Source organism: Pseudoalteromonas sp. S2721 (assembly GCF_005887425.1).
Taxonomy (GTDB): domain Bacteria; phylum Pseudomonadota; class Gammaproteobacteria; order Enterobacterales; family Alteromonadaceae; genus Pseudoalteromonas; species Pseudoalteromonas simplex.
On the sequence record NZ_PNCZ01000015.1, the window covers coordinates 1 to 46989 of the forward strand.

Below are 46989 nucleotides of genomic sequence, written 5' to 3' on the forward strand. Positions count from 1 at the left end.
GCTTTAGGAGCTGCTGCTGCCGGTGCTGCACCCGCTTTAACTGTACCAATTACTTGCTCACCAAGTACTGTTTCGCCTTCAGCGTGAATGTGCTCACCCATGATACCGTCTTCTTGAGCAACAACTTCAAGAACAACTTTATCAGTTTCGATGTCAACAAGGTTTTGGTCGCGTGTTACCGCTTCACCTGGTTGAACGTGCCAAGTAGCAATTGTCGCGTCTGCGACTGATTCTGGAAGTACAGGTACTTTAATGTCCACTTCTTTACCTTCTGATGCTGGTGCTGATTGCGCCGCTGGCGCGTCTTCTGATTTAGCTGGTGCAGAGTCGTCACTTGCTGGTGCAGCATCTGCATCACCAAGTAATGCAATTACTTGTTCGCCAAGTACCGTTGCACCTTCTTCTTGTGAAATTTCAGTGATTACACCGTCATTTGGTGCAACAACTTCTAAAACAACTTTATCTGTTTCGATATCTACTAAGTTTTGGTCGCGGCTTACTTTGTCGCCAACACTTACGTGCCATGTTGCAACAGTAGCATCAGCAACCGACTCAGGAAGTACAGGAACTTTAATTTCTGTGCTCATTGCTTATCCTTTCTTTTCAATAGTAAGCGCATCTGCAACGAGCGCTTGTTGTTCTTTATTATGCACTGACATGTAACCACACGCTGGTGATGCTGATGCTTTACGACCTGCGTAAGTTAATTTAGCACCGGCTGGGATTGCATCAACAAAGTGGTGTTGAGAACAATACCATGCACCTTGGTTTTGTGGCTCTTCTTGACACCAAACAAAATCTTTAACGTGTTGGTAACGCTGCATGATTGTATCCATCTCAGCGTGTGGGAATGGATATAATTGTTCTACACGAACAATAGCAATGTTATTTAATTCTTGCTTACGACGCTCTTGTAGTAGCTCGTAATAAACTTTACCGCTACAGAATACAACGCGTTCTACTTTATCTGCTGCAATATCATCAATTTCATCGATCATATTGTGGAACACACCTTCAGATAACTCTTCAAGTGAAGATGTTGCCAACGGGTGACGAAGTAGCGACTTAGGCGTCATAACAATCAATGGACGACGAAGTGGACGTACTGATTGACGACGAAGCATTGCATAAACTTGCGCTGGAGTTGAAGGAACACATACTTGCATATTGTGATCAGCACACAACTGTAAGAAACGCTCTAAACGTGCCGAGCTATGCTCAGGACCTTGACCTTCGTAGCCGTGTGGAAGTAAACATGTAAGACCACATAAACGACCCCACTTCTGCTCACCTGAACTTAAGAATTGGTCAAATACAACTTGTGCACCATTCGCAAAGTCACCAAACTGTGCTTCCCACATTACAAGTGACGTAGGTTCAGCTGTTGCGTAACCATATTCAAACGCAAGTACCGCTTCTTCAGAAAGAACTGAGTCATACACTTCAAATGCACCTTGCTTTTCGCTGATATTTTGCAGCGGCAAGTATGTTGATGCATCTTTTTGGTTATGAACAACAGCATGACGGTGGAAGAATGTACCACGACCTGAATCTTGACCTGTTAAACGGATATCTGTACCCGCATCAACAAGCGTTGCATAAGCAAGTGTTTCAGCCATACCCCAATCAAGTGGTTTTTCACCTGTTGCCATTAACTTACGGTCGTCGTAGATTTTCTTAACGCGCGACTGTGCTTTGTGGCTTTCTGGGAAGCTTGCTACTTTTTCGCCAAGCTCTTTTAACTTTTCAACCGATACTGTTGCATCGTACTCAACATCCCAATCGTGACCAACAAACTTAGCCCAATCAGAAGAGTGTGATGTTTCTAGTTGAATTTCTTCAACAACACAGTTGCCTTTGTCTAAACCGTTACGGTAATCATCAGCAAGTGCTTTTACTTCATTTTCTGAGAATGAACCTTCAGCAACTAATTGGTCTGCGTAAATTAGACGAGGTACTGGATGCTTTTTGATTTTTTGGTACATAAGTGGTTGAGTCGCGTTCGGCTCATCCGCTTCGTTATGACCATGACGGCGATAACATACTAAATCAATCACTACATCACGTTTAAACTGGTTTCTGAAATCAAGTGCGATTTGAGTAACAAATGCAACCGCTTCAGGATCGTCAGAGTTAACGTGGAAAATTGGTGCCTGAACCATTTTCGCAATATCAGTACAGTATGGTGTAGAACGTACATCAGACTGTTTAGACGTTGTGAAACCAACTTGGTTATTTACAACGATACGGATACTACCACCACAACTAAATGCATTAGTTTGCGATAAGTTAAATGTTTCTTGTACAACACCTTGACCTGCGATTGCAGAGTCACCGTGAATAGTAATTGGTAATGCTTTAATACCTGACTTATCACCTAGACGGTCTAAACGAGCACGTACCGACCCCATAACCACTGGGTTAACGATTTCTAAGTGAGACGGGTTAAATGCAAGTGCCATGTGCACGTTGCCACCCTTAGTTGCAAAGTCAGATGAATAACCCATGTGATATTTAACATCACCTGAGCCTAATGTGTCTTTGTGTTTACCAGCGAACTCATCGAATAATTCTGATGGGTTTTTACCTAAAACGTTCACTAGTACGTTCAAGCGACCGCGGTGAGCCATACCAATAACAGCTTCTTTTTGTCCGCTTTCACCTGCACGATGAATTAGTTCTTTAAGCATTGGTACTAACGCATCACCACCTTCAAGTGAGAAACGTTTTGCACCAGGGAACTTAGCCCCTAAATATTTTTCAAGACCATCTGCAGCTGTTAATCCTTTAAGGATACGTAGCTTTTCTTCTTTAGAGAACGTTGGACGTGATTGCACTGATTCTAAACGTTGTTGTAACCAACGCTTTTCTTCAGTTGAAGTGATGTGCATATACTCAGCACCAACCGACCCACAATAAGTCGTTTTGAGTGCTTGATATAGCTCACCTAATGGCATGGTTTCGCGACCGACAGCAAACGAACCCACATTGAATTCACGGTCAAAATCAGCTTCAGATAAATCGTGGTACTCTAATTCTAGATCACGAACACGTTCGCGTTGCCAAATACCTAATGGATCTAGGTTGGCATTTTGGTGACCACGGAAACGGAAAGCATTAATAAGTTGTAGCACCTTGACCTGTTTAGGATCACCAGAGCCACCCTCTGCTACCACTACTTCTCTATGCTTGTTTTTAGCAAGCTGTGCAAATTGTGAACGAACTTCTGAATGTTTAACGTCAACATCCACACCATCAACTTTTGGTAATTGTTCGAACACTTCTCGCCATTCTTCTGGCACAGAAGTCGCATCATCTAAGTACGCTTCATAAAGCTCTTCTACGTAAGCAACGTTACCGCCGTTTAAGTGAGAAGATTCTAGCCATGCCTTCATCACACCTTCGTGCATTTATAAGCCCTTTTCTTTAGCGCAGAAATTAATTGTTGTAAAAACAAGGTGGTTAATCACTTAACCACCTTACATATTCAAGCTTTAAACAGCGCGGTTTAAAAGCATTGATTTGATTTGTCCAATTGCTTTGGTCGGGTTAAGACCTTTTGGACACACGCTAACACAGTTCATGATACTGTGACAACGGAACACGCTGAACGCATCGTCAAGGTCAGCAAGACGCTCTTCAGTCGCTGTATCGCGGCTATCAGCCAAGAAACGATACGCATGAAGAAGGCCCGCAGGACCGATGAACTTGTCTGGATTCCACCAGAACGAAGGACACGATGTTGAACAACATGCACATAAGATACACTCATATAAGCCATCTAACTTATCACGTTCTTCGATTGACTGAAGACGCTCACCCGCCGCTGGCGTGTCGTTAATTAGGTAAGGCTTAACTTTTTCGTATTGAGTGTAGAACTGACTCATGTCAATAACAAGGTCACGTACCACAGGTAAACCTGGTAATGGGCGAATTACGATTTTACCTTTGCCACCTTTAAGTAGCGTTGATAAAGGCGTGATACACGCTAAACCATTTTTACCATTCATGTTGATACCGTCTGAACCACACACACCTTCACGGCATGAACGACGGAATGATAATGTTGGATCTTGCTCCTTCAATTGCATAAGGGCATCCAATACCATCATATCTTGGCCTTCTTGCGTTTCTAGCGAGAAGTCCTGCATACGTGGTGCATTATCAACATCTGGATTGTAACGATAAACCGAAAATTGTACTTGTGCCATCGTCTCGCTCCTAGTATGTACGTGCTTTAGGTGGGAAAGCTTCACGCAGTTTCGGCGCGTAGTTTACATCACGTTTGCTCATTTCTTCGCTCTTAGGATCGTAGATTGAGTGACATAACCAGTTTTCGTCATCACGATCTGGGAAGTCAAAACGAGAGTGTGCACCACGGCTTTCTGTACGGAAGTTTGCAGCTACTGCTGTTGAGTAAGCTGTTTCCATCAAGTTATCAAGCTCTAGACATTCGATACGTGCAGTGTTGAACTCAGTCGACTTGTCGTCAAGACGAGCGTACTGAAGACGTTCACGAATTTCTTTAAGCTCTTTAAGACCTGTTGCCATTGCATCACCTTCACGGAATACCGAGAAGTTAAGTTGCATACACATTTGTAGGTCTTTCTTGATTTGTACTGGGTCTTCACCTTGGCCAGCTTTAGAGCTTTCCCAACGGTTAAAGCGTGCAAGTGATGCTTCAAGGTCTGAATCAGACGCATCTTTACCTGCTTCAACACCGTTAAGGTACTTACCTAAGAAGTTACCAGCTGCGCGGCCGAATACAACTAAGTCAAGTAGTGAGTTACCACCTAGGCGGTTAGCACCGTGTACAGATACACATGCAATCTCACCAACAGCGAATAAACCTTCAACTACTTTCTCTTGGCCGTTTGCATCAATTTGTAATGCTTGACCATTTACGTTAGTTGGAACACCACCCATCATGTAGTGACATGTTGGGATAACTGGAATTGGCTCTTTAGCTGGATCAACGTGTGCGAATGTTTTCGCAAGGTCACATACGCCTGGAAGACGTAAGTTAAGTGTTTCTTCACCTAAGTGGTCAAGCTTAAGCTTGATGTGTGGACCATAAGGACCATCGCAACCACGACCTTCACGGATCTCAGTCATCATTGAACGAGCAACAACGTCACGAGACGCTAAGTCTTTTGCATTTGGAGCGTAACGTTCCATGAAGCGTTCGCCGTCTTTATTTAGAAGGTAACCACCTTCACCACGACAACCTTCAGTTACAAGTACACCGGCACCGGCGATACCTGTTGGGTGGAACTGCCACATTTCCATATCTTGCATTGCAACGCCAGCACGTGTAGCCATACCAACACCATCACCAGTGTTGATGTGTGCATTCGTTGTCGATGCATAGATACGGCCTGCACCACCTGTTGCTAAAACAACAGCTTTTGATTTGAAGTAAACAACTTCACCAGACTCGATGTCGATTGCTGTACAACCAACAACGTGACCGTCGCTGTTTTTAACTAAATCTAGTGCGTACCACTCAGAGAATACGTTAGTTTTGTTTTTAACGTTCTGTTGGTATAAACAGTGTAATAACGCGTGACCTGTACGGTCAGCTGCTGCTGCAGTACGTGCAGCCTGTTCACCACCAAAGTTTTTCGACTGGCCGCCGAAAGGACGTTGATAAACACGGCCATTTTCAAAACGAGAAAATGGTAAACCCATGTTTTCTAATTCAGTAATAGCTTCTGGGCCTGTTTTACACATATATTCGATAGCGTCTTGGTCACCGATAAAATCGGAACCTTTAACAGTATCGTACATGTGCCATTCCCAGTTATCTTCATGTGAGTTACCCAGCGCAACCGTAATACCACCCTGTGCAGACACAGTGTGAGAACGTGTAGGGAAAACTTTTGAGATAAGTGCACAGGTTTTGCCTGATTCAGTGATAGCTAGTGCTGCGCGCATACCCGCACCACCGGCACCAATCACTACAGCGTCAAATTCACGAACAGAATAATTCACTTAAACACCCCATAAAACGATTAGACCAATTGCTACGTAAGCAACAGCCATAAGGTTTAATACAAAGCCTAAAACAGCACGTAATTTAGCGCATTTAACATAGTCAGTAAGAACTTGCCAAAGGCCGATACGGGTGTGAACCATGATGCAAACTAGGGTAATTAAGGTAAACCCTTTCATTGCTAGGTTAGAGAATAGGCCTTGCCAGGCTTCGAAAGTGACTTCTGGCGTACATAAAAAATAGCCGATAATAAAAATCGCGTAAGCGCTGATTATTAATGCTGTTGCACGTAGTGATACGAAATCTTGTACACCATCACGTTTAAGAGTTGCTTGATTTAAAACCATATCCACACTCCTGCTAGAATTGCAGCTACAACACCTAAAGCTAATGCAACTTTAGCGCTGAAGTTACCTGATTCAAGTTCTTCCCAGTGACCCATGTCCATAATGATATGACGGATACCACCAATTAAGTGATACGCCAATACAGAAATGGTGCCCCATGCTATGAATTTGGCAATGAATCCGCTGAACAGACCCTTGACGAATTCAAAACCTTCTGCAGAAGAAAGAGACTCAGACCAAGCCCAAATGACAAACGTTAAAGCAAAAAATAATGCAACACCGGTGACGCGGTGTAAAATTGATGCTTTAGCCGTTGCCGGCATAGATATAGTTGTTAGATCTAGATTTACAGGTCTTTGCTTTTTCACAGTTACTTGCCCATCTTGCCCTTATCGGGCTCATCTACTTGTTTTTCTAAAACCCATCAAAATGAATTTCGATGGAACTATCTAAGTAAACCGTGTTGATACACAAAAAGTTCACACTTATGCAAAACTCAAATGTAAAAATAAAGTTTACCTACAGACAATACGGTATAAAACCTTGGATAGTATATATAGCCAAAGGTCTTTTTACAATTCTTGTTTAGTAAGAGACGTTTGCGAATTAGCCAATAGTATAATATTTAATCCTGACAGAATATTTATTATCCATTTGTGCATAATGTTTATAAAAATTGACTTTATACCCCTCTTTCACGTTAAAATGAAAAGAATGTGCTTAAACAGATTCAGAACATAACAATCAGAGTTGTTATCTTAATAGGAGATAAATAGATGGCGGATAAGAAAGCCACGGTCCATATTGATGGTCTTGATCCAATCGAACTTCCAATTTACCAAGGCACTGCTGGCCAAGACGTAATCGACGTACGTACGTTAGGTTCACACGGTCACTTCACTTACGACCCAGGTTTCATGTCGACCGGTTCTTGTGAATCTTCAATCACTTACATCGATGGCGGCAAAGGTATTCTATTACACCGTGGTTACCCAATCGAGCAATTAGCTGATGAATCAAACTACATCGAGCTTTGCTACTTACTATTAAACGGCGAATTACCGACTAAAGAACAATACGAAGCGTTTGCTCAAGAAATCACGCACAACACAATGCTTGATACTAAAATCGCAAACTTCTTCCAAGGTTTCCGCTTTGACGCTCACCCAATGGCAATGCTGTGTGGTGTTGTAGGTGCTCTTTCTTCTTTCTACCACGAAGATTTAGACATTACTGACGCAACACAACGTAAAACAAGCGCAATCAAGCTAGTTGCTAAACTACCAACTATCGCTGCGATGGCTTACAAATACAATGTAGGTCAACCGTTTGTTTACCCACGTAACGACTTAAGCTTCGCTGAAAACTTCTTACACATGATGTTCTCAGTACCAGCTGAAGAATACAAAGTAAGCCCTGTTCTTGCTAAAGCAATGGACAAAATCTTCATGCTTCACGCTGACCATGAGCAAAACGCATCAACGTCAACTGTTCGTCTAGCTGGTTCTTCAGGTGCTAACCCTTACGCGTGTATCGCGGCTGGTATCGCATCTCTATGGGGCCCTGCGCACGGTGGTGCTAACGAAGCATGTCTTAACATGTTAGAAGAAATCGGCTCTGTTGACCGTATCGACGAGTACGTTGCTAAAGCTAAAGATAAGTCTGATCCTTTCCGTCTTATGGGCTTTGGTCACCGTGTATACAAAAACTTCGACCCACGTGCGACAGTAATGCGTCAAACATGTCACGAAGTACTTGCTGAGCTAAACATTCAAGATCCACTTCTTGATATCGCTATGAAGCTTGAGCAAATTGCACTTGAAGACCCATACTTCGTTGAGAAGAAACTTTACCCTAACGTAGATTTCTACTCAGGTATCATCTTAAAAGCAATCGGTATTCCAACAAGCATGTTCACTGTAATCTTTGCAATGTCACGTACTGTTGGTTGGATCTCTCACTGGGATGAGATGCTTTCTCAACCTGGTCACAAGATCAGCCGTCCTCGTCAGTTATACACTGGTGAAACTTCACGCGATTACGTACCAACAGACAAGCGTTAATACGAATTTGCGTTTAAAAAAGGCCGCTATGCGGCCTTTTTTGTTGCCCTGCACTTGTCTATTTGTGCAAAGTAATTAAAATCGTCGCATTCTTGTAGCTTAAGGCCTTTCATGTTCGATATCACAAAAATACGTGCTGACTTTCCAATACTGAATGAAACAGTCAATGAGCAGCCTTTGGTGTATTTAGACTCAGCGGCTACCTCGCAAAAGCCACAGGCAGTTATTAATGCTCTTAGCCGATTTTATAGCCATGAGAACGCCAATGTGCACCGCGGCCGCCATACACTCAGTGAAAACGCGACACGCCAATATGAACAGACCCGAACGCTACTTGCAGATTATTTCTCTGTAAGAAGTAATGAGATAGTGTGGACTAAAGGCGCAACCGAATCGATTAATTTAATCGCAAATGGTCTGGCTTCGAGGCTTAACCCTGGCGATAAAATTGCCCTATCAGCCATTGAACACCACGCCAACATAGTCCCTTGGCAACAATTAGCACAACGCACCGGTGCAGAAGTCATTATTTTGCCGATAGAAAATGATTTAACTATTAATAGCGTACACTGTAGTGAATTTATCAAACAACAAGAGCCTAAAATTGTCGCTATTACCCATGCATCAAATACCCTTGGTAATATTACTGATTTAGCGCCGATCATTAATGCATGTAAGGCCATTAATGCTATATCTATTGTTGACGGTGCGCAGGCAGCGATGCACTTACGCCCTAATTTACAAGAAATTTCCTGTGATTTTTACGTGTTTTCTGCCCATAAAATGCTCGGGCCGACAGGTTTAGGAGGCCTATATGGCCGATTTGAGCTGTTAAATTCGCTCGATGTATATCAAACCGGTGGCGAAATGATCGAAACAGTGAACCTAACACACAGCACTTTTCGTGATGCGCCGGGTAAATTTGAAGCAGGAACACCCAATATTGCAGGTGTCATTGCCTTTAGTGAGGCAATAAATTATTTAATATCGTTAGATTTTCAGCAAATGCGTCAACATGAGCATACAGTTTTTGACTATGCGATAAAACAATTATCAGCTATTGATGGTATTAATATCTATTCAAACCAAACAGATAACATCGGTAACATTAGTTTTAATTATCGCGATGAACATCCGTTTGATTTAGCCACCCTACTTGATGGATTTGGCGTTGCCGTGCGTAGTGGCCATCATTGTACGCAACCTATAATGAGTCATTTAGGCATACCAGGGACTGTACGAGCAAGTTTTGCGTTATATAACACTAAAGCTGATGTCGATGCCTTTATCAGTGCTGTTAAAAGTAGTATTGAGTTATTAGATTAATTTTGGATAAGTTATGAATTCAGCGTTTGAAGCCGTTAGTAAAAACATTGAAACAGCTGCTGGGTGGCAGCAAAAATATCGCCAAATAATGCTCTTAGGTAAGCAATTACCTGTTATGCCTGAAGTACTCAAAGTAGATGATGCTCTAGTTAAAGGCTGCGAAAGTAAAGTGTGGCTTTATATTGAGTTTGATCACTCGGAAAATAGCCTTGTTTTAGCAGGCGATTCAGATACGCGTATCGTCAAAGGATTACTGGCTTTAATTTTAGCCTTATACAATGGTCTAACACCGGAGCAAGCAACGCAAATTAATGCCTATGATGAATTTGAACGACTCGGTCTAATTAGCCATTTGAGCCCTTCTCGTGGGAATGGTATTAAAGCCATGGTTGATAAAATTCAAACCATGGCTGAACAAAAACAATAAGTTTTATAAACTACGCTGTTTTTTATCTAGGTATTTTCTAATCGCTTTGGCTGCAACAAAAAAGCCAAAGCTGCCTGTTACCATGGTTGCAGAGCCAAAACCATTATTACAGTCCATATTCATTGAACCATCTGCACCTTGTTTTGCTTGGCAAACCTCACCTTCGGAGGTTGGATATACAAGCTGCTCTGTAGAATAAACACAATCGACGTTAAATTTTCGCTTTGGATTGCTACTAAAGTTGTACTGTTTTCGCAAAATATAACGTACTTTTGCAAGCAATGGATCATGAGTTGTCTTTGCAACGTCACCAAAACTGATTTGACTAGGGTCGGTTTGCCCGCCTGCTCCTCCGGTGGTAATAACCGGTAGTTTTATGCGTTTACAGTGAGCAATAAGCGCAGCTTTTTCTTTTACAGCATCAATACAATCAATTACATAGTCAAAGCCTTTAATATGCTCACGAATGTTATCTAGCGTAATGAAATCGTCAATAACATTAATTTTGATATCTGGGTTTATCAACTCACAACGTGTTTTCATCGCTTCTACTTTTGCTTCGCCTACGGTGCCAGTTAAAGCATGAATTTGACGATTAACATTGGTTGCACAAATATCATCTAAATCAATGAGGGTTAGTTGCCCTACACCCGTTCGAGCCAATGCTTCAGCAGCCCAACTACCTACGCCACCAATACCAATGACACAAAAATGTGCTTGTTGTAACCAATCAAATTGTTGATGACCATATAAACGTTTAATGCCACCAAAACGGATGTCTTGTGTTGTTTCTTTCATTTACCAATCCAACGTCCAAGGAGCTGTCCACTCTTTGAATTCGTCTGAGTTAAAAACTTCATTAAGATGAGCACCTAAAGTGTAATCGCATCGATATTCTTTAAGCTGCCCTTTATAGCTAAATTGTAGTGCATAGGCATGCAAGTTTGTGCGCTCGTCTTCACTACCCGCATAGGTACTATCACCTAGAATTGGCGCACCTAAGCTTTTCATTGCGACTCTAAGCTGATGTGTTTTACCAGAGAATGGCTTTAACAAGTATGCACGAAGCCCTGGTCGAATACTTTTTGAATAAAAGCGTGTGATAGCAGGATTCGCTTGGCTCTTTAACAGCTTAAATGCACCACGACGACTTTTTTGCATATCCCCTTTTATCCAACCTTGCTTTTTCTTAGGCTTAGCATCACTCACTGCGAGATAAAACTTTTTTATTTTATGATCAGAAAATAGTGAAGTGAATTCGGCTGCAGCTTCTTTGTTACGGGCTAATATAATTAAACCTGATGTCACTTTATCTAGCCGATGAACCGGATAGAGCTTTTCATTAACAAGCTCTTCAGCAAGTACGACAAAACCAGCACATTGTTCACTATGAAAGCTCACTCCTGCTGGTTTATAAAAAACAAAGAAGTCATCTTCAATGGCATGAAGATGAACATTGTTTACATCATGCATTTTTTAGTTGCCAAGCACTGCAATAACGCGCGCTAAATCTTCAGGAGTATCTACGCCTGCTTGCGGTGCACACAGAGCTTTTGCGATTTTAATTTTGTGACCATGATAAAGTACACGAAGCTGCTCTAATGACTCTAAAAGCTCTAATCGAGATTCTGGTAATTCGATGTAGTCTTTAATGAAGCCAGCACGATAAGCATAAATACCAATATGGCGCGCAAAATCAGCAAGATTTAGCTTATCTCGGTCATCATTCATCATCGCATCACGATGATAAGGGATTGGCGAGCGCGAAAAATACAGTGCGTTGTTGTCTGCATCGTTAATGACTTTCACGCAATTGGGATTAAATATATCGTCAATCTCATCAATGCTGGTGCTCAAAGTCGCCATTGGCGCATCAGAATCAGCAAGTAGCATGGCAACTTGAGATACATTTTCGCTTGCCAATAAAGGCTCATCACCTTGCACGTTGACAACAATAGTGTCACTTTCAAGTTTTAACTGTTCAACAACCTCAGCTAAACGTTCTGTGCCTGATTGGTGATCTTCTCGTGTCATCAATACATTATCAGTAAACTTCTTTACTGCATCAAACACTGTTTGATGATCAGTCGCTACATAAACTTGTGATGCACCTGACGCAACTGCTTTTTCATACACATGTTGGATCATTGGTTTACCACAAATATCAGCAAGTGGTTTACCTGGTAAACGCGTCGATGCGTAGCGAGCTGGGATAACGACTACGAATTCCACTTATCAACCTCTTCTTGGCTTAATTCACGGGCTTCATTTTCTAAAAGCACCGGGATATCGTCTTTGATTGGGTACGCTAATTTCGCAGCAGTACTGATAAGCTCTTGATTCTCTTTATCAAGACGTAATTTACCTTTACACACTGGGCAAGCGATAATTTCAAGTAATTTTGTATCAAAGGCCATTGAGGATCCCTTTTTGTTTTAATAATAAATTAAGTTTTTCGATAACTGCTGCTGTTGGCTTTGCATCAACAGGTAAATAATACCAATTTGGTTTAGCAAAACTAAAGCATTTAACGGCATCTTTTTCTGTCATAAATACAGCGTCATCTGCAAAATCGCTAAAGTCATTTGCTTGGTAGGCATAATGATCACGAAAATGATGAGTAGATAGTAAGTTAATACCTTGCAGCTCAAGACTTATTTCAAAGCGTTTGGGGTTACCAATAGCACTGACCGCATGACCTTTATCTTGAACTGAATTGGCAAGTTCTGAATTACTCACGGTTCGAAATGGGCTTGACGCTAAATCATAGCGGCTTTGTGCGTTGCCACCATTTTCTATGACTAAATCAACCGATTTTAAGCGCGCTTTTGTTTCACGAAGTGGACCTGCAGGCATTAATAAACCGTTACCAAATTGGCGTTCACTATCAACAATACAGCACTCGATATCACGCGCCATTTTATAATGCTGCATGCCATCATCAGAAATAATGACATCGATATCATGTTGCTCTAATTTTTTTATACTAGCTTGTCGGTCAGGGCCAACCATTACAACACAACCTAGGCGGCGTTTAATAAGTACAGGTTCGTCACCTGCTTGCGTTGTCGTCGTTTGTTCTGTCACTAACAGTGGATACGAATCAGACTGACCACCGTAGCCACGACTGATCACAGCCACTTTTAAACCTTGCTGCTGTAAGTACTCAGCAAGCCAAATAACAAAGGGCGTTTTGCCGTTTCCACCCACACTAATGTTACCAACAACAATGACAGGAACATGCGCTTTAAAAGCCTTAAGTATATTTAGCTTATAAAACAAAGCACGAAGCGTTGAGATAAGCCAAAAAAGCACACTCAAAGGCAAGAGTAAAATGCTTAATAAACCTGGTTTTTTATACCAGCTTTTTTCAATAACACTCACTACTGCTCACCAAACTGCATCTTACATAACGCACTATAGGTACCGTCTTTTTCAAGTAGCTCGCCATGCGTGCCCTTTTCGATAACTTGACCATGGTCGATGACATAAATGCAATCACTGTTTTCTATTGTTGATAAACGGTGTGCTATCACAATCGATGTTTTTTCTTTCATTAAGCTATCAAGTGCTTGCTGGATAAGTTTTTCAGATTCAGTATCAAGCGCAGATGTCGCCTCATCAAGAATCAAAATAGGGGCATCTTTTAATATTGCACGTGCTATGGCTATTCGCTGACGCTGACCGCCTGATAACATAACGCCATTTTCACCCACCATGGTATCTAAACCTTCTGGTAAGTCTTTAACAAACTCCCAAACATGGGCTTGCTTAGCAACCGCCATTAACTCCTCGTTTGTTAATTCGCGGTCAAGGCCATAGCAAATATTATTCGTGATGGTGTCGTTAAATAAAACCACTTGCTGTGAAACCAGTGCAAATTGCTTACGTAAGTCTGTCAGTTTGTAATCAGCAATGTTGACGCCATCAAGCAAAATTTCACTGTCACCTTCAAGCTCATAATAACGCGGCAATAAATTTGAGATGGTCGATTTACCTGAGCCAGAACGGCCAACCAATGCTATGCTTTCGCCGGCATTAATCGAAAGTGATAAATTCTTTAATACAGGTTCATCTTTCGTTGGGTATTTAAAGGTCACATTGTTTACTTCAATTTTCCCAGTTACTTTATCAACGCTGTAGGTGCCTGTGTCTTTTTCTACTTCTTCATCAAGTACTAAAAAGATACTTTGCGCTGCAGAAATACCTCGTTGTAAATCACTATTAACGTTTGAAAGTTGCTTCAGTGGCCGTAATAACATCATCATTGATGAAATAAGTAATACGAAGTCACCTGAACTGATGGTATCAATCATCGACGGCATAGAAACAACCCATAAAATCACGGCCATCGCGCTTGCTGCCAAAATTTGGATAACAGAAACGCTTAACGCTTTAGTTGCATCCATTTTAATGCGCTGCTGACGATTATGATTATTAATAGCCGAGAATTGCGATATCTCTTGCTGTTGACCACCAAAGCCATGAATCACCTTGTGACCAGATAACATTTGCTCTGAGCTGCGAGTTACTTGGCCCATAGCAGATTGGATTTTTTTCGAAATCATACGAAAACGTTTCGATACAAAGGCAACAATCACAGCCACCAGCGGAATAATGACTAAAAATATCAGTGATAGCTTCCAACTGGTATAAAACATATTGAAAAGTAAGAAAACAACAAAGGCCCCTTCTCTTACAACAATTAACAGGGCTTTGGTAATGGCTTGTTGAACCTGCTCAGTATCAAAGGTGATTTTAGAGATTAAATCGCCATTTGAATTTTTATCATGAAAAGACACCGGCAGATGTAAAATATGTTCGAATAATTGTTGGCGCAACGTTCTTACAACTTGAGAGCCAACATAACTTAAACAGTACGACGACATATAGTTAAACATGCCACGACCTAATACCAATGCAATCACAACAAATGGTGCATAAGTTAAAACATCAGTGTTACGATCATTTAAACCTTCATCAATGAAGGGCTTCATTAAATTGATAAACAATGCATCCATGGCTGAATAGCCAATCATGCCTACAATGGCGAAAAACGCGATTAACTTATAATCACCCACATAACTGATTAATCGCTTATAGATTTGGGATGTAGTTTGATCCATAACACTCTCTTATTCATAGACTTCGACTATTGTAGCCTTTAGGGGGTAAAAACAAAACGTCAATCTTGTTCGAACCAATAACTTTCCTGCTCTCGCGCAAATTCTAAGCGATACGTATCTGAATAAAATTTTATGCGTATATGGCCATACTTTGCCGTCGATAACTGCTGTATATGGTGTTGGTTATAACGATTTACAACCTCTGGGTGAGGAAAGTGCCATTGCCCTTGGTAAGCAGATGAATGGATAACTACTTCAGGATTTACTGCATCTATAAATTCATAACTTGACGAGGTATTACTACCATGATGGGGGCTTATTAAAATAGTCGCTCGTAAATCCACCTCCTCTTCAACAAGTTTAGCTTCTGCCGCTGCTGATATATCTCCAGTTAGTAAAAGTGAATAATTAAAACCTGTTACTTTTAATAAGCAAGATTGGTCATTGCGACTCGCTTTTTCTACCTTTGCTGTAAAACTTCTGATATTAAGCTCAGCAAGTTTGATGGTGGTTGTTTTGCACTTATTTAACAGCCCCTGAGGATGAAAAGTAGCTAAAGTGTGTTGATAGCCAGCCTCTTTCCAACTGGCTAAACCGCCAGAATGATCGTTATCTAAGTGGCTTATTATGGTGGCAATCACAGATAGCTGCTGTTTATTGATGTTGTTAAGTAATACGCGGTGTACATAATCATAACGGCCAAAATACTGTGGGCCTAAATCATAAATTATCGCTTTATTTTTGCTTCTTACCATCACCATTAAGCCATGCCCGACATCAAACACATCCAACTGAAACTTAGCTTCTGGCTGTAATTTACTATCAACGGCATATATACAAACAGGAATTAAACACACATATTTATTAGGGCTAAAGTACAACAGCAGAAGTGTTATGTAACTGATGATCAATAATGAGAAATTAAACTCATTGAACGACAACCAACGCCAGTCATTAGGGATAGAAAGCAATAGTTGATAACTAAAATACAGGGCAATGTCGATAAGTGATAACAGACCTGAAATATCCAGTAGGCTAGAAATCAGACTATAAAAAATCAACAAAGGCAATAACAGCACACCGACCAAGGGCACAGCAATAAGGTTAATCAATAAACCTATCACGCTAGTACCTGAGAAGTAATATAAGGATAGCGGTAGTAAACCAACAAATAAAGCGCATTGAACTTGCAGTAGCTGTACAAATCGCTTTAAAAAACTAAGTGACAAATTAATTGTTTTTTTAGTCAGTAGAAAGATGACCGTAACGGCCAAAAAACTGAAATAGAGCCCAGGATTCAACAGCGTAAATGGGTCTATAAACAACACCACACTCAAGGCGTACAAAATTGAACGCCAACGCACTGGGTTTTTTCCTAAGTTATAGATTACAAGGTAGCAGCCTAACATTAGCAGCGCCCGGCTTGCAGAAACTATAAAATCACTTAAGTAAACATAAACGAGCGAGCAACTGAACCCTATTACAACAAATAGCTTATTTAATTGAATTGATTGGCTTACACGAAAGTGACTCACTCTTAACAGCCACTTACTACTATAAAAACCGACTGCGAAGATAAGTCCGATATGAAGACCCGAAATAGCAAGTAGATGAGACAATCCTAATTCACGCAAGTGCTTTCTATCTTCATAACCTATTTTACTTTTGTCACCGGTTAAAAGCGCATAATAAAGCCATTGTAATCGTGTGTTTGCCGTAATTTTATCAATATAAGTGCGGTAACTAACACGCAGGGAGTCATATTGATGATGATTTAAATAGCTTATCTCTCCTACGCTTCGGCCTTTATAAAATACTCGCTCAAGTAATGCTTGCCGTTCTCTACTAAAACTGTAGAAATTTTTTACTGATCGATAAGGTTTAAGTTTGAGTACTGCGCTTAATTCATCTCCACTAGTAACCGGTTTATCTGAAGTAATGCTGAGCATTGCATTAGGAGCAGGTCGGATGCTTGTAGGGCAAGATTCAATATGTTTCAGACTTGCTTTAATGTAGTAAGGGCTTTGTTCACTGTATGTTTCAACTACCTCAAATCGAACTAATCGGCTTTGTTGATAATCGATTTGACAGTCAGAGATTGAGTAAAAGACGAAGTAATGAAAAATCACTACCAAAATAGCGCAAATAAACCCTGACAATAGAGTTAAAAAAGGCTTAAAATAGGCACCTGCTAGCAATACAGCAAAACTCATTATATAAAACGCCGCAGTGTCAAATGTATATAGGGTGAAAAAACAGCCTATGACAAAGCCGCTGCATAACCAAATAGATGTAAATGGTTGCTTTAAATGGCTAAGAAAACGATCCAACGCTTTTTACCAGATCATAACAAGGTAAAAGAACACAAGTATTTAAGAATTTTTGGTCGTTTATTGCATGATGCCAATTTATGGCACTTAAATAGACGCTCAGCACGTGGTGCATTTGCGGTTGGTTTATTTTTTGCGTTCATCCCTGTTCCTTTTCAAATGGTTCTTGCAGCCGCCCTGGCTATTCCATTTCGAGTAAATTTACCAATTTCTGTTGCAACCGTGTGGATCACTAACCCACTAACCATGCCTCCTATTTTCTATTGTTCATATATTGTAGGCACGATTGCCCTTGCTCAGCCACAACAGCACTTCCAATTTGAACCAAGCTGGCAATGGTTTATAGATAGCCTTACAACAATTGGCCCAGCCTTTTTAGTTGGCTCACTTATTTGTGCTACTGCTGCTGCTATCATCGGTTATTTTGCTACTGACATGCTTTGGAAACGCTCAGTCCGAAAAGCATGGATACATCGCCATAAAAAATAACTGATTTCAGTATAGACAAAAAACCCAGCTTAAAGCTGGGTTTTTTAATATTGATTAGTAAGTCTCGATTACGAAACGATTACTTTTTAAAGAAGCGACGTGCAGCTGCAAATGGTAATAGCAATAAAGCATACCATGGGAAGCTTGCTGATTGACGCTCGTATTGTTCAATCTCTTCTGCAGGACATTCCTCAACACTGCCATCAATTGGTGTTAACTTAACAGCAACAGCAATACTTTCATATTCGATATTGCCATCAACATCTACCGTTACATTGCCGAATGTATCGGTTTTTTCTACTGTTTTAGTAGCAACTCCAAAAATCTCATTATCGTTATTAATAGCTTTAGCCTCAGCTATTGTGTATTTATAACGAGTCTCACCATCGTCTTCATAACAAGGTAATAAATCGTTTAAGTTAACAATTGAGTCTTCACCAATAGTGTAAATGAAACCTTCACGGCGACGTGATGATGTATTATAGATGTCAGTTTCACCCTGACCAACTACAATACCTTTATCATTAATATCATTTGCAACTGAACTAGAACTTGAGAAAAAATCTGTTGGAAAAACTACACTTCCACTTTTTTTATCATAGTAATAAAACTTAGTCCTATAACCACCTTCAATAATTTTGTTGGCATAACCAACTATCACATCGTCATTATTGAGAGCGAAAGCCTGACCAGAATCCCACCCGTCTTCTTGGTCTAAAAATTCTTTAACTTCACCGTTCTCAAAAACAACTGGCATGGTTACTACTGTATCAGTATCCTTGTAGCGAACATCTGATGTTCCGGCGATTAATCCATTTTCGTTAATAAGATAGGCGCTACTTCTAAATGCGATACCTTCATCGTCTTCTGGTGTTAGCCCAATGCCATACAATTCTGTATTAGTTACATTTAAATTGTTATCCAGTGACCACTTAACAGCTCGTTTATTAAAAATACCACTGTTGTAACTTCTGTTATAAACCTCGACACAATCCGAAACGGGTTCATCTTCACCATCACATTTTTCTTCAATATCCTCTAAAGGATCCTCTGCGATACCCACTGAAACAGTGCCTACGACATCATAGCCACTATTTGTTTGAATTATGTCGTATGCAGCACTAAAACCACCATACTCATCAAATTCTGGTGCTAATGGTACTTTATCACCTGCTTCTGAGATCACCAATGCTCGGCTGATAAAGTCTCTTAAAAAGTGAGTCTCTTCTTCATCTTCATCTGTTTGAGTAAAAGAAGTTTTCTCATAAGGATCGCTTCCCCATCCTACCATAACACCATCTTCTGAAACAGCAGTTAGAAGGTTTGTAGTTGAGCGCGTTAATCCATCATAATCAAGTGATTGTTCATCAAATATAACTTGTTCTGTTACACCTTCACTCGTATATACAGTGGCAACTCCATTGGATACTTTCTGATATTCAGAATCAGTTAGACGCCCCGGATTTGAACTCGTGATATAACTAAGCATAAATGCATGAGCATCAGCATTCGTATGAACCGCATCATTATTTTCAATATCATCAAGTGTAAAGGTAATTTCTTTGCCTATCTTTTCATACGCATCTTTCGTTGCATTATAAGCACTCTCAAAAGATGAATCTGTGAAATCGAGATAAGAAATATCTATTGGGAAATTATATAACCCATTAGCTAAGCCTATAATATGACCATTCTCACTGACATCTGTTACGTAATTATGTTTTGCTCCGTCTAGCCCACCTAATTCTTCTAATTTATAGGTTGCGCTCATCGCTGAGGTACTTAGGGTGGCTAAAATACTGGCAGCGAGTAATTTGTATTTCATTTTAATCCTTACTACTGATTCTTTAAATCTTCGAGTTCTTCCCAGCGCTCAAAAGCGACTTCAAGCTCAGACTCTAACTCGGCTAAATGGTTCAATGCTTCTGTTGTAATTGCAGCATCTTGCTTAAAAAAGTCAGGGTCATTAACCACAACTTGCTGAGCGTCTAACGCTTTTTCAAGTTGTTCCACTTTACTGGGTAATTCTTCTAATTCAAGTTTTAATTTGTAAGAGAGTTTATTACTTTTGTTTGGTGTTTTATCTTGGCTAACAACGGCCGGCTTTTCTTGCTTAATTTGTTGCTGTTGTTGTTTTTCTTGCTCAGCTAAATGAGCTGCATACGCTTCATAGTCGCTATAGCCTCCGACAATGTCAGTGATCTTGCCGTTACCTTCAAATGCCCATACAGAATTACAGGTATTATCAATAAATTCACGGTCATGGCTTACAATCAGCACAGTGCCCTGATATTGGTTGATGATCTCTTCTAAGAGCTCTAAGGTTTCAATATCAAGATCATTGGTTGGCTCATCGAGAACAATAATGTTAGATGGCTTTAAAAATAACTTTGCTAATAATAAGCGGTTTTTCTCACCACCTGAAAGTGCTTTTACTGGCGTACGCGCTCTTGCCGGTGGAAATAAGAAGTCTTGCAAGTAACCAAGTACATGACGTGAGCGCCCGCCCATCATCACTTCTTGCTTACCTTCAGCTACGTTATCTTGTACTGTGGCTTCTTCATCAAGCTTTTGACGATACTGGTCAAAATAAGCAAACTCTAAATTAACACCTTGCTTAACACTGCCGCTATCTGGTGTTAAGTCACCAAATAAAATTTTAAGCAGTGTTGTTTTGCCAATACCATTGGGTCCGACAAGGCCAACACGATCGCCACGCATAACAAGGGTCGAGAAATCTTTCGCGATCACTTTATCTTTAAATGCATGACCGATGTTTTTCGCTTCGAATACTAATTTACCTGAACGATCCGCTGTTTCAATATTGAAATCGGTTTTACCGACCTGATCAACACGCTGCTTACGCTCTTTACGTAACTCTTTTAAAGCGCGCACACGGCCTTCATTACGCGTTCTACGTGCTTTAATACCTTGGCGGATCCACGATTCTTCTTCTGCTAAGCGTTTATCAAATAGTGCGTTTTGTGTTTCTTCTACTTTTAAATCATGCGCTTTTTGCTCAAGGTACGTCGCGTAATCGCCAGGGTACGAAACCAGCTTACCACGGTCTAAGTCAAGAATACGGGTTGCAACTGCTCGAATGAATGCACGGTCGTGAGAAATAAAAACGATACCGCCTTTAAACTCTTTTAAAAACTGCTCAAGCCAAATAACACTACTCATATCTAAGTGGTTGGTAGGCTCATCAAGTAGCAGTAAATCGGGTTCACTAACCAAGGCTCTTGCAAGCGCAACTTTACGTAACCAACCACCTGATAATGATTCAAGCTTGGCTTCTGGGTCTAGCTCTAAACGAGATAAAACGAGCTGAATACGGGTATCAAAGCGCCAGCCATCAACAGTTTCTAATTGATTAGATAAACGCTCTAATTTGTTGAGCAATTTATCGTTATAGTCTGTTTGCATTTGATTACTAACTTGGTGATATTCTATCAGTAAGTTAGCGATGTCAGGCATACCCTGAGCTACATAATCAAATACTGAGCCTGCCGCCCCTTTTGGTGGATCTTGCTCTAAACGTGAAATGCGAATACCGCCTAATTGGTTGATTTCGCCATCATCCAAAGTCACTTGGCCATCAAGCACTTTTAGTAGTGTTGATTTACCTGCCCCGTTTCGACCAACGATACAAACACGCTCACCTGACTCAATAACGGCATCGGCATCATCTAGTAGCGGATGCGTACCATAAGCTAGTTGAGCTTTGGCTATTCTGATTAAATCCATCGTGATTACTACTCTTATTCTTTATTATCAGCAATAAATTGCGCTAATTGCTCAGCATCAAAAGGCCAAAATAATTTCTCGCCTTGATGTGATTCCACAACCGGAATACTGGTTTGGTAAAGTTCAATCAGCTGTTCACTGTCCATAATGTCTTTTGCTACAAACGAAGCGTTTGCAGCAATTAATAATTCATCGGCCATTTCACACAGATGACAGCCATCGGTGTGATAAAGGGTAAAATTAGCCATGAGTAATAAGCCAGCTATTATGAATTTGCTTATTACGTTTAAAGTCTGGTGATAAAGTCTTGTCAGAAATGTTTTCTGCTTTTAAACCCAGCCCCATTAGTCCTACTTCATCCATGTTAAAGCCACGCTTATTGTTTGAGAATATAAGCGTACCGTTCGGGCTTAAAATCTTCTTAACCCAGGTAAGAAGTTTGATGTGGTCGCGCTGAACATCAAACGCATCTTTCATACGTTTTGAGTTTGAGAACGTCGGTGGATCTAAGAAAATTAAATCATATTGGCCTTGTGCATACTCAAGCCACTTCAAGCAGTCTGCTTGCTCAAAACGATAACGTGTATTGCTAATGTCGTTAAGGGCAAAGTTTTCTTGTGCCCATTTTAAGTAGGTTTTTGACATATCAACCGTGGTAATCGCTTTGGCACCACCCACAGCAGCATGCACAGATGCGCTGCCCGTATAAGCAAATAAGTTTAAGAAGCGTTTGCCCTGTGCGTTTTGTTGAATATAACGACGAGCTAAACGGTGATCTAAGAACAAACCAGTGTCTAGATAATCAAATAGATTAACTTTGAATTTAGCGCCAAACTCTTCAACGACTTGCGTACGATTTTGTTTTGCTACCTTGGTATATTGTTCTTCACCTTTTTGTTTTTTACGCACTTTAACCGCAATGTTTTCTGGTGCGATATTTAACTGCTCAGCGGTCAAGCTGATCACATCTTGCAAACGTTTTTGAGCCGTATTATCGTCGATTTCTTTCGGTGCAGCATATTCAAAAATAACCGCAGAATCATCGTACACATCAACAGCTACGTTATATTCTGGAATATCCGCATCATAAACACGGTAGCAGCTCACTTTATTTTGCTTTAACCAGTTCTTTAAATTTTGCTTATTTTTCTTTAAACGGTTTGCAAAGGCGGTTGAACCTTCAAAGTTAAGAGCTGGCTTATCTTCTTTGCTAAGTTCTACTTGTTTATCGTCTAGTTGGTAGAGGTTTAATACAACATCTAACGGGCCATTTTTAAACTTATAGCGTTTTAACTTAACTAACTTTAATAACTTAAATAAGCTTTCGTCAGTGCCAAGCAAAGCAAGTTTCCAATGATTAAAGTGCTTTTTGAAGCCAACACCTAAGCTACGGTGTAAGTTAACCAGCTCAGCCATTGAGCCTAAACGTTCACCATAAGGTAAGTTTGAAATCACTACACCAGGTAGTTTCGCAACGGAGGTTAACTTAGTGGCATCGCTTTGTTTAAACTTAATAACATTACCAAGGTCAGCACGCTCTGCATTTTCTTGAGCTTTTGCAATCACACTTCCGTCAATATCATGGCCAATAAGCCAAAGTTTAGGATCTGTAATTTGTGCAGTTAAATCTGCTTTTAATTCTTTGTACTTTTGAATACGGAAACTAGGCAGGCGCTCAAAAGCAAAACCTTCACGGAATAAGCCTGGCGCTTCATTGCGTGCCATGCTTGCAGCTTCAATTAAAATGGTACCCGAACCACAACATGGATCGAATAAAGGTTGTTGCACGTTTTCAAGCCAACCACTTCTTTTTACAAGGGCAGCAGCTAAATGCTCCTTAATTGGCGCTTTGCCTTGATCTTGACGATAACCACGTTCAGATAAACGCGGACCTGAATAATCGATATAAAGCGCAACACCTTGACGGTTCAATCTTGCTACAACACGTACATTGGCATTGTATTTATCAACATCAGGACGTTGCTCGAATAAATCCGCGAAGTAATCAACAATCGCATCTTTTACAACTAGACCTGAAAATTGCGTATTTTTTAAATCGTTATTTGTACCACTAAAATCAACAGCAAAGGTTTGCTTAGGGCCAAACCACTCCTGCCAAGGCTGTAAGCGTGCAAATTGATAAAGGCTGTCTTTGTCTTTTACGCCTTCTTTTTCTTCTATCAGCATCATGATACGAGTCGCAAAACGGCTCGATAAACAAATCTTTTGTGCTAATAAGCTATCTGCTTCAAAACGTACAGAGCCCACGGTTTGTTTTGAGACTTCGGCACCGAGTGCTGTAAGCTCATCAACAAGTAAATTTTCTATTCCGATAGAAGTAAGTGCGATAAATTGCAAAGTAAAAACCCTTAAATGCTAATTGCGCAGGATTATAGCATAGCTTGGCGAACAAAAACGCCAACATTTGCAGGGATATTAGGCAGATTTAAACTGTTTTTGTTGAATATAAACAGGATTGATACGGTTATTTAAAACCTTAATAGCCTCAAACTGTTTAAGAGAAAGGTTTTCGTCTAATTGAAAGTGTTGGCTTAGGTTAATACACACTGAGGCTTCGCTCGAGTGGTCAACAATTAAAAACTCACCTTCTTGTGCCTGCGAGCACAATTTAACCACTGCTTCAACACTTGGCTGGCTGCCATGATACTCATGAAAGAACCAACTTTTTGCAAGTACAGGCTTTAAATGAAATTTCACCGCAGTGGCATTTAGCGCGATTTGGCAAAGCTGTGCAGGGTTCCACAGTGAGAATGTTTCGAGGTATTGATAAACTTGCTGATAAAATGCAGCATCTTCAAGGCTAAAGTTTGGCTCTTGTAAAACAGCATCAGTAAGTTGGCGAAGTTTGTAAGGCGTGCACAGTTGCATATCTTGGTCAAGGTCAACCAAAAGACGATTATTTTTCGCACAAGCAAGCCATTTCCATTGCTTAGATGCTTGTAACATGTCTCCTCCCTAACGAATAAATACTGTGCGATTAATCATAAATTATAACTAAAGCAGACCATTAATAAAATGATTTCTTAGAACATTTTATTAATGATCAATTGCTTAGATAACTGATCCTTATAAGCTATTTAGGATCGTTTTTACCAATTCTGGGCCTTTATAAATGAATCCAGTGTAAACTTGTACAAGGTCTGCACCAGCTGCAAATTTCTCTTTTGCAGAATCCGCATCATCAATACCACCCACACCAATGATAGGTAGTTTACCTTCGGTTAAACGCTTAAGCTCACTAACCACGTGGGTTGAACGCTGACGAACTGGTTGGCCAGATAAACCGCCCGCTTCGTTTGCGTATTGTTGACCTTGTACCATCGCGCGCTCAAGCGTGGTATTTGTAGCAATAACACCATCGATCTTATTGTTGATCAATGACTCACTAACTTGGCCAATTTGAACTTCATCAAGATCAGGGGCGATCTTAACTAGCATAGGCACTTGTTTGTTATGTTTAGCAGCTAGATCAAGTTGTTCATTCTTTAAGCTTTGCAATAAGTCATCAAGCGCTTCACCATATTGTAAGTCACGAAGACCTGGGGTATTCGGTGAAGAAATATTTACTGTGATATACGATGCATGCTCAAATACTTTACGCATACAGTGAATGTAATCATCTTTACCCTGCTCGTTAGGTGTATCTTTATTTTTACCAATATTAATACCTAGAATACCGTCGTATTTCGCTGCTTTAACATTGTTAACTAGGTTATCAACGCCCTTATTGTTAAAGCCCATGCGGTTAATAATCGCATTTGATTCAGGCAAACGGAAAATTCGCGGTTTATCGTTACCCGCTTGCGGACGTGGTGTAACAGTACCTACTTCTACAAAACCAAAACCCATTTGCGAAAAAGCATCAATACACTCAGCATTTTTATCTAAGCCTGCCGCTAAACCGACTGGGTTTTTAAACTCTAAACCTAGAAAATTGACGGGTTTATTAGGGACAGATTGAGACCACGCAGCACTCAATGGCGTATGAGCAAATCGGCGTAAATTATTAAGTGCAAATTCATGAGCCCACTCCGCATCACGGGTAAACATAAAACGGCGAGCTAGATCATAAAACATGGTTTGTTCCTTAGGTAAAAATAAACAAGGTAGCCGTTTATAAACGGACCATTGCAAATTAAGGGCAAAAAAATACCCCAGCGAGCTGGGGTATGTATTCTAACGACTTTTCACTTATTTGGAAGTGTCACAGTTGTGGCTTAACAACATTAGTTCACGAAGTGCCACTGAGAATTTCGCAAAATCATGGCTTTGCGATGTTTTGAACTCAGATAGCATCTGCTTCCAACGTTGTAATAGTAGATCTTGGTTATCCATCCACTCATCAATTTGTGCATCAATGTCTTTGCTGTCTGCAGCAAAGCTATTAAGTACCACAGCTGATAATGTGCGTTGTTGCCAATCCAACTCTTCACGGTATGAAGCACGAGCAAGTGCTTGCCAGTGGTTTGCAACTGGTTGGTTGGTGATTTGGTCAAGGAACCAATGTAAGCCCATACGCGCACCAAGCTTAAAGTAGGTATTAGAAACCATATCAATACTACGCTCTGAATTATCTGCGATTTCAGCTAAATCCATTACAGAGAATAGGCTTGATAGTGACACAATACGTGTTGCAAGTGCTTTTGGTACATTGCTGTCAATTAGCTTCTCTGCCGCTTTAACTAGGCGATCGCTTTCTTTTTCAACCATGTAGCTGTTTAAGTTTTCACTTAAATCAGCAAATGTTGGTGCAAAGAATTCAATTGCTTGCTCAATCGTTTGAGCTTTATTGCGATGACGTAAGAACCAACGTGTTGCACGACGAACCGTACGACGTAATTGATATAGCATTTCAGTTTGTACAGCTGCTGGGATCTTATTATCAAGTGCAACAATTGATGACCATGTTTCTGGCATCTGGAACACTTCTTTTGCAATTGAGTAGCAAAGTGCGATTTCAGCTTCGTTAGCACCTGTTTCTTCGTGCATACGAATCATGAAGTTAAGACCCATATCGTTAACGATGTTATTTGCAAGTTTCGTTGCGATAATCTCTTTACGAAGTGGGTGGTTATCCATTGCATCGTTGAACTTATCACGAAGTGGCACTGGGAACGACTTAACTAATAACTGACGGTAGTAAGGGTTTTCAGTGATTTCATCAACCACTAGAGACTCTTTTAATACCATCTTCGCGTAAGAAACAAGTACAGAAAGCTCTGGACGAGTTAAATCTTTACCCGCTGCTGCGCGCTCTGCAAGTTCTTCATCCGTTGGGATGAACTCGATTGCACGGTTAAGCTTGCCATCTTTTTCAAGGGCATGGATGAAACGTACTTTTTCTTTAAGCGTTGATGTACCTTTTGATTGAGTAATCGATAAGGTATGCGTTTGACGATAACAGTCTTTTAATACTAACTCAGACACTTCATCAGTCATTGAATAAAGTAACTCATCACGCTGTTTACGTGTTAAGTCACCTTCAGCAACTAGACCATTAAGTAAGATTTTGATGTTTACTTCGTTATCTGAACACGCAACACCACCTACGTTATCGATGAAGTCAGTGTTAACGCGACCGCCTTTAGCAGCAAATTCGATACGACCTAATTGAGTTGCACCTAAGTTACCGCCCTCACCTAAGATCTTCGCACCAAGCTCAGAACCGTTAATACGTAGCGCATCATTCGCGCGGTCACCCACATCAGCATCAGTCTCTTTAGAGTTCTTGATGTAAGTACCGATACCACCATTCCAAAGTAAATCAAACTCCATCATTAGAGCCGCTTTGATTAACTCGTTAGGTGTCATGCTTGCTTTCTTAGTGCCAAGCATTTTCTTCATTTCTGGGCTTAAGCTAATTGATTTAGCCGCACGAGAGAAAATGCCACCACCTTGTGAAATAAGGTCTTTGTTGTAATCTTCCCAAGAAGAACGCGGTAGATTAAATAAACGCTCACGCTCTGGGTAAGATGTCGCTGCATCTGGGTTTGGATCAACAAAGATATGCATGTGGTTAAACGCTACTTGTAAGCGAATGTGCTTAGAAAGCAACATACCATTACCAAATACGTCACCCGCCATATCGCCGATTGCTACAACAGTGAAATCAGTTGTTTGACAGTCAATATCCATTTCACGGAAATGACGTTTAACAGATTCCCACGCACCTTTAGCAGTGATACCCATTTTCTTGTGGTCGTAACCTACTGAGCCACCTGATGCGAATGCATCACCTAGCCAGAAGTTATATTCATTTGCGATGCCGTTTGCGATATCAGAGAAAGTCGCAGTACCCTTATCGGCAGCAACAACTAAGTACGGGTCATCTTCATCATGACGAACAACATCAACTGGTGGCACAATCTCACCACGTTCAATGTTATCTGTGATATCTAATAGACCACGGATGAAAATCTTGTAGCACTCTTGGCCTTCTTTGAAGAATGCTTCACGGTCTGTCGGTAGCTGTTTACATACGAAGCCACCTTTCGAACCGACTGGCACGATAACCGTATTTTTAACTTGTTGCGCTTTAACAAGACCCAGTACTTCAGTACGGAAGTCTTCACGACGGTCTGACCAACGTAAACCACCACGAGCAACTTTACCACCACGTAAATGCACACCTTCAACGCGCGGCGAGTATACAAAGATCTCAAACGCAGGCAGAGGTAATGGCATTTCAGGGATCATAGAAGGCTGAACCTTGAACGATACGTATGACTTAAATTGGCCATCCGCTTCTTTTTGGAAGAAGTTCGTTCTAAGAGTTGCATTGATCATATCAACGTATAAACGAATGATACGATCATCATCTAGGTTTGCTACGTTTTCAAGCTCAAGATTAACTTGTGCAACTAGCTTCTCAAGTGTCTTTTCACTACCTGGGTTCTTAACTGAGAACTTTTTAGTGAATAAGTTAACGATTTGCGATGCAATGTGTGGGTAATTTGCAAATGTGCTTTCGATGTAAGTTTGCGAGAAAGTTACACCAATTTGACGCATGTATTTAGCGTAGGCACGAAGAATAGACGCTTCACGACCTGTTAAGCCACCCATTAATACTAAACGGTTGAAACCATCATTTTCTAAACGGTTATTCCACACGTTCGTTAACGCTGCACGGAAACGCGCTGACACTTTATCAAAATCAGCAATGCCCTTGTTGTCAATTAGCATGGTGAAATCCATGATCCAATTAACTTTACCGTCAGTCGTTTTCACTGAGTAAGGAGTTTCACCAACTACGCGTAAACCAAAGTTTTCTAACATTGGCATAACGTCAGACAGGTGGATTGGCTCATCTTTATGGAATAAGCTTAAACGAACAACATTAGTGTTTGCTTCTTCTTGTGGACGGTAGAACAACATTTCTAGTTTGTTCTCGTCATTCAGAAGTTCTAGCTTTTCAATATCAACAACCGCTGCACTTGGTAAAACCTGATCTTTATACGCACTTGCAAACGCTTGTGCATATTTACGGTTTAATTCTTTACCGCGTGCTTCACCTGCGCTTTCAAGTAGTGCAGATTGGAGTCTATCTTCCCAAGTACGGGCTGCTTCAATTAGGTTGTTTTCGATGTCTTTCACGTTATATTCAATATTATTGTCAGTCACACGCACCGTGTAATGTGTACGGGCTAATGTTGACTCAGAGAAGAAAGTAGTAAATTCGACTTTATCGTCAGAATTAAATGCATTGGCTAAGATACGTTGCGTTTCACGACGTAGTGCTGTGTTATAGCGTTCACGCGGTACATAAACCATGCAAGAGAAGAAACGGCCATATGCGTCTTTACGCACAAAAATACGGCACATATCACGCTCTTGTACTTGTAATACGCCCATGGCAACTTCAAGTAGTTCAGCTTCACGTGCTTGCACAAGTTCATCACGTGGATACGTTTCTAAAATATTTAATACCGCTTTGTATGCATGGGTGCCTTTTGCAAAGTCACACATTTCCATAATGCGGTTAATCTTACTTTTCAGTACAGGTACATCAGCGGCGCTGTTGTTGTAAAAGCTTGATGAGAATAAACCAAGGAAGCGGTCTTCACCAATTACATTGCCCTCATCATCAAAACGCTTAATACCTACATAATCGATATACGCTGGACGATGTACACGAGACACTGAATTTGTTTTCGTTAAAATTAATAAGTTACTGCTACGCGCTTCTTGGCGCGCTACTTCAGGTAACTCAGAAAGTAAACGGCTATGCTCTTCGTCTGTGTTTTTCATCAGACCAAGGCTAGTACCTTTTTTACCTTTTAACTGGTAATCACCCTGCACTGGCGAAAGTTCATACTCACGGTAACCCATTAGCGTAAAGTTATCTTTAGCTAACCAATCTAAAAACTCTACCGTTTCTGCAACTTCGCTTTCGTTATTGTTATGGTGGCGTTTTGGTAAGTCTTTCGTTACCGCAATAAGCTTTTCACGAATTGGCTGCCAATCTTCTACAGCGATAGATACGTCAACTAACACAGACTCAAGTTCTTTTTTGAAAGACTCAATTACTTTTGCATCTGTTTGACGATCAATCTCGATAAAGAACACAGTTTTTGTCGACGTTGATTCTTGCTCTGCTTTTAAGCTTGAAATACCGGTGATTTTAGCATTTTTATCACGTTGGATTTTCAGCGGAGAGTGAAGTAATAAGTGAGAAGCGATGTTTGCGCGGGTCATGGCCATACGCACAGAATCAACGAGGAAAGGCATGTCTTTCGCGATGATTTCAACAATGGTGTGCGATGACTGCCAGCCATCTTTTGCCACTTCAGGATTGAAAACACGGACAACCGCGTCATCAGAATTATTTTTTTCTAGCGAGTTCCATAGGCTTAGTGCAGCGCCATATAAGTCACTATCGTTGCGATGAGCCAAATCCTCTTTAGACATATTGCTGTACAAGGCTTTGGCGAATTTCTCAACGAGTAACACATTATCAGCGTGAACTTTTTTCTGGATCAGCTTACAGACATTATCTAAGATAACCGAGGCTTGCCCTTCATTTCGTGTCATTGTATGTTCCTTAATCTATACTACTTATCGATTAGTAGAATATTTGTACAGCCATTTATTAGCGTGGAGTCAGGTAAATTCTAACTCTTTTACAGCTAATAAACAGCCTTTTCGATGAAATCATTTTAAGCTTTTCAGCTATTTGGTCATCTATTCACAAAATATAGATATAAATGGCCATTACTGGCCATATCGGAGCACAATTATTCACATTATTTTTTCTGGTCAGTCCAGAGGAAGCTACCTATTGCAGGTAAAAGTAGTACTGCACCCAACATGTTAACCAAAAACATGAAGGTTAAAAGAATACCCATATCCACTTGGAACTTCAGATCAGAGAAAATCCATGTGCTAACACCAATGGCTAAGGTAATACCTGTGAACAGCACTGCACTACCTCGCTCTGCTAATGCATTACGATAAGCGACTTCCAGTGCCACACCTTGTTTTAGCTGCCCCATCATTGATGAAAGTATGTAAATCCCGTAATCGACACCAATACCAACACCTAAAGCGATAACTGGTAATGTCGACACTGTTAAACCTATTTCAAGTTGTACCATCAACGCTTGCGCTAAGGTTGATACGATGTACAGAGGTAATACAACCGCGACCGTTGCCTTCACACTTCTAAAGCTAATTAAGCATAGCAGGATTACGGCGCCGTAAACGTAAAGCATCATAGGTAGCTGTGCAGCTGATACCGATTCGTTCGTTGCGGCCATAACACCGACAGGGCCTGACGCTAGCTTAAACTTTAATTCATCGGTTTCTTCTGCCTTAGCAAACTCTTTAACTTTCGCTACCACATGATCAATCGTTTCTGCTTTGTGGTCATTTAAGAAAATAATTACTGGCATTACTGAGCAGTTACCATCGAGTAAACCTGAGCTTGTTTCAACCCGTGAAGTAGCTTGCACTAAACTTGCCGTATTGCGCGGCAGGCTTTGCCATTTTAAGTTCCCTTCGTTAAAGCCGGCATTAACTGACTGTGCAACTGAGCTTAAGCTCACAGCCGATTGTACCCCGGCAACGTTTTCCATCTGCCATTGGAAACGACTAATACGCTCCATAACATCATGCTCCGTACACGCAGCAGGATACGCTTCTACAATCACTTTTAGGATATCTGAAGAAATAGTGTATTTATCAGAAATCAAAAAGGTGTCTTGGTTATAGCGGGCATCTTGATGCAAAGAAGGCGCACCAGCATGCAAGTCACCAATACGCATTTTGTCAGCTTGCCAGTAACCCACTGCAAATAACACAGCCGTAAAGACGATAATAAAACCCGCCGTTTTACGGTCTGTCGCTTTTACTAATAGCTCGCGTAACTTGTCCAGTAGATTTGGTTTGTCTGTGTGAGTACCTGCTTGAATATGCACAGAGCCTTCAAAGCGCATGTACGATGCCCATACAGGTAATAAAATTAAATTAGTGAAAATAATTACCGCTACACCCAAACTTGCGGTGATAGCAAGTTCACGAATAATACCAATATCAATGGTGAGTAAGGTTAAAAAACCAATTGTGTCTGAAAGCAGCGCGATACCACCTGGGATCAGAAGTGCTCTAAAGCTTGCCTGACAGCAAACCCGAGTTGAACTACCCGTAGACACTTTTTTGCCGATGTCATTGATCATTTGCACGCCATGGCTTACACCAATCGCAAACACTAAAAACGGCACTAAAATTGACATTGGGTCTAGACCAAAACCTAAGCTTGAAAGCAAGCCCAACTGCCAAACAACGGCAATGATTGAACAGGCAATCGGTAAAATTGTCAGTTTTAAAGAGTGGCAGAACAGCCAAACCATCACAAATGTGAAAGCAATGGCAATAGCAAAGAATAGCAGTACGCCCTTAGCGCCCTCTGCGACATCCCCTGCCATTTTCGCAAAACCGATAATATGAATACTAACCTTGTCAGTACTGAGCGGTTCACGAACTTGTGTTTCTAGCTTTTCTGCAAATGCTAAAGTGTCGAGTTTTTCTTGCGTTTGTGGATCAGTCTCAAGTAGCTGAGCGGTTACCATTGCACACGAATAGTCACTGGCAATCATACGGCCAACGACTTTTGCTTTTTCGATGTTTTCTTTTACAACCGCAAGACCACGTTTATCAGCAGTGAAGTTTGCCGGAATAATTGGACCGCCAGCAAAACCATCTTCAACTACTTCAACAAAACGCGCACTCGGTGCGAAGATTGAATTAACTAACGGGCGATTTACACCCGGAATAAAGTAAAGCTGATCATGAACTGCTTTAAGTTGGGTGAAAAATTCCTCATTAAAAATATCACCATCTGCATCACAGACAGAAATTAAAATGCTGTTAGCGCCGCCAAACTGTTTTTCATGTTTGGTGTAAACTTTCATGTAGTCATGATTAAGCGGAATATTTTTATTAAACGACGCGTCTAATTGAATTTGTGTTGCTTTGAATAATAAGAAACAAGTGATCAAAGCAAAGGAAATAATTGCGAATAAGCGATGACGAAACACCGCTCTTTCTAAAATATCTAAAAAACCACGCATTACGGATTCAACTCCTTCACTTTAATGCCATTTTCTGAAGCCATAACTAGTTTGTCTTGAAACACAACACCATCAAGTAACGATTTACCATCGGCCATTTGTTGTTCTGATAATTGGCCATCCTCAATTTGGAAAATCACCCCGCTGTTAGCAAATAATAACCACTGGTTGTTGTATTTAATCGCGCTATTTACGGTTGCATAATTGTCGTGTGGTATTTGTTGCCACTGTTCGCTGCCTGCTTGGCGAGTGAAAATGTTGCCTCGAAGGCCTGCAACTAGGTCTTCCCCACCTTGATCCGCAGTTGACGCAAACGTAAAGAAAGAGCCCATATATATCTCCTCAAGACGCTGCCAGGTTTGACCATTGTCGACACTTTGTGCCATTAAACCCATTTCACCGGCTAGAAATAGACTCTCATCGGTTTTAACGATGCGATTAAAGTGCGGCAGTATTGAAGCAGTTTCAATTTCATAGCCTTCTGGGTCACTGTCTTTTAAATCATTGAGGTATTCACGGTCTTCTTCAAATAACAGGCTATCTAAAAAACGTTTCTGCCAAGTTTGGCCACCATCGTTAGTTTCATAAAACATTCCATATGCACCGACTGCATACCCTTGTTTGTCTGTAGTAAATAAAATGTCTAAACATGGCTTATCCATGTTTGGTAATGATTGCTGTAATTGCCACGTTTTACCTGCATCTACGGTATTGATGATGGTAGCATCATGGCCACATGCCCAACCTAAATCGCTATTATAAAAATCAACGGCTGTTAGCAGCACTTGAGTAGGCACACTGGCTTGTTGCCAGGTTTGAGCGTCTGTACTTGTGATAACCACACCGTGTTTGCCAACTGCAATGAGATTTGGGCCAGCTAGTTCAATGTCGGTGAGAAGAGTTTTGTTTGCGTTAACAGCGCTAATGGCTTGTTGCGGCATAGGCATGTCTTGAGCAAAACATGAAGCACTATAAGCAAGACAGGCATAAAGCAAATACTTCATAAAGATAAATCGCCTTCGAAAAAATAAAAAGAGAAGTCAAAAAAGTCACTGGGAAACCTAATGCGTGTACTGATGACTTACGTGAATTGCAAAAGGCACCTGGAGTCAGGTGCCTTAAATGGATTAACGACCTTCGCGGCGTAATGCGCTTGAAGTAAACTCGTTATCGTTGAATGATTGTGAGAAATCATACATTTTTTCTTGGTTGTCTAAACCAATTGCTAAATAACGACGAGAGTTAAGGTCATGATAAACTTCTAACGTACTCCAATGAGTTGGTACTTCATAGTAGTTAAGACCATGTGCCATCGCTACACGATACATTTGATCACGGTTATCATAGATATCCGCTACATGTACTTGCCAGCTATCCTCGTCAATATAAAAGACACGTTTCTTATAAATATGACGCGTGCCCTCTTTTAGGTTCGCTTCAACCACCCAAACACGGTGTTTTTCATAACGAACATGCTCAGGGTTGATATGACCTGCTTGTAGAATATCATCGTAGCTTAGTTTGTCGCTGTGAAGCTTGTAGCTGTTATAAGGAATATAAAGCTCTTGCTTACCTTTTAATGTCCAGTTGTAACGATTCGGAGAACCATTGAACATATCAAAGTCATCAGTCGTACGTAAGCTATCAGCTGCTGTTCCCGGTGCATCGTAGGCAACATTTGGAGCACGACGAACACGACGCTGGCCTGAATTGTATGTCCATGCTTGGCGTGGTGTTAAAATTTGATCCATGGTTTCATGTACTAATAACGCAGTACCAGCAAGACGAGCAGGCTCAGTTACCTTTTGCTTAAACTTAAACAAGATATTAGATTCTTGAAGCTTCTCAGGTGTTGCTTCAGGTGATGAGTACTCAACTAACAGTTGCTCATCAAAACCTACATAGTTATATGAACCAGAGGCTGTCGGTGCAGCTTGACCACCAGAACGTTCAATTGATAGGCCACGGAATCGCAACAAGTGGTTCCAAATAGCTTCTAAACCATCTTTAGGAATTGGGAAAGGTACACCCACAGCGGTATTTTTAATACCGTTACCACCTTCAACTAATTCAGCTGTCGTCGCATATTTTTTAGTTGCATCATATACAAACTGTGGATATGACGCACTACGACGGGTTGGGTAAATGTTCATTTTGAACGTATCAGGATAGGTATTGAATAATTCAATTTGACCTGGGCTCAAGTAGTCTTTGTACTGGGCAACGTTCGATTTATCAATCGTGAATAAAATTTTATCATCAGCATATGGATCTGGATGGTGCATACCCGGTTTGTAACCTGCTGGCGGTGTTGTGATACCACCATCCCAAGCTGGAATAGAACCGTCTTTATTCGCTGCTTTTTCAGCGCCAATTGGCGTTAAATCACTGCCTAAACGTGCCGCTTCATCAGCGGTAATTTTTGCAAGTACACTTGAGCTTGCGAAAACGCCGCAAAACGCTGCAGCAATGAGGGTAGGTTTTCTAATAATCATAATTTACCCTTAGATTGAATATTTAATATTAAATGAAACATAATCGCGATCAGAGAAAGTATTCGTCGCGCCACCACCCCAGAATGAGTTGTAGCTAAAGTCGAATGACCACGCATTTTGGTAATTGAAGTTCATAGTAACACCGAGTGATTTACGGTCTTCAATAAATAAATACATTGGATCTGGTGTAATACCATTCACATCGTGTGAGAAAACAAAACGAGGTGAGAAGTTTACGCCACTAAAAATATTGTAGTAATCACCCTTAGCGATAAGGCGATAGCCCCATGCAGACGCTGTTGGGAATGGGTTTGTTTCAGGACCATTAGACAGACCTAGGTGAAGTGTTGAATAATCATCACTTAATGGGCCTTGCATAATGCCGCTTCGACCAGTACCGGAAACGTTTAAACGGAGCTCGTCATAATCCGGCATATCGTTAATTCTAACGCCACCAACTTCACCAACTACCGCCCAGCTATCAGCACCTAATGATGGACCAAATAAGTGTGTTGCAGTAAATTGTAATTGAGCAGTGTTACGAAGAATAAATCCTTGTGCTACTTCACCAGGACCTACAACGCTAGTTGCATCACCCGGACTCATTTGCGAAATACCTGCAAAATCAGGGCGAATACCTGCAACAGCCAATTGCTCTGGCATACCCGCGTAAAGTAACTCTACGTCATCAATTTGCAGAGGCTCATCTTGACGGAAAGCAAATTCACCAGAAAAAGCCGTTTCACCAATTGATGTATTGAAGCTCAAGCCATAAAGCTTAATGTCTTCTGGGTATTCTAGCTGGCCTTTGGTAAATGCTTGTAAACTAGATACATTATCTTCAGTGATATCTGTTGTTAATAACATACCGATATCAGCAGCGATTGCCGCATCAGTGAAGTTTGATACCTGGCCTGAAATCACAGGACGACGGCTATGGTAGTTAATGTGGTATAACGCTACTTCAGTATCGTTTAACTCAGGTAAAAACATACCCAAGCGTAAACCGTATTGACCACCATCATCAGGTTCATTTTTACCTGCACCGCCCTTACCTTTCAACGCAACTTTGGTTGGGTAAGCGAGATACATTTGCGACATCATCGCTATGCCTTGTGCTGATGTAGGGTCAACACCTTGCGAGCGAACAATATCATCTAAATTATTTAAGCTTTCTGTTAAGAATGCTAAATCGATATCTGGGTTAGACGTGAAGCCTAATTGAATATTCTGCTGATAGCCATTTTCAGATGCAAAATCATTTGTCGAAAAATACGTACCAGCCGCTGGAAGGCGTGTTTCATGCCATTCATATTGGTAGAAACCTTCTAGCGTTAAGTTATCTGTGATGCCTAGTGATGCCCAAAGCATACCAACAGGTATGAAAGCTTCTTTTAACTCTGCACCTGGCGCTTTTAAACGATCGATATCAACAGGGTTAACGTTAATACCATGAGAAATCAAAGTACTCTCACCCCAGTTCACAACCTGTTGGCCTAAACGAATAGACAGTGGGTTACGGCCTTCATTTAAATCAAAATTTGCCCAAACATAGGCGTCAAGTAAACGTAAATCAGCACATACTTGTTCTTTAGTGTCGTCATCATCACAAGGGTCAACTTTTTTACCCGACGTTGGATTGGTATAAGCAAAGTCACCATCCATTAAGGCAAAATCATAAAAGTACATAAAGCGAGTGAAGAAACCAAAGTTATCTTTACTGATAGAAAGCTCATGAGTGCCTTTTAATAACTTTGAGAATGAATCTCCACTATCAAAGTTTAAGTTTCCGGCATCACCATTATTTGAGTAAGCACCTGGTTGGTTCCAAACATCAGCTGAAGAATAAATAGGGTTTAGAGCTGAGTGATAACCCGTCCAATCAAATGATGGATTATTACTTTTACCTATGTGTTGAAAGTCTCGGTCTTCAACACGAATGCTTTGACCATAAGAAAAGTTAGAGTCAAAACGTATGTCAAAGTCACCTAACTCGAAATTAGCCGCGTGCAAAGATGTGCTTGAGAGACCTAGAGTTGCTGCTGCAAGCCCCAAAGCTATTTTGTTTTTAACAAAAAGCGATCGTTTTATCATTGTGTTCATCCCCCTGTAACGGGTTGTTTTGTGATCAAATTGTTGTTTTTAGTATCTTTCTAACGATAGAAGCGAAACAGTAAAATTACAATATAGAACGCGTCTAATCGGTTAATATTTATTTAAAAATGTGACGTTTACGTATTGGTAAGACGTCATACCAGATAATTTATACACGTAAATTAACAATAGAACAAATCGAATTAACAAAAATATAATAAATTTAGCGAATTGGGGATAGATAAAATTAGTGTTTTTTATGAAAAATCATCAAAAAAAAGCAGCCGTAGCTGCTTTTTTAACTAATTTTCTCGAGTTTTAAAAACTGATTTTCAGACGTTAATGTCAGCCTAAAGCGCCCTCTTATTCCTAGCGAAGAAATAAAAGGACGCAAATGGTGAGCATCAAAGCGAACTGTCTTGCCACCATCCTCTGTGACTTGTACTGATTTATATTTACCATGATAGTAATCAAGACATTCCGAGTAACTCAGATACAAGGCAAAATAATATTCTGTCATTAACTTTCGAGTGCTTTCTCTACTTTTTCAAACAGATCATCACTAAGGCCATCTAAATCAGCTAAACGTTGCAATTGTGCTTTCATTGCCGCTGAACGATTTTCATCATAGCGTTTCCATGACATAAAAGGTGTCAGCATGCGCGATGCATTTTGCGGGTTAATATCATTTAGTTTCACTAATAAGTCACCTAATAGCTGGTAACCTTCACCATCAGCTCGGTGGAACTGAGTGATATTAAAGTGACTAAAGCTACCAACCAAAGCACGCACACGGTTAGGGTTACCAAAGTCAAAACTTGGATGATCATAAAGCGCTTTGATATCGCTGATACTCGTTGCTGAATCTTTCATCGCTTGCAGTGCAAACCATTTATCCATAACGAGCACATCATGACGCCATTTAGCATCAAACTCTGTTAAAAGCGTATCACATAGTGAGTGATTTGCTTTTACAACAGCACTTAATGCAGCAAGGGCATTGGTCATATTATTACTGTGGGCCGACTCTCTGATGAGGCTATTAACATCGCTGTGATTTGTTTTCGCTAAATAGTATAAACAAAGTTGCTTAAGAGCACGTACTGCAACGGCTGTAGCGGATGTTGAACCATCATCTTCAAGCACGTTATAACAATTAACCAATGATTCTGTTAAGAAGTTGGCAATTTGCGATTCAAATGCATTTTGTACAGCAATAATGTCATCAACAGGGATGACGGCATATTCTGCTGCAAGAGTATCGTAGCTAGGCAGTTTTAACAGCTCCGCAATCAATGCAAGGTCACCTTCACGATTATCAACTAGTAGCTTTAATGCCGACAAGATATCATCAGATAAGCAAGCTTCACCACTGGCAATCGCTGCTTTCATTTCATTAGTAAATAAACGCTGCTGAGCATCCCAACGTGAAAAGTCACTGCGAGCAAAACGCATAATATGTAACAGATCAGCGGCAGATGTATTTTGATTAACAATACATGGCGCAGAGAAATCTTCGAGTAGCACAGCTACTGGGTGCTGTTTAATACCTTCGAAAATAAACTGCTGCGTTTTTTCAGTGATATTCAATACCGAATCTTGCGGCTGATTATCAATCACAAGAGGTAATGACTGCCCTTCACTATCTAAAAGCTCAATAGCAAAAGGAATGTGCAGTAAGGCATTGTTAGGCTGATTATCAGGTGCAAACTGCTCAATGCTTAATGTGAAAGTCTGGTTTTGTTCATCATACGCCTGCTCTATATTGAGCTTAGGTGTACCCGCTTGACTATACCAACGCTTAAATTGTGTTAAATCAATGCCAGACGCATCACTCATGGCTGCAACAAAATCATCACAAGTAACTGCTTGTCCGTCATGGCGCTCGAAATACAATGCCATACCTTGTTGGAACTTTTCTTCTCCAAGTAAGGTGTGCATCATACGAATAACTTCAGCCCCTTTGTCATACACAGTCACTGTATAAAAGTTATTCATTTCAATGACTTTTTCTGGGCGAATTGGGTGCGCCATCGGCCCTGCATCTTCACTAAACTGGTGAGTACGCATGACTTTAACGGCATCAATACGATTAAGCGCACGTGAACCTAAGTCGCTACTAAACTCTTGGTCACGGAAAACCGTTAAGCCTTCTTTTAACGACAGTTGGAACCAGTCACGGCAAGTCACACGGTTGCCGGTCCAGTTATGGAAGTACTCGTGCCCTACAATAGATTCAATCGTATGGTAATCTTTGTCTGTGGCTGTTTCTTGATTTGCAAGAACACATTTAGAGTTAAAGATATTCAGGCCTTTATTTTCCATTGCGCCCATGTTGAAGAAATCAACGGCAACAATCATGTAAATATCTAAATCGTATTCAAGGTTAAAGCGCTCTTCATCCCATTGCATTGATTTCTTTAAAGAAGTCATGGCATGAGGCGTTTTTGATAAATTACCTTTATCAACAAACAAAGCTAATTCAACTTTTCGTCCAGACTGCGTCGTGTAATGGTCACGTAATACGTCAAAATCACCGGCAACTAATGCAAATAAGTAGCTAGGCTTTTTAAATGGGTCTTGCCATTTTACAAAATGACGACCGTCATCTAAGTTACCTGATTCAATTTGGTTACCATTAGACAGCAAGTGAGTGTACTTTTTGTCGGCAATAATGGTTACATCAAAGCTGGCAAGTACGTCTGGGCGGTCAAGGTAATAGGTAATCTTTCTAAAACCTTCAGCTTCACATTGCGTACAATAAGCACCACCCGACAAGTACAAACCTTCTAACGAGGTATTCGTTTGCGGGTCAATATGGTTTTCAATTTTCAGAATAAAGCTTTCAGGTAAGTTATGAATGATCAGCTTTTCATCTTCTAGCGTGTAATCATCATACGCTTTGTCATCAACCATCAATGAAATTAGCGTTAAATCAACACCATCAAGCAAAAGATCTGCATTGCTTTCATCGGTACGATTGATTGTCATTGTTGACTGCACTGATGTTTTTAAAGGGGCTAATTCGAAGCGTAAATCGATGTGTTGGATTGAGAATTGTGGGGCTTGGTAATCTTTTAAATTTTGAGCTTGAGGTTTACTCGTAGCAGACATTACTGACTCCAAATGGCCCTGCTTAGCAGGGCCTAAATAGTTTATTCGGCGTTAGCTTCTTGTTTAAGATGTTTTGGGGTAATACGTAAAATTTTAATACCAAAATAGGCATAAACAACCGCTAAGAATGGATTAATTAAATTAAAGAACGCGTACATTGCATAGTCAAATGGATTGATTAGTAAAACACTTTGCATGTAGGCACCACAGGTATTCCAAGGGATAAGTGGGCTAGTAATTGTGCCACCATCTTCTAAAGTGCGAGATAAGTTAACAGGCTTTAAACCGCGTTTTTCATATTCGTCTTTAAACATACGTCCAGGAACAACAATCGCGATATATTGGTCAGCTGCAACCGCATTGGTACCAATACACGTTGCAATCGTTGCTGTGATAAGAGAGCCCGTGCTTTTAGCAATTTTTAAGATGCTCTTAACGAACATATCAAGTAAGCCAGTTTTTTCCATGATAGCGCCAAACATCAAGGCCGTCATAATCAGCCAAGTGGTTGTTAACATGCCAGCCATACCACCACCGCTCAATAATGAATCCATTTTTTCATCGCCAGTGTCAATGCTGAAACCATCAAAGAACGTTGTCCAAACTAATTTGAAGTAACCAATTGCTTGGCCTTGTGATGCATCAATTTGGCTATTGATTAAATCAGATTGAAATAACATAGCCCAAATCGCGCCTAGCACCGCACCAATTGAAATAGCTGGGAAAGCTGGCATCTTACGAATTGCTAAAAACAACAACACCACCAGTGGCACTAGCATTTCAAAACCAATATTAAAGTTTTGCTCTAATAAATTAACGATTTCATCAATACGGCCCGCTTCTGTTGAACCACCGGCATTAAAGCCCATAAAGATAAAAATAATTAACGCAATAATGAAGCTTGGCACTGTAGTCCAAAGCATGTGATGAATATGCTCAAATAAATCAGCCCCAGCCACTGCTGGCGCTAAGTTTGTTGTTTCAGAAAGCGGGCTTAATTTATCACCAAAGTAGGCACCAGAAATGACCGCGCCTGCTGTAACAACTTGTTCAAGACCAAGACCAGTTGCAACACCTAATAACGCCACACCGATAGTCGCAGCTGTGGTCCAAGAGCTACCAATACTCATAGCCACAATGCCACAAATCAAACAGCTAGCGGCATAGAACCAGCTAGGATTGATAATTTGTAAGCCATAGTAAATTAGAGTGGGTACAGTTCCTGATAACAGCCAAGTACCGATTAAGGCACCCACCATTAACAGTATAATGATTGCTCCAAGGGATAAGGTGATCCCCTCAATCATGGCTTGTTCTAGTTTCTTCCAGGTGTAACCATTTTTTAAGCCAATTAATGCCGCGGTAAATGTAGCGAATAATAAAGCGATTTGGTTAGGACCTGATGATGAGTTATCACCGAATAAATAAACAGCAGCGCCTAGTAGGCACACGAGCACAGTAATTGGGATTAAGGCATCTAAAAAACTGGCCTGTTTAATTGGCTTCTCTTCAATTGAATTCAAAAGATAGTCTCCTACACGTCTTATGTGGCGTGTTTAATTATTATTGTAAGCTTTGACGCAAAACTTCAGTGGCCTTATGCAGCCAGATTTTGTGATTATACCAATCTAACCTGTTTTAGGTAGCAAAAAAGGCGCTTAAGCGCCTTTTTATTAATCAATATTGCTAATTAATTGCTAATTATTTCTTAGCGATACGACCATATTTTATATAATCTTGGGTGATTAATGCCGCTTCTTCTAAGAAAGGGTCTAGCTCGTCAAGGCTATCAGGTAAATCGTCAAGCTTCTCAACTGGCTTTTCACCAAGGCGAACAAGTCGTTCATTAGCACGTTCTAACGCGCGTTCTTCACCTTCGTCTTTCTCTTTTAGACGCGTCGCTTCAACCAATGAGATAGTCTTACGGTCTTTCTCTTCTTGATAGCGTTTAATGTCAGCAAATACATAGCCAAACTCAGGCTCGTCTGCAATACGCGCATCATGAAGCTTATTAACGTAAGCAATCGCTGGTTTGAGGTTATCAACAGAGTTGTACTTAGCACGTATGATGCTATCCCAAGGTAGCGCGTTGTCTTGTTGGCTCTCACCCCATTCTGATGGCTCAATTGCCGATGGGAATGACACATCTGGGATCACGCCTTTATGCTGTGTGCTTCCGCCGTTAATTCGGTAGAATTTTGCAATGGTATACTGCACGCTACCTAATGGGTGGTCGTATAGGTCATAAGCACGGCCAAGTGGTTTATGCTGCTGTACAGTTCCCTTACCAAAGGTTTGCTCACCAATCACAATTGCACGGCCATAATCTTGCATTGCTGCTGCAAAAATTTCTGAGGCAGACGCACTGTAGCGATCAACTAACACTGTCAGTGGGCCATCGTAAAAAGTGACGCCATCACGGTCTTTTTGCTCTTCAATACGATTATTTAGCGTATGAATTTGTACAACTGGACCTTGATCGATAAATAAGCCAGAAAGTTGCGTCGCTTCGTAAAGTGAACCACCGCCGTTTTGACGTAAATCGATAATGATACCGTCAACTTTGGCTTCTTTTAACTTCGCAATTTCAACTTTTACGTCTTGCGATAAATTGTTATAGAAACCAGGGATTTCAATCACACCAATTTTGCTGGTTAAGTCTGAATATTTTGCTTCAAATACTTCAGATTTTGCAGCACGGTCTTCTAAGCGAATTTTATCACGCGTGATTTCAACCACTTTTGGTGTACCGTGAGCATCAGCCCCTTTTAAGTATTGCAGGCGAACTTTTGTCCCTTTCGGGCCTTTGATTAAATCAACGACGTCATCTAAACGCCAGCCAATCACATCAACAAACTCTTCACCTTCTTGCGCAACACCAATAATACGGTCATCTGCTTTTATTTGTTCAGACTTATCAGCCGGTCCGCCTGGGACTAAGCTACGGATTACCGTGTAATCTTCGTCATAACTGAGTACCGCACCAATACCTTCTAATTCAAGATCCATGTCCATCTTGAATTGCTCAGCGCGACGAGGTGATAAATAAGAGGTATGCGCTTCAATGCTTCGTGCGAATGAGTTCATCACGATTTGAAAAGCATCTTCACTGTTCGTTTGTACTAAACGCTTTTGTGCATTGTGGTAACGTTTGGTCAAGACTTCTTTAATGCCTTGCCAATCTTTACCAGTCATTTTTAATCGTAAAGCATCATATTTAACGCGCTGACGCCAAAGTTCATCAAGCTCAGCTTGACTTGTTGCCCAGTTTGCGTCTTCGCGGTCAAACAGATACTCATCTTCTTTATCGAACTTCATTTCGTTTTCAAGTAACGATAAAGAATAGTCATAGCGTTCAAAACGACGTTTTAAACTTAAATTAAAAATATCAAAGGCAAATCCCAATTTACCTGTCGACAATGCATTATCAAATTGGTCTTTATATTGCTCAAACGAGGCAATGTCAGACGCTAAAAACACATTTTTATTGTAGTCGAGAGATTCAATGTAACGATCAAAAACCTTCTCAGATAATTCATCGTTAAATTTAATTGGTTTGTAGTGTGCACGAGTAAATAAGTTTGTCACCCGTTTGCTTGCCGTACTATGTTGGCTTTCTTGCTTGAGTACTGGCAGGTCTTTTTCAGTCAGATTGTCTGATGATGCCAATAATGAACCTGAAAACAGGGCAGCGACTAACGGAATGAGCGTAAACTTTTTACTCATACACAACTCCTTTATTTTTTACAGCTATTAAATGATATACAGGCTGTCTGCTTTGGTCTTAACTTGCATCCCTGTTACTAACTCAACGTGAACTTCATCTTTATTCACTTCAGTAATAACCGCGTTTACAAGTGCTTGGCCAAGTTTAACTTTAACTTTGCTATTAACCTTGACCTCTGAGGCAGGTAAAGGTTCAACTTTTCCTGAACGTTTTGCAGGAGCAGCTTTAGCAGGCTTATTACTTACTTTAGTGCCTTTTTCGCCAGATTTAGCGTGGTGGCCACTATTCTTTTTGTAAGATTTTGTGTCACCGTCTTTGCGTGGACGTTGTGGCTTCTTACGCTTCGCCATTTTAGCACGGCTTTCTTCTAACGCTTTTTGTGCGTGCTCAATATGCTCTTGTTCTACTTTTTCGTCTTGATTACCATCAAGATCGATACGGAACTCAGACTTAGTCACCGCTTCTAAATAGCGCCAGTTTGAGGTGTACTTTCTTAGTGCTTGACGAACCTGAGTTTTACTTACTTTCTCAGAACCTTCAATACGCTCAGCGATATCTTTAAAGATACCTACTTTAAGCGGCTGAATACCGTCTTTTTGTTTAAAACATTGTGGAAATTCTTGGTATAAGAAATCCAATACTTCATTAATATCTTTTAGCTTGTTTGTGGTTTCCATGTTAGAACCTTTTATTACATCTTTTCATCAAGTGATGAATCGACATAGTGTGTTACCCAGTCGGTCAACTCTTCGAAGTCCGCTTCAATAAGCGCTAAATCACCACGAAGGTGTTCCCAAATACCATTTATAATTTCATCAATTGATTCACAGTCAAGGTCATCTGGTAGACGCTCCCATGCCATGTGAATCAAGTCGTTGAGCCTTTCGGCAACAACTTCTTCTTCCCCTTCCCAATCACCAACATCATGGATTGCAAAGAGGTAATCTTGCACATTTAGCAGATCTTTCATTTTAGATTTGCCTCAAAGCATTTTACCAATGCTTCTAAACCAGCTTGATCATCAGCATCGAATCGCGCAATGCTTGGGCTGTCGATATCAAGTACAGCAAATACTTTACCGTCTTTGAAAATCGGCACAACTACTTCAGAGTTAGATGCAGCATCGCAGGCAATATGACCAGCAAATGCATGCACGTCTGCAATGAGTTGTGTTTGTTGTGTTTGCGCGGCAGTTCCACATACCCCTTTACCTACTGGAATACGGATACATGCAGGATTACCTTGAAACGGCCCTAGCACTAATTCTTCAGGTGAATCCATTAAATAAAAGCCCGCCCAATTGATATCCTCTAAAGAGGTAAATAACAGCGCACTAATATTTGCCATGTTGGCAATAACATTTGATTCACCAGCGATTAGCGACTCAGTTTGTTTAACTAATGACTGGTAAAAATCTTGCTTTTGCATACCAAACTACTTCTTATTAAACATACAGTAGCTAAAGGTACTCTTTGTAGACGACAAATGAAACCTTTTAAGGGCAAAAAAAAACATTTTGCCCTCAATTTCAGTCAGCTTGATTAAATATTCTGCTATTGATGAGAAGATTGTGTTGTAAGGCCCTGTCTTAAACCAAATAAAAACAGTCCAGCTGCCAGAGCAGACATCATAGCATTGACTACAAAAGCCATACCTGTTGTAGCGCTCAGTAAGTAGCTAAAAATAGCGCCACCTAGTAAGCCAAGTGTCAGAACACCTGAATAATTAACCTTTGCATATTTAAACATAAGTAAATAACCAGGCACTACAAATGCTGCCATAGTTAAGCCTACTATGTGTGCATTGGCAATTGCGCTAACAAGTAAATTAAAGAAAATGCTAAAACCATTTCCTTCAAGTGTGAATGCATAATAAAGGCCTAAGATACAACCGATGATCACAGGCGATAATAAAGAAAGTCCTACACTCTTTGCTAAACGATGTTTCATAAATTCCCTAATGTCACAAAGATAATACGAGAAGTGTTAAGCATGGACTAACTAGTTAAAATGCGAAATATCGACAATAGTCGTAATTTGCAGAACAAATGAGAAGCTTAAGAAACAAAAAAGCCGCTGAATAAATTCAGCGGCTTCAATGATGGTGGAGAGATAGGGATTT

General features: G+C 40.6%; 36 protein-coding genes. 4 read left to right on the top strand and 32 right to left on the bottom strand.

The window, feature by feature from the left end; genetic code table 11:
• The 6 genes from CWC02_RS07775 to sdhC all read right to left on the bottom strand — a co-directional run.
• Positions 1 to 587 (bottom strand): biotin/lipoyl-containing protein (locus tag CWC02_RS07775; protein ID WP_283235074.1); only part of this gene is annotated, 587 nt, incomplete at its 3' end.
• 3 nt (positions 588 to 590) lie between these two features.
• The gene (locus tag CWC02_RS07780; protein ID WP_138600672.1) at positions 591 to 3410 is read right to left on the bottom strand and encodes a 2-oxoglutarate dehydrogenase E1 component; all 2820 of its coding nucleotides are present in this window, start codon (positions 3408 to 3410) and stop codon (positions 591 to 593) included.
• Positions 3411 to 3494: 84 nt separating this feature from the next.
• On the bottom strand, positions 3495 to 4211 hold the full coding sequence (locus tag CWC02_RS07785; protein ID WP_054551369.1) for a succinate dehydrogenase iron-sulfur subunit: 717 nt from the start codon (positions 4209 to 4211) through the stop codon (positions 3495 to 3497).
• A gap of 10 nt (positions 4212 to 4221) precedes the next feature.
• Entirely contained in the window at positions 4222 to 5994 is a 1773-nt protein-coding gene (gene sdhA / locus CWC02_RS07790) for a succinate dehydrogenase flavoprotein subunit (RefSeq protein WP_054551370.1), read from the bottom strand.
• Positions 5995 to 6342, bottom strand: a complete 348-nt coding sequence (gene sdhD / locus CWC02_RS07795; protein WP_054551371.1) for a succinate dehydrogenase, hydrophobic membrane anchor protein — start codon at positions 6340 to 6342, stop codon at positions 5995 to 5997. It lies immediately after the preceding gene.
• Positions 6333 to 6710 carry a succinate dehydrogenase, cytochrome b556 subunit gene (sdhC, locus tag CWC02_RS07800; RefSeq protein ID WP_082389167.1) on the bottom strand — a complete coding sequence of 126 codons (378 nt, stop codon included), beginning with the start codon at positions 6708 to 6710 and terminating at the stop codon, positions 6333 to 6335. The genes sdhD and sdhC overlap by 10 nt, the downstream gene beginning before the upstream one ends.
• Before the next feature lie 408 nt (positions 6711 to 7118).
• Between sdhC and CWC02_RS07805 the strand changes: the two genes are divergently transcribed.
• From CWC02_RS07805 to CWC02_RS07815, 3 genes are all read left to right on the top strand, one after another.
• The gene (locus CWC02_RS07805) at positions 7119 to 8405 is read left to right on the top strand and encodes a citrate synthase (RefSeq protein ID WP_138617485.1); all 1287 of its coding nucleotides are present in this window, start codon (positions 7119 to 7121) and stop codon (positions 8403 to 8405) included.
• Positions 8406 to 8516: 111 nt separating this feature from the next.
• Positions 8517 to 9731, top strand: coding sequence for an aminotransferase class V-fold PLP-dependent enzyme (locus CWC02_RS07810; protein WP_138617487.1), 1215 nt, complete (start codon positions 8517 to 8519; stop codon positions 9729 to 9731).
• 13 nt (positions 9732 to 9744) lie between these two features.
• On the top strand, positions 9745 to 10158 hold the full coding sequence (locus CWC02_RS07815) for a SufE family protein (RefSeq protein ID WP_138617489.1): 414 nt from the start codon (positions 9745 to 9747) through the stop codon (positions 10156 to 10158).
• 3 nt (positions 10159 to 10161) lie between these two features.
• Here CWC02_RS07815 and tcdA read toward each other — a convergent pair whose 3' ends face one another.
• The 7 genes from tcdA to CWC02_RS07850 are packed head-to-tail and all read right to left on the bottom strand — an operon-like array spanning position 10162 to position 17497.
• Entirely contained in the window at positions 10162 to 10956 is a 795-nt protein-coding gene (gene tcdA, locus CWC02_RS07820) for a tRNA cyclic N6-threonylcarbamoyladenosine(37) synthase TcdA (RefSeq protein WP_138600668.1), read from the bottom strand.
• Positions 10957 to 11631: a TIGR01621 family pseudouridine synthase gene (locus tag CWC02_RS07825; RefSeq protein WP_138617491.1), complete on the bottom strand. Its 675-nt coding sequence runs from the start codon at positions 11629 to 11631 to the stop codon at positions 10957 to 10959.
• A gap of 3 nt (positions 11632 to 11634) precedes the next feature.
• The gene (gene kdsB / locus CWC02_RS07830; protein WP_055021960.1) at positions 11635 to 12390 is read right to left on the bottom strand and encodes a 3-deoxy-manno-octulosonate cytidylyltransferase; all 756 of its coding nucleotides are present in this window, start codon (positions 12388 to 12390) and stop codon (positions 11635 to 11637) included.
• On the bottom strand, positions 12378 to 12575 hold the full coding sequence (locus CWC02_RS07835) for a Trm112 family protein (RefSeq protein ID WP_036968654.1): 198 nt from the start codon (positions 12573 to 12575) through the stop codon (positions 12378 to 12380). Before CWC02_RS07835 ends, kdsB begins: the two co-directional genes overlap by 13 nt.
• Positions 12565 to 13542, bottom strand: a complete 978-nt coding sequence (lpxK, locus tag CWC02_RS07840) for a tetraacyldisaccharide 4'-kinase (protein WP_138617493.1) — start codon at positions 13540 to 13542, stop codon at positions 12565 to 12567. The genes CWC02_RS07835 and lpxK overlap by 11 nt, the downstream gene beginning before the upstream one ends.
• A complete protein-coding gene (gene msbA, locus CWC02_RS07845) occupies positions 13542 to 15284 on the bottom strand; it encodes a lipid A export permease/ATP-binding protein MsbA (protein ID WP_138617495.1) in 1743 nt (580 codons plus the stop codon). The genes lpxK and msbA overlap by 1 nt, the downstream gene beginning before the upstream one ends.
• 59 nt (positions 15285 to 15343) lie before the next feature.
• A complete protein-coding gene (locus CWC02_RS07850; protein WP_138617497.1) occupies positions 15344 to 17497 on the bottom strand; it encodes a DNA internalization-related competence protein ComEC/Rec2 in 2154 nt (717 codons plus the stop codon).
• Positions 17498 to 17593: 96 nt separating this feature from the next.
• Here CWC02_RS07850 and CWC02_RS07855 point away from each other — a divergent pair, with 96 nt between their 5' ends.
• Positions 17594 to 18103: a DUF2062 domain-containing protein gene (locus tag CWC02_RS07855; protein WP_054551382.1), complete on the top strand. Its 510-nt coding sequence runs from the start codon at positions 17594 to 17596 to the stop codon at positions 18101 to 18103.
• A gap of 79 nt (positions 18104 to 18182) precedes the next feature.
• On the opposite strand, the gene CWC02_RS07860 is transcribed toward CWC02_RS07855, so the two are convergent.
• From CWC02_RS07860 to CWC02_RS07950, 19 genes are all read right to left on the bottom strand, one after another.
• A complete protein-coding gene (locus CWC02_RS07860) occupies positions 18183 to 19928 on the bottom strand; it encodes a DUF3466 family protein (protein ID WP_138617499.1) in 1746 nt (581 codons plus the stop codon).
• 11 nt (positions 19929 to 19939) lie between these two features.
• Positions 19940 to 21850 (bottom strand): ATP-binding cassette ATPase Uup, encoded by a 1911-nt coding sequence (uup, locus tag CWC02_RS07865; RefSeq protein WP_138617501.1) that lies wholly within the window; start codon positions 21848 to 21850, stop codon positions 19940 to 19942.
• A 14-nt stretch (positions 21851 to 21864) separates the two neighbouring features.
• Positions 21865 to 22098, bottom strand: coding sequence for a glutaredoxin family protein (locus CWC02_RS07870; protein ID WP_054551385.1), 234 nt, complete (start codon positions 22096 to 22098; stop codon positions 21865 to 21867).
• On the bottom strand, positions 22091 to 24208 hold the full coding sequence (gene rlmKL, locus CWC02_RS07875; protein ID WP_138617503.1) for a bifunctional 23S rRNA (guanine(2069)-N(7))-methyltransferase RlmK/23S rRNA (guanine(2445)-N(2))-methyltransferase RlmL: 2118 nt from the start codon (positions 24206 to 24208) through the stop codon (positions 22091 to 22093). The genes CWC02_RS07870 and rlmKL overlap by 8 nt, the downstream gene beginning before the upstream one ends.
• Positions 24209 to 24286: 78 nt before the next feature.
• Positions 24287 to 24817 (bottom strand): cell division protein ZapC domain-containing protein, encoded by a 531-nt coding sequence (locus CWC02_RS07880; protein WP_138617505.1) that lies wholly within the window; start codon positions 24815 to 24817, stop codon positions 24287 to 24289.
• Positions 24818 to 24937: 120 nt separating this feature from the next.
• Positions 24938 to 25948, bottom strand: coding sequence for a quinone-dependent dihydroorotate dehydrogenase (pyrD, locus tag CWC02_RS07885; RefSeq protein ID WP_138617507.1), 1011 nt, complete (start codon positions 25946 to 25948; stop codon positions 24938 to 24940).
• 114 nt (positions 25949 to 26062) lie between these two features.
• The gene (locus CWC02_RS07890) at positions 26063 to 30901 is read right to left on the bottom strand and encodes an NAD-glutamate dehydrogenase (RefSeq protein ID WP_138617509.1); all 4839 of its coding nucleotides are present in this window, start codon (positions 30899 to 30901) and stop codon (positions 26063 to 26065) included.
• A gap of 212 nt (positions 30902 to 31113) precedes the next feature.
• Positions 31114 to 33438, bottom strand: coding sequence for an efflux RND transporter permease subunit (locus tag CWC02_RS07895; protein ID WP_054551390.1), 2325 nt, complete (start codon positions 33436 to 33438; stop codon positions 31114 to 31116).
• Positions 33438 to 34442, bottom strand: a complete 1005-nt coding sequence (locus tag CWC02_RS07900; RefSeq protein ID WP_138600646.1) for a WD40/YVTN/BNR-like repeat-containing protein — start codon at positions 34440 to 34442, stop codon at positions 33438 to 33440. The genes CWC02_RS07895 and CWC02_RS07900 overlap by 1 nt, the downstream gene beginning before the upstream one ends.
• 123 nt (positions 34443 to 34565) lie before the next feature.
• The gene (locus tag CWC02_RS07905) at positions 34566 to 35930 is read right to left on the bottom strand and encodes a DUF1329 domain-containing protein (protein WP_138600718.1); all 1365 of its coding nucleotides are present in this window, start codon (positions 35928 to 35930) and stop codon (positions 34566 to 34568) included.
• A gap of 12 nt (positions 35931 to 35942) precedes the next feature.
• Positions 35943 to 38027, bottom strand: coding sequence for a DUF1302 domain-containing protein (locus tag CWC02_RS07910; protein ID WP_138617511.1), 2085 nt, complete (start codon positions 38025 to 38027; stop codon positions 35943 to 35945).
• A gap of 298 nt (positions 38028 to 38325) precedes the next feature.
• A complete protein-coding gene (locus CWC02_RS07915) occupies positions 38326 to 38547 on the bottom strand; it encodes a DUF2835 domain-containing protein (protein ID WP_082389168.1) in 222 nt (73 codons plus the stop codon).
• Complete coding sequence (pepN, locus tag CWC02_RS07920) at positions 38547 to 41141, bottom strand: aminopeptidase N (protein ID WP_138617513.1); 2595 nt, start codon at positions 41139 to 41141, stop codon at positions 38547 to 38549. The genes CWC02_RS07915 and pepN overlap by 1 nt, the downstream gene beginning before the upstream one ends.
• Before the next feature lie 41 nt (positions 41142 to 41182).
• Positions 41183 to 42664 carry a Na+/H+ antiporter NhaC gene (gene nhaC / locus CWC02_RS07925; protein ID WP_054551394.1) on the bottom strand — a complete coding sequence of 494 codons (1482 nt, stop codon included), beginning with the start codon at positions 42662 to 42664 and terminating at the stop codon, positions 41183 to 41185.
• Between the two features lie 178 nt (positions 42665 to 42842).
• Positions 42843 to 44867 (bottom strand): carboxy terminal-processing peptidase, encoded by a 2025-nt coding sequence (prc, locus tag CWC02_RS07930; RefSeq protein ID WP_054561591.1) that lies wholly within the window; start codon positions 44865 to 44867, stop codon positions 42843 to 42845.
• Positions 44868 to 44894: 27 nt separating this feature from the next.
• A complete protein-coding gene (proQ, locus tag CWC02_RS07935; protein WP_138617515.1) occupies positions 44895 to 45545 on the bottom strand; it encodes an RNA chaperone ProQ in 651 nt (216 codons plus the stop codon).
• 14 nt (positions 45546 to 45559) lie between these two features.
• A complete protein-coding gene (locus CWC02_RS07940; RefSeq protein ID WP_054551397.1) occupies positions 45560 to 45838 on the bottom strand; it encodes a hypothetical protein in 279 nt (92 codons plus the stop codon).
• The gene (gene msrC, locus CWC02_RS07945) at positions 45835 to 46296 is read right to left on the bottom strand and encodes a free L-methionine (R)-S-oxide reductase MsrC (RefSeq protein WP_138617517.1); all 462 of its coding nucleotides are present in this window, start codon (positions 46294 to 46296) and stop codon (positions 45835 to 45837) included. The genes CWC02_RS07940 and msrC overlap by 4 nt, the downstream gene beginning before the upstream one ends.
• A gap of 125 nt (positions 46297 to 46421) precedes the next feature.
• Positions 46422 to 46817: a hypothetical protein gene (locus tag CWC02_RS07950; protein WP_054551399.1), complete on the bottom strand. Its 396-nt coding sequence runs from the start codon at positions 46815 to 46817 to the stop codon at positions 46422 to 46424.
• Positions 46818 to 46989: the final 172 nt, after the last annotated feature.

Bases quoted from the DNA above. Each gene is read 5' to 3' on its own strand.
- CWC02_RS07780 (WP_138600672.1), bottom strand. From the start codon at position 3,410: ATGCACGAAGGTGTGATGAAGGCATGGCTAGAATCTTCTCACTTAAAC.
- CWC02_RS07785 (WP_054551369.1), bottom strand. From the start codon at position 4,211: ATGGCACAAGTACAATTTTCGGTTTATCGTTACAATCCAGATGTTGAT.
- sdhD (WP_054551371.1), bottom strand. From the start codon at position 6,342: ATGGTTTTAAATCAAGCAACTCTTAAACGTGATGGTGTACAAGATTTC.
- CWC02_RS07805 (WP_138617485.1), top strand. From the start codon at position 7,119: ATGGCGGATAAGAAAGCCACGGTCCATATTGATGGTCTTGATCCAATC.
- CWC02_RS07810 (WP_138617487.1), top strand. From the start codon at position 8,517: ATGTTCGATATCACAAAAATACGTGCTGACTTTCCAATACTGAATGAA.
- CWC02_RS07815 (WP_138617489.1), top strand. From the start codon at position 9,745: ATGAATTCAGCGTTTGAAGCCGTTAGTAAAAACATTGAAACAGCTGCT.
- tcdA (WP_138600668.1), bottom strand. From the start codon at position 10,956: ATGAAAGAAACAACACAAGACATCCGTTTTGGTGGCATTAAACGTTTA.
- CWC02_RS07825 (WP_138617491.1), bottom strand. From the start codon at position 11,631: ATGCATGATGTAAACAATGTTCATCTTCATGCCATTGAAGATGACTTC.
- CWC02_RS07835 (WP_036968654.1), bottom strand. From the start codon at position 12,575: ATGGCCTTTGATACAAAATTACTTGAAATTATCGCTTGCCCAGTGTGT.
- msbA (WP_138617495.1), bottom strand. From the start codon at position 15,284: ATGGATCAAACTACATCCCAAATCTATAAGCGATTAATCAGTTATGTG.
- CWC02_RS07850 (WP_138617497.1), bottom strand. From the start codon at position 17,497: ATGAGTTTTGCTGTATTGCTAGCAGGTGCCTATTTTAAGCCTTTTTTA.
- CWC02_RS07855 (WP_054551382.1), top strand. From the start codon at position 17,594: ATGGCTAAGAAAACGATCCAACGCTTTTTACCAGATCATAACAAGGTA.
- CWC02_RS07860 (WP_138617499.1), bottom strand. From the start codon at position 19,928: ATGAAATACAAATTACTCGCTGCCAGTATTTTAGCCACCCTAAGTACC.
- uup (WP_138617501.1), bottom strand. From the start codon at position 21,850: ATGGATTTAATCAGAATAGCCAAAGCTCAACTAGCTTATGGTACGCAT.
- CWC02_RS07870 (WP_054551385.1), bottom strand. From the start codon at position 22,098: ATGGCTAATTTTACCCTTTATCACACCGATGGCTGTCATCTGTGTGAA.
- CWC02_RS07880 (WP_138617505.1), bottom strand. From the start codon at position 24,817: ATGTTACAAGCATCTAAGCAATGGAAATGGCTTGCTTGTGCGAAAAAT.
- pyrD (WP_138617507.1), bottom strand. From the start codon at position 25,948: ATGTTTTATGATCTAGCTCGCCGTTTTATGTTTACCCGTGATGCGGAG.
- CWC02_RS07890 (WP_138617509.1), bottom strand. From the start codon at position 30,901: ATGACACGAAATGAAGGGCAAGCCTCGGTTATCTTAGATAATGTCTGT.
- CWC02_RS07895 (WP_054551390.1), bottom strand. From the start codon at position 33,438: ATGCGTGGTTTTTTAGATATTTTAGAAAGAGCGGTGTTTCGTCATCGC.
- CWC02_RS07900 (WP_138600646.1), bottom strand. From the start codon at position 34,442: ATGAAGTATTTGCTTTATGCCTGTCTTGCTTATAGTGCTTCATGTTTT.
- CWC02_RS07910 (WP_138617511.1), bottom strand. From the start codon at position 38,027: ATGATAAAACGATCGCTTTTTGTTAAAAACAAAATAGCTTTGGGGCTT.
- CWC02_RS07915 (WP_082389168.1), bottom strand. From the start codon at position 38,547: ATGACAGAATATTATTTTGCCTTGTATCTGAGTTACTCGGAATGTCTT.
- pepN (WP_138617513.1), bottom strand. From the start codon at position 41,141: ATGTCTGCTACGAGTAAACCTCAAGCTCAAAATTTAAAAGATTACCAA.
- prc (WP_054561591.1), bottom strand. From the start codon at position 44,867: ATGAGTAAAAAGTTTACGCTCATTCCGTTAGTCGCTGCCCTGTTTTCA.
- proQ (WP_138617515.1), bottom strand. From the start codon at position 45,545: ATGGAAACCACAAACAAGCTAAAAGATATTAATGAAGTATTGGATTTC.
- CWC02_RS07940 (WP_054551397.1), bottom strand. From the start codon at position 45,838: ATGAAAGATCTGCTAAATGTGCAAGATTACCTCTTTGCAATCCATGAT.
- msrC (WP_138617517.1), bottom strand. From the start codon at position 46,296: ATGCAAAAGCAAGATTTTTACCAGTCATTAGTTAAACAAACTGAGTCG.
- CWC02_RS07950 (WP_054551399.1), bottom strand. From the start codon at position 46,817: ATGAAACATCGTTTAGCAAAGAGTGTAGGACTTTCTTTATTATCGCCT.